We start from the raw sequence: 54,833 nt of genomic DNA on the forward strand, positions 1-54,833 counted from the left end.
CTTGATTCTCACAAGACCGAGCTTCGGGAGTTTGATCCTCTTGCCGATGATACGGATACCGTTTGTTTGATTGCGCGTCCGATAGGACTGGCTGTGACTATGCTTCGACTTGAAGCGTGGGTATCTTGCCCGCTTTGCAAAGAAGTTCTGAAATGCGCGATCAAGATTCCGCAGGGATTCCTGCAATGCCATGCTGTCCACTTCAGACAGCCATCTAGTTTCCTCGCGCTTCTTGAGGTCGGTGAGCAATTTGCTTGTCTTGACGTAAGTCAGCGAATTGTGATTCGCTTTCCATTCGTCGCGACGCACCGCGAGGAAGTGGTTGAATACGAAACGTGCACAGCCCAGCGTGCGATTGATGAGGTTTTCCTGTGTTCTGTTCGGATAGATGCGGAACTTATAGCCAAGCGTGTATGTTTCCATTTTTCTCACTTCCTTTGCGATGTCTTTTGGCTCTCGATATACTGCTTGACGATTCCAAGCGGCGCACCGCCGACCGTAGAACAGAAATAGGAATTTGTCCAAAGTGTCGGCAATTTCGTTGTCAGCCAATGAAATTCCTGTCTTAGTATCCTCGACGTTTTGCCCTTGATTGTCTTCACCGCTTTGTGAATTCCGAATTGCGGATCTACCTCCAAAAGCAGATGTACATGGTCTGGCATGATTTCCATCTCGATGACCTCAAAGTGACTTTCGGCCGCGATGGACTGTATGAGCTCCTTCAATCTCACATCCACACCATTTACGAGCACTTTGCGACGATACTTAGGACAGAATACAATGTGATATTTACAGGAATATACGATGTTACGGTTTGAATGATATACTCTGTTCATATTTGTATTATACTACAATTTATTAGTTAATACAATAATTGAGGAGGAAAAAGTTGTCCGCCTTCAATTGCTTACGCAAATTCGGCGGACGCGCCTTATATCCCCAGCCCTAAAGGACGGGGGTTTACGGCGCATTTTGATAAAAAGCAACAAAAGAAATTCCCCTCAGGCTGGCGGGGAATTTTCGGCCAAGTAAGAAGATGAATGAGAAAGAAGGATGTATTTTGGCGAAGAAAGCACTCGTCGTCTATTTTTCTTGGACTATACTCACTCCAATGACATAGTACTTACCATCATCATTACGAGGGGGATTTTATATGAATATCCGCAATGTGATTCCGAAAGTGGCAAAAGGGCTGGCAGCTTCCGCTCTTTTGGCGAGTACGGCGCTGTCTGTGCCGACATGCCTTGCTGCTGACCTTAATGTGAAAAATGCTCAAACGGAAACGGAAATCACGCAAGCACTCATGCAGGAAGGCGGTGCGGTCTATCCCATCGGGCAGCCGAACACAGGATATGCCAAGTATTTCACGGGCAGGAGTTTCCTGTTCCCCATGCAGGGCAAGGGCGTGAATGTAGCCAATGTGACATTTGAGCCGGGGTGCATCAATTTTTGGCATAAGCATCATGGAAGCTGTCAAGTCTTGGCCGGGGTATCGGGCAAGGGTTACTACCAGATTTGGGGCGAGGAGCCGAAGGAACTGTTGCCGGGCGAAAGCGTCACCATCCCGGAGAATGTGAAACATTGGCATGGGGCACAGCACACGAGCTGGTTCCAGCACCTCTCCATTATGAAGGAAGGCGCATCAACAGAGTGGTTGGAGCCTGTGAGCGAAGCAGAGTATGCGAAACTGAAATGAGCAGTGCGAGGAGGTAAACGATGCGAGAGAAGCATTTAGCAAAGCAGATACTGGTAGCCTTGGCGTGTGGTGTCTTTTTGGTGATAGGCGGCAATTCCCCTGCCTTGGCGGCAGAGAACACGCTCTCTAAGGCTCCGGCAGAAACCATCAAGGCCAGCCAGCTTTCGGAAAAATGGGATAAGGTATTCCCGGAAAACCGGCAGGTGACTCACCACAAGGTGACCTTCCACAATCGCTATGGACTTACCTTGGTGGGTGACCTCTATATGCCAAAAAGCATGAAGCAAGACGACAAGCTTCCAGCTATAGCCATGGCAGGCCCCTACGGAGCCGTCAAGGAGCAGGTTTCCGGCCGCTATGCGCAAGAAATGGCGGCACGGGGATTCCTTACGCTGGCCTTTGACCCTTCCTTTACGGGGGAGAGTGCCGGGCAGCCCCGCAACACAACCTCGCCGGACATCAACACCGAGGACTTTTCGGCAGCGGTAGATTTCTTGTCCAACCATGAAAATGTGGCCGAAGGGCAGATTGGAATCCTCGGCATCTGCGGGTGGGGAGGATTTGCGCTGAATGCTGCGGCTATGGATCCGCGCATCAAGGCCACGGTGACTTCCACCATGTACGATATGAGCCGCAATATTGCCAACGGCTATTTTGACAACGGAAAGGATGCCGCCGAACTTAGGGCAAACCGTTTGGAATCCCGCAAGAAAATCAGCGCACAGCGCACCCAGGATTACAAGAACGGCACCTACCAAATGGCAGGAGGCGTTCCCACCGAGGTGACGGAGGATATGCCCCAGTTCGTCAAGGACTACCATGACTTTTATCAGACAAAGCGTGGCTATCATCCCCGTTCCTTCGGCTCAACCACGGGGGCAACTCTGAGCTCTTTGCTCGACTTTATGAATATGCCGCTCCTTTCCTACAGCAGTGAAATCGAGACACCTGTCTTGATGATTCATGGGGAGAAGGCGCATTCCCGCTACTATAGCGAGGATGCTTTCAAAAGGCTCACCGGTAGCAACAAGGAGCTGTATATCGTGCCGGGAGCCGTGCATACTGACCTTTACGACAGGATGGACATAATTCCATTTGACAAGATTGAAGCATTTTTCCGGGCTAACCTGAAATAAGGATTTGCCGAACTGATAAGACAAAAAGCAGCCTTTTGCAACGAGGCTGCTTTTTCCTTATGGGAAGATGGGTGGGGCAGAATTGTTGTACCTTGACTGGATGAACTGGAGGAAGCGAGTGGTGGCGGTGCTGAAAGCGTGATTCTTTTTCCATGCCAGCACATGCCCCGTGATGCGCTCCGGTGCCAGAGGAACGAATCGGATGCCCTGTGGGGGACGGATGGCAAGGGAGCCTTGGACGCAGATCAGGCAGCCGATGCCTTGTTGCACGAGGAGCAGCCCATTGGTAGGCAGATTGTGGGAGGCGACGATATTGAGGCTGTCCGCCTCCATGCCCAGCCAACGGGCAATTTCCTCGATGACGATGGTGCGGCGAGGAATGATGAGAGGGAGTCCCTGTATGTCCTCCGTTGTCAGCGCTTCCTTGTTGGCCAATGGGGAATTCTCCCGCAAGGCAATACCCCAGCGTTCGTAGAAGGGGAGGCGCAGGAAATCGTATTTGGCCGTCTCTACCGGCTCCAAGAGAATGCCGAGGTCAATGCTCCCACGGTCAATCTTCTCGCGGATGTCATTGCCGTCCGCGCTGTAAAGCTCATAGCACACCAACGGGTAATCCCGGCTGAAGGCCGACATCGTTTCCGGCAAAAGGCGGGAGGCGACACTTTCCACACAGTCAATCGTCACGATGCCGCCGATGCGTTCTTCCTGCTCGGCAATCTCGCGCCGGGCCTTGTCGGCCAAGGCAACAATCTCCTTGGCTCTCTGCTGGAAGAGAAAACCGCTGTCGGACAGGGTAAGGTGCCTCCGCTTCCTGACGAACAGCTCCGTGCCGAGGTCTTTCTCCATGTCCGCGATTTGTCGGGAGAGGGTTGGCTGGGTGATGTGCAAATCCTTAGCCGCCTGTGTCATGTTGCCCGCCTTGGCAATGGCGAGGAAGTATTTCAGAACGCGAATGTCCAGTTCCATCTGAGCGCCACCTCTTTCTGTGTTTTTCATAGTATAGCATGAGGAGAAAGACAGGTAAATGAATTTTGCTCAATTTTGGAGCCGATCTCTACGAGATACGCTCCGAAGAGTCATACACCTCGCATGATTTGGACTATAACGATGAAAGCACCAGAGCCACGGTGGAACAGAAGGACGACAAAGCCCGTCCGGCTCTGGCAGATAAAAGCGCCAATATCTCAAGCTATGAAACCATTGTGTTGGCCTACCCAATTTGGTGGGGACAGGCACTGCACATTATGGACACCTTTGTGGAAAGCTATGATTTTACCGGCAAGAAAATAACCGCCATCTGTACATCAGGCGGTAGTGACATTGGTTCAAGTGCAGACTATCCGAAAGAACTTGCCAAGGGCAAGGCCGAATGGAAACAAGGGAGGCTTTTCAGCACACAAACATCAGCGGGAGAAATAAAGGACTGGTTTGATGGTTTGTTTTGAATGAAGCGTAGTCGAAACTAGCTAAGTGGCTTACAATAAAAATCGACTTAGGGGGTGCAAAATCCTCGCCGAGGGGGTGCAAATGCACCCCCTTCTCTTTTTGCCGAAGCATTATCCCGCAAGGCTTCAAGCTATCTCATAATTAACATATGCTCGTAAAATTCTTCGCACCATATCCTCCAGTAAAATTTCACCATCACTTAAACACCATTCAAAAATACAGCCTTTAACTATAGTGCAAATATCCGCACTGACTTTATGAGCGTCAGTATTTTCTTTCAGATAACCGGCTCTCTGTGCCGCTACAAGCTCCATCTCGCATCTGGCCATAACCGTGTCCTCGGCAAATTTGCCATTCGTTTCCCCCATATAGTTGTGGAGTGCCTGATTGCCGGGGGTGTAGAAACTCTTCATGAACTTTACGCCCAATGCGGTGTACTTGCAAATGAGATGCAGATAAAGTTCCGTGATACGTCCGGCAATATCGGATAAGGGGGTATTTAACTCAATTTCGGAAAAGGATGTCCCACGGACGAAGTGTATCAAGAGTTCGTCCTTGTTCTTGAAATGGTAATAAAATGTACCCGTGGCAACATCTGCTCTCTCGCAAACTCTCCGCACCGTGATATAGTCTGCGCCATGTTCCTCGATGAGAGCAATTGCGGCGGTCATGACTTTTTCTTTGTTTTCCTCCGGGTTATCCTTCTTGGGTGGGCGTCCGCACTTTTTCATAGGCTCACTATCTCCCTTGCAAATATTTTTAGAACACGCTCGATTTCTATTGACATTATATACTGCTTTGTGTATAATTGCAATATCGAACATGTTCTATATTTCTCAAGGAGGACTAGAAGATGAAAATTGAATTGTGGTCGGATTATGCCTGTCCCTTCTGCTATATTGGCGAGAAACGGTTGGAAAAGGCACTTGCCGAGATTGACGGCGGCGATAAAGTAGAAGTCGAATTTAAGAGTTTTGAGCTTGACCCTTATGCCAGCCGCGAGGTTGTTTCGTCCACGTTAGACCGCTTTGCCGTGAAGTATCATCTCAGCAAGGAGGAGGCGGCAGAACGCATTGAGGCCATATCCCGCATGGGCAGAAGTGAAGGCATCGACTTCCGCTATATTTCTACTCGTTACACGAATACCTTTGATTCCCTGCGCCTTACGAAATATGCTCAAGCAAAGGGGAAAAGCGAAATCATTACGCAGTTGTTTGATGCCTACTTTACCAAGAATTTGGAACTGGCCGACCATGATGTGCTGAAAAACATCGCTGGTCAATGCGGCTTGGATAGCGAGGAGGTGTCGGCGGTGCTGGCAAGCGACCGTTACGCTGCCGAGGTACGCACCGATGAGCAGGAAGCGATGGAGCGTGGCATTCATGGTGTGCCGTATTTCCTGATTAACGGTAAATACACAGCCTCCGGCGCACAGCCGACGGCTATGTTGAAGGAAGCCATCGAAAAGATACTCGCTGAAGAAGCATCGGCGGCATCCTTGGAAGGCATGGTATGTGGGGCTAATGGTTGTAATTTTGCACAATAAGGTAGGCGAGCATCATGATTTTATCGTTGCCCGTGACAGGCGTTTTTACCACCAATGCCTACTTTTACATTGATGATGTCACCGTACATGGTTTTTTGCTTGATCCGGGTGCGGAGGCTAACACGCTTTTAGCCGTTATTCGTCAAAAAGGATTCATCATAGAGAAGATACTGCTCACGCATGGACATTTCGACCATATGGAAGCCGCAACGGAAATCAGCGATGCGCTCTCTGTTCCTATCTGTATGCACGAAAAAGGGCGCGATTATGCGGAGAATCCTCGCTGGAATCTCTCGGAAGGCTGTGGGCTATATATCAAATTGGATGATGTGAATTATTTGCCGGACGGGAGCGAGATTGCCCTCGAGGCAAACCAAGCATTTTCTTTGGCCATGCATCATGTTCCCGGCCATACAACGGATAGCGTGTTCTATTATAGTGCCAAGGACAATGTGGCCTTTGTCGGCGATTCCATTTTCAAAACAGCTTCGGTTTGACACATTTTCCCGGTGGGGATGAGGGAACATTGATGCAAAGTGTAACCGGGAAAATCCTGAATCTGCCGGAGAAGACCATCTTGCTGTCCGGGCATACAGAACCAACTACCGTGGGAGCGGAGCGGAAACGGTCATGGTATGCACCATTTTTGTGATGATTTTGGGGAGGAAGATAGAGTGGAGGCAAAATACAAATTGTCGCTGACGCCGATAGCCATAGGTAATGTGATACTTAAAAACCGTATCGTCATGCCGCCCATTGCAACATATCAAAGCACAGATGACGGAAAAGTAACGAACAAAATGTTGGATTATTATGGAGCGCGGGCAACTGGCAATCTCGCCATGATAATCACGGAACACAGTTACATCGACATTCGTGGCAAAGCGCGGCAGAATCAGCTATCCATCTCATCCGATGGAGACATTGAGGGCTTGAAACGGCTGGTGGATGCCATTCACAAAAGCGGGACAAGGGCAGTGGCTCAATTAAACCACGCCGGCAGTGCTGCTCCTTCTGATGTCACGGGAGAAATAGCAAAAGCTCCGAGCAGCGTGATTCTTCCTGTATCGCCGATGATGGGAGACGGAACTGCACCGCAAGAATTGACTGTGCCGCAAATTGCTGAGATTGTAGAGCAATTCGCCCGTGCTGCCGAAAGAGCGAAAACGGCCGGCTATGACGGTGTTGAAATCCATTCTGCTCATGCTTATTTATTGAACCAGTTTTATTCGCCGCTCACCAATCATCGAGAGGATAACTACGGTGGTAACATTGATAACCGACTGCGTATACACCGGGAGGTCATTCGCGCCGTTCGTGATGCCGTTGGCAAGGAATTTATAATTTCTCTTCGATTAGGTGGCTGTGACTACTCAGAGGGCGGTAGCGTTATTGAAGACAGCGTGTATGCCAGCAAGGTGCTTGCCGATGCTGGAATTGATATGCTTAACATCACCGGAGGAATGTGCCGTTACACACGGAAAGGACATAACGAGCCGGGATATTTTCAGGATATGTCGAGTGCCATAAAGAAAGCTGTTTCAATTCCCGTCATGCTGACAGGCGGAGTAAAGACTTTGGAGGACGCAGAAACGCTGTTAAAAAATGAAGCCGCAGATTTGATTGGAGTTGGCAGAGAGATTATGAAAAATCCATATTGGCTAAACGAACAACTCGAAGGCTAACGAAAAAAACCAAGTTATATTCATAGGGGGTGCAAAATCCCTGTCGAGGGGGTGCAAATGCACCCCCTTCTCTTTTTGCCGAAGCCTTGTCATGTATGGCTTAGCAACGATAAATACCGCAGGGTCATCTACAAATATGGCGGCAAGAAATGCCAGACATCCCATGTGACCGAGGAGAAAGTTAAGGTGACCTTCGTTACGGCATTCAACAAGCTGGTGACGGAGCGGGAGGAGATTGTTGCCAACGCTGAGATGGTTCGGCAGACGCTTTGCGATACCACGGAGTTGGAGCAGGAGAAAGCCACCTTGGGTCAGGAATTGGCGGTGCTGGTGGAGATGACGCAGAACTGCATCGCCGAGAACGCCCGTATCGCCCAAGATCAAGGGGCGTATCAGAAATACTACAACGGCTTGGTGGAGCGGTACGAGGCGGCGAAGTCACGCTTCGACGAGGTGACGGAGGCCATCGCAGAGCGGTCAGCCAAGAGCGAGAGGCTGGCGGGATTCATCAAGAAGCTCGAAGCACAGAACGAGCCTGTGGCAGGGTTCGACGAGCAGCTGTGGGGCTGCATGGTGGACTATGTGACGGCGGGCGGATGGCGGCATGACGGTGGTGTTCCGGGACGGGACGGGGATGCGGGGGTAAAAATGTAAAATACATTTCCCAATATTTATAGAGAACACTTGACAATTACTGAATGAACATTTATTATTAACACCATGAGAACAATCGATGAAGAGAAACGCAACAAAATCGTTCAGGCTGTCTTTGATATTGTAACGGAGGAAGGGTTAGCAGGACTGGCCTTTTCCAAGATTGCCAAAAGGGTCAAGGTCAGTACCGCAACGGCCTATGTCTACTTTGAAAACAAGGAGGACATGATTTCAAAGATATATATTGATGTCAAGCAGCTTTTTGATGAGGGGCTGAAAGAAAGTATTGAGCAAGGCACAACTATGCGTGAACGCCTGTTCCATTGCGTCTTTCATTTTGTCCGGAGATTCTGCGAGCACCCTCGTGAGGCCAATTTTGTCCTAGCCTTGCAGGACAATCCTGAGTATCTGTCAGAGGAAGCTACAAAAGTCGCCGAGTATTACACCAAGCCTATGCTGGTTCTGTATGAGGAGGCACTGAGCCAAAGGCTTTTGAAAGCACAGAACGTCAGCGAGATTAACGCATTCCTGTTTGCCCCCATACTCTGGCTTATGAAAGAGTATGATTTGCAAAAGAAGCCATATTCGGCTGATGATTTTAAGCCATTGATTTGGGTTAGTGTAGATTCCATATTGAATAACCGCTGAAAAATGCGGTTATTCTTTAGTATAATAAGTGAATGATTGTTTAATAAAGGGAGGGACAAAAATGGAAGCTAAGTCAAGGAAAACAGTAATTATCACTGGAGGGACAACAGGAATCGGTAAGGCAACTGCGATAAAATTTGCCGAAAACAACTATAATGTTGTCATTACGAGCCGTGATGCAAAAAAAGAAACGGTTGTAAAAAATGAATTCAAGGCGAAAGGACTGGAAGTAGATTTCCAGGTATTGGATGTCAGAAACGAAGGACAAGTAGAGGCCCTGATAAAAGAAACGGTTGCCAAATATGGGAAATTAGATGTTATGGTCAATAACTCCGGAATCTCTTTAGGAAATGCTGTATTGGCAGAAACCGAATCGGATGATTTGAAACAAATGCTTGATACGAATGTAATGGGTGTCTACTATGGAATGAAATATGCGATAAAAGAAATGCTAAAAACAAATGGCGGCTCTATTGTAAACCTAGCCTCCATCGCGGGACTTAATGGGTTATACGCAACGGCGCAATATAACGCGACCAAACATGCGGTGGTCGGTCTGACGAAAGGGGCAGCCATTGATTATGCACAGCAGGGAATACGTATCAATGCAGTAGCACCGGGAGCTATCAAAACGGATATCCTGCAAAATGCTATTGATGCTGGGACTTACGATGTATCAGGCATAGAAGCGATTCATCCTATGAACAGATTAGGAAGACCGGAAGATATTGCAAATGGAATTTTCTTCCTTGCATCCGATGAGAACAAATTTATTACGGGAGCTATCCTAAGTATTGATGGCGGATATAATGCCAAATAAATAGCTAAGCAGTAAACACAACTGCGGGGAAGGTTGGCGATGCCTTTCCCGTTGTTGTGTTGCATTTCATTTCTGCGAGATGCGATTTTTGACGAAAAGATTATCAAAATGCACCGTAAAACCCCGTCCTTTAGGGCTGGGGATATAAGGCGCGTTCGCCGAATTTGCGTAAGCAATTGAAGGCGGACAACTTTTTCCTCCTTAATCATTGTATTAACCACTAAAGTATAGTATAATACAAATATGAACAGAGTATATCATTCGAATCGTAACATCGTATATTCCTGTAAGTATCACATTGTATTCTGTCCTAAGTATCGTCGAAAAGTGCTCGTGAATGGTGTGGATGTGAGATTGAAGGAGCTCATACAGTCCATCGCGGCCGAAAACCACTTTGAGGTCATCGAGATGGAAATCATGCCAGACCATGTACACCTGCTTTTGGAGGTAGACCCGCAATTCGGAATTCACAAAGCGGTGAAGACAATCAAGGGCAAAACGTCGAGGATACTAAGACAGGAATTTCATTGGCTGACAACGAAACTGCCGACACTTTGGACAAATTCCTATTTCTGTTCTACGGTCGGCGGTGCGCCGCTTGGAATCGTAAAGCAGTATATCGAGAGCCAAAAGACATCGCAAAGGAAGTGAGGAAAATGGAAACGTACACGCTCGGCTATAAGTTCCGCATCTATCCGAACAGAACACAGGAAAACCTCATCAACCGCACGCTTGGCTGTGCACGTTTCGTATTCAACCACTTCCTCGCGGTGCGTCGCGACGAATGGAAAGCGAATCACAATTCGCTGACTTACGTCAAGACAAGCAAATTGCTCACCGACCTCAAGAAGCGCGAGGAAACTAGATGGCTGTCTGAAGTAGACAGCATGGCATTGCAGGAATCCCTGCGGAATCTTGATCGCGCATTTCAGAACTTCTTTGCAAAGCGGGCAAGATACCCACGCTTCAAGTCGAAGCATAGTCACAGCCAGTCCTATCGGACGCGCAATCAAACAAACGGTATCCGTATCATCGGCAAGAGGATCAAACTCCCGAAGCTCGGTCTTGTGAGAATCAAGCAGAGCCGTGACTTCGGTGGCCGGATTCTTTCTACTACGGTAAGCCGGGCTGCCTCAGGCAAATACTACCTTTCGCTTTGTGTCGAAGTAGAAAAAGGATCCTTGTCCTGCCCAAACGATGGCAAGCAGATTGGTATTGACGTTGGGGTGAAGGTATTCTATTCGGATAGCAACGGCGATATCGTAGAGAACCCACATCCACTGAAAAAGCTCCAGCGCAAGCTCCGCCGTGAGCAACGGCGGCTTTCCCGAAAGATGCCGAAGTCGGTGAACCGTGAAAGAGCGCGCGTCCGTGTTGCTCGTGTCCATGAACGTATCGCAAATATCCGCAGGGATTTCCTTCACAAGATATCGACACGGCTTGCTCGTGAAAATCAAACAGTAGCCGTAGAACATCTGAACATCAAGGGGATGCTGCGGAATCACAGACTCGCGAAGTCCATTTCCGATGCAAGCTGGAGCGAGTTCTTCCGCCAACTCACATACAAGACGGAACTGCACGGGGGCGAATTGCTCAAGGTCGATACATTCTACCCATCGAGTCAAACATGCTCTGTTTGTGGCTATCAGAACCCACTGACCAAAGATTTGAGTGTCCGCGAATGGGATTGCCCAGCGTGCGGAACCCATCACGACAGAGATGTGAACGCCGCAAAGAACATCCTGCGCAAGGCTTTGGAAGACAAATCCAAAGTTGCATGAACGGAAATAAAACATACCGTGGGGCACACGGGAATTCACGCTTGGGGAGATCGTGTAAGACGCCAATTCCTCGGAGGCGGCGCAGTGGTCGTCGAACCAAGAATCCCCTGCCTTTAGGCATGGGGAGTGTCAATGAGCATACCAATAAGTGGTTAGTTGGTGGAATTTACGAGGATGTGTCGCGATAGTAACAGACCGAGTCTGTGGCAGAGTTTAACGAGCGGCTCTGGGGCTGCATGGTGGATTATGTGACAGTGGGCGTGGATGGCGGCATGACCGTGATATTTAGGGATGGGACGGGGATGAAAGTACAAAATAGCATATAAATTGTATATGCGGCATTTGTTGTCTCGCCACAAAGCAGGAATCTTGCAGTATAGCAAGTTCCTGCTTTTTCATCATACTGTTTTTACCTACCCATCACTCGCTCCATGACGTGGATAAATTCCATAACGTGCTCCGTCGGATCTTTGGCGTACAGGATTCCATAGGGGACGGCATATTCCTTGCCCCAATCGCAAGTGAGCGTGACCAAGGCCGGATGGATTCCGTCCCAAAGGTCAACGGAAATCATTGGTCGCCCGGTGTTTTCCGCATAGTTAAACACATTGAAATCATATGGTGGGACATCATGGATATGGATTTGCGGATGATTTTCCTCAATCTCATCGCGCAAGTTGTCGATATAGGATGTATCGCCGCGCTCCACCATGAGGATGGTTTCGCCATATAAATCCGTAAGCCTGATGGCCAGCCCGAAGGCCAAAGGCTTGTTCAAAAATATCATCGCCATGTCCGCCCCGGTCATGTACGCCAACGGCCATTCCGTTTCGCCGGAACAGGCCGAGGAACGCGGTATAGGTTTGGCCAAGGCAGCAGGGCTGAATAATGCCACTGCCGAACAGCTTCGTGCGCTGTCCACGGAAGAGATTTTAGCCTTGGAGAATAACTATTTGCTGGATGGCATCATCACCAGAGATGGCGAGTATGTCCCTACCAGTATCGCCGAAGCCTTCCAAGAGGGACGTGTCGACGGTGAGCGGCTGGGGATTGGCAATGTGCAAAATGAAGGCTCTTTCTTTGCCGCCTTGACGGAGAGTGCCGCCGGAAAACCGATGGACGAGGTCGCTTATCGCGACAATTTGGAAGCCTTGGAGAAACAGTATGCTCTGCCGGGATTTGCAGACAAGGTGATGCAGGAATACCCCGCTTCCGATTACGGCAGTCCGGCCGAGGCTTATGCCCAAGTCATCACGGACAGTTGGTTCGCCGCGCCGATTTATCGGATTGCCGACTCCCTTGATAACCAAATCAAAGTCTATTACTACGAGTTCAGCGACCCGACTTGCCCCAAGTATGTGACAACGGACTTTGCGCAGGGTACGGCGCACACCTACGAACTGCCCTATCTGTTTCCCGGTTTCCACGGCTCTTCCGACCTCAGCACCGATCTCAATAAAAAGCAACAGAAGGTTGCCAAGGAAATGGTCAAGTTGTGGACGGGTATGTCCGAGGTGGACAGGCGGGGCATTTGGGAGCGTTTTGACAGCGACCGCGCCCAGTATCTGAAACTTGGTCAAGGCAAGCCGCAGATGATGGACATGAAAGACTATAGAGAACGCCATCACTTTGATTTTTGGCAAAACATCCGACTGTATTGAAGAGAAGGAGCTGTCGATGAATTTGCGTAGAGCCAAATTTGTCGCTGCATTTGTTGTGGTGGGGGTGCTTGTCGTCTTTGGCATTACCTTCACGGCAAGCCCCACGCCAAAAAGTCCGTCTGCAGAGGCAAACAAGGAGAAATCTGTCGTGACCAAAGAGAAAAAAATACTGGTGGTCTGTTACTCGTTTTCCTGCGGCAATACCCGAAAGATTGCCAAACAACTGCAAGTGGCCTTAAATGCCGATTACGCAGAGATAGAACCCGTTACCCCATACCCTCCGTATGGCGGTTGGGATAGCGAAGTGACCCGCCAAGGGCAACGGGAAGTAGAAGTCGGCTATCAACCGGAGATTAAGCCGCTGACGATCAATGTGGCAGATTACGATGTGATTGCGGTGGGAACTCCCACTTGGTGGTTTCGGATGGCACCGCCCATGCTCACATTTCTGCACTCGCAGGATTGGACGGGGAAGACCGTTATTCCCTTTATGACCCACGGCGGCTGGCCGGGTCATGTGATAGCGGACATCAAGACAATCTGCGCCGGGGCAAAGTTTGCTCCCGACATGGAAATACAGTTTGACTCCCAAGGCGGAGCCGATATGCTTACCGACCAAGCGGAAATAGATGCTTGGATAGATAGTGTGAAGAAATATCTGCAATAAAATCGGGAAAGGAAGATTTGACATGGAATACAGGAAACTGGGAAATTCTGATTTGAATGTGTCCCGCATTTGTCTTGGTTGTATGGGTTTCGGCGATGCCAAAACGGGACAGCACAGTTGGACGGTGGACGAGGAAACGAGCCGCAGTATCATCAAGCGGGCTTTGGATTTGGGCATCAATTTCTTCGATACCGCCATCGTTTATCAGAATGGCACCAGCGAGGAATATGTGGGGCGAGCCTTAAAGGATTTTGTCAAACGGGAAGATGTGGTCGTGGCGACGAAGTTCCTGCCGCGCACGCCGCAAGAGATAGCGGACGGCGTGACGGGGCAACAACATATCGAAAAATCCCTTGACCTGAGCCTAAAGCATCTGGGCATGGATTATGTCGATCTCTACATTTATCATATGTGGGATTACCAAACCCCGATATATGACGTGTTGGGCGGACTGACAAAAGCCGTCAAAGCCGGAAAGGTGCGCTATATCGGTATCGCCAACTGCTACGCATGGCAACTGGCCAAAGCCAACGCCTTGGCGGAAAAAGAAGGATTCGCCCAATTCGTCTCCGTGCAGAACCATTACAATCTCCTGTTCCGTGAGGAAGAGCGAGAAATGGCCGGCTTGTGCAAAGAGGATAACATCGCCATGACGCCATACAGTGCCTTGGCCAGCGGTCGCCTTTCGAGAAAACCGGGAGAAACCACTAAAAGACTGACAGAGGATAGTTATGCCAAACTGAAATACGACGGTATGGCGACAGAGGACGAGAAAATCATCATGCGTGTCGCAGAGCTGGCCGATAAATATGCGGTGAGCATGACGGAAATTTCTTTGGCTTGGCTCTTAACCAAGGTAACTGCTCCCGTGGCCGGGGCAACGAAACTACATCATGTAGAGGGGGCGGTCAAGGCGGTTGACTTGAAACTCTCGGCAGAGGACATCGCCTATCTGGAGGAATTGTATGTTCCCCATCCCCTTGTCGGAGTTATGGCGCAGAACACGAAAACTGCCAAGGGAGATTCGCAAGTATGGATGAAAAATGCGCCCAAGGCTTGAGGCATGGGCAAGGAGAAAGCGAGTTTGTGGGGTAATACAGCATTGTCGGTAAAAGCCGTGACAGAAATTTTGCTGCCCTGCTCATGAAGACCATTTTTGGGGCGCATTCTTGAAGTATACTCACTCCAATGACATAGTACTTACCATCATCATTACGAGGGGGATTTTATATGAATATCCGCAATGTGATTCCGAAAGCGTCACCATCCCGGAGAATGTGAAACATTGGCATGGGGCACAGCACACGAGCTGGTTCCAGCACCTCTCCATTATGAAGGAAGGCGCATCAACAGAGTGGCTGGAGCCTGTGAGCGAAGCAGAGTATGCGAAACTGAAATGAGCAGTGCTCTTTGCTTCAAGGGCATGGCGGAAGCCGTAGGCCCGTCCCGCGGGCTGGTCTTCCGGCCACTGGATCCCGTGATCCGCTCGGCGAATTATGTGGTCTGGCGCAGAGATCAGGTCTTCTCCTGCGCCGGCCGTCTCGTCGTGGCGGCTCTGGACGAGGTTTTTTCTAATCATGCCTAATAAGCATTATTAATAGTTAAAACAAGGTATTTGTAATCATAAACCCCTTCCCTTATAATAAACTCATCAAGCAAAACAACAGGATAGGCAATGATGAGATGCAATAAGGAAGGGGTTTTTTCCATGAAGAATTTCAAGAACAAGAAGAGAGCTGCTTGGCTGATGGTCGCCGTGATGACGGGGACGTTTGCCTAAGGAATAGGTGATGTATTCCTGACTTTGAATCCATGAGATAGAGCTCGGTCAGGAAGAAGAAAGGATGAGATGAAACAACAGCAGCAGTTGCTGCTCTTGATCCTGGCATTTGGTGTGTTCAGCATCCTCAATACGGAGATGGGCATCATCGGCATCCTGCCGATGGCGGCGGAGATGTACCAGGTGGATATCGTGCAGGCGGGGCTGCTCGTCAGCCTGTTTGCACTCGGCGTGGCCATAGCGGGGCCGACGATGCCGCTCTTGTTCTCGCGCTTCAACCGCAAGCGCGTGATGCTGCTTGTGCTGGGCGTGTTTACGCTCTGCAATGCACTGGCCGTCTTTGCGAGTGACTTCGAGGTCCTGCTGGTACTGCGCGTCGTGCCGGCTTTCTTCCATCCGGTCTACTGCGCGCTCGCTTTCAGCGTGGCCGCGGCTTCGGTGGCTCCAGAGGATGCGCCACGGGCCGTGGCGCGCATCAACATGGGCGTCGCCGCTGGCATGGTTGTCGGCGTGCCCATCAGCAATGTCTTGGCCGCGACGTTTGACTTCTCGGTGGCGATGGCCTTCTTTGCAGGTGTGACGGGGCTCATGTTCCTCTTGACGATGGCCTTCGTGTCGGACTTGCCTGTGGCGCAGCCGATGCAGTACGGTGCGCAGCTTTCTGTCCTGAAGCGCCCGCCAGTCTGGCTGGCCATCGTGGCGGTCATCTGCCTCAATGGCTCGATCTTCGGCGTCTACAACTACCTTGCTGACTACCTGCAGCAGATTGCGGCGCTGCCGGGACAGTTCATCGCAGCTCTGCTTCTCGTCTACGGTCTCTTGAACATCTACGGAAGCTATCTGGGCGGCAATCTTCTCGCCAAGCGTCCTTGCGCGACCGTACGCCTTTTCCCACTGTGCACCATCGTGCTCTACTGCCTGCTATTTGTGAGCGGTGGCCAGCTGCTGCTCCTCGCGGCACTGATCGTGGCCTGGGGCATCCTCGGCGGCATCAACGCGAACATCAATCAGTACCTGCTGGCCTGCGTGGCGTCGGATGCACCGGATTTCAGCAATGGCCTGTTCCTGACCGCAGCCAATCTCGGCTGCATGGCGGGAACCATGCTCAGCGGCTTCTTCATCCGCAGCCTCGGCCTGCCCTTCGTCGTCTGTGGCGGACTGGTGATGGCAACAGCGGCCCTGCTGCTCACAAAGTTCGTGCACTGCCAGGCGGATGAGCGTATCGGTGATGAGCATCTGCTACTGCCGGACGGAACAGACCGGTAAAATGCGCCATAGCGATATGATGGAATAAGCATCGTTTTCGCTCTCTGCCATGCATTTATTCTATAACAGACGATTTTTGATAAGCATTTCACATGAAATGCTTATTTTGCTATCATGGAGAAAAAGCGAGAGAAATTAGATTGTAGTTTGGATAAAAAGGAGTAAAACACATGTTAGGAAATTTTTCTTATTGCAACCCGGCAAAGCTCTATTTCGGTGATCAGTCGCTGGACTACTTGAATGAGGAGCTGCCGAAGTACGGCAAGAACGTCGTCCTGATCTATGGCGGCGGCTCGATCAAGAAGAACGGCATCTACGATGATGTCGTCAAGATTCTGGAGGCGCAGGGTAAGAACGTTGCGGAGATCTCGGGTGTCATGCCGAATCCGACGCTCGCGAAGCTCTACGAGGGCATCGAGATCGCGCGCCAGCATCAGGCGGATTTCCTTCTGGCTGTCGGCGGCGGTTCGGTCTGCGACTATGCGAAAGCTGTCTCGGTCTCGGTCAACTGTGAGGAGGACCCTTGGCAGAAGTACTTCCTGCGCTTTGAGGAGCCGTCCTGCGAGACGCTGCCGGTCGGCTGCGTGCTGACGATGGTCGGCACGGGCTCGGAGATGAATGCCGGTGCCGTCATCACCAATCAGGAGACGAAGCAGAAGATCGGCCATGTCTTCGCGGATGAGAAGATCATCCCGCGCTTCGCCATTCTGAACCCGCGGTGCACGATGACGCTGCCGCACCGCCAGATGGTGGCCGGCATCTACGACATCTTCAATCATATCTGTGAGCAGTATTTCTCCGGCACAGACGATACGACGAGCGACTACATCAGCGAGGGCCTGATGCGCTCGGTGCTGCATGCCAGCCGGATAGCCAACAAGAATCCGCAGGACTACGAGGCGCGCAGCAACCTGATGTGGACGGCGACCTGGGCGCTCAACACATTGATTGCCAAAGGCAAGAGCACGGACTGGATGGTCCACATGCTCGGCCAGTCGGTCGGCGCCTATACGAATGCGACGCATGGCATGACGCTCGCCGCTGTCTCTCTGCCATATTACCGCTATATCCTGCCGTACGGCCTGCCGAAATTCAAGCGCTTCGCCATCGAGGTCTGGAAGGTCCGTCCAGAGGGCAAGACGGATGAAGCGATTGCCGAGGAAGGCCTCAAGGCCATGGAAGCTTGGATGAAAGAGCTCGGCCTCGCCATGAACATCTCCGAGCTCGGCGCGACGGAAGACATGATTGACGGTATCGCTGATGGGACCTTTATCCTTGAGGGCGGCTACAAGGTACTGGATCACGAGGAGATCGTCACGATCCTGAAGGAGAGCCTTTGAGGATGCGTTGCCATCATTGATTGATAAGAGTATCCGAGAGACAAAGAACTGGTAGATTAAGAATAGAAAGGTGAACTAGCATGAAGCAAAATATCGGTAAGGCATTGGCACTCTATCCTTCGCCGCTCATCGTCGTCGGCAGCATGGTCGATGGCAAGCCGAACTGGACGCTCGTCGCCCATGCCGGCATAGTGGCGCATAGCCATCTGATGCTGTCGATGGTGCAGAACCATCATACAAATAAGGGCATCAAAGAGACGAAGAAAGTTTCCGTTAATGTCGTCGATGAGAGCTGGCTCAAGGAAGCCGACTACATGGGTGTGGTTTCTGGCAATAAGACGGATAAATCCGCCGCTTTTGCCTACACCATCGGTGAAAACGGTGCACCGCTCATCGACGAGGCCAAGGTTTCTATTGAATGCACCTTGGTCAACACCCTCGAATTGGATGGTTTCGACAACTTCATCTGCCGCATTGAAGCGACCTATGCAAACGAAACCATCCTCAATGATGCTGGCAAGATCGACTACCACAAGTTCAAGCCTGTCTTGTTCGAGTTCCCAACTTATGAATATTTCGTCACAGGTGAGAAAGTCGGCGACTGTGCACGCATGAATCCCCGCCAGAAATGAAAGCACTTGTCGTCTATTTCACTTGGACGAATGGCAATACGGAGCGCATCGCAAAGGTACTGCAGCAGGCATTGCAGGCGGATATCCTGAAGATCGCAGCGCCGGATGACTACCATGAAGACTATGACACGGTCGTCCGCAAGTCGCAGGAGGAAATCCGCCGCGGTTACCGTCCGCGCGTCAAGGCGTGGCTGCACGGGAATGGCATAGCATAAGAGTAGCTGAGAGAAATTTTGGAAAGGAGTTTTCAAGATGATAAGGAGCGCAGCGATTGCCTTACTCAGTATTCTTTTTTGGGGGACAGGCATGGTTCAAAGTGAAGCAGCATCGGCTCAGCCGGACAGTGGAAATGCGGCAGCGATACAGGCATCGACGCCCGCACCGGCCAAGAAGGCCGTCAAGATCGTACAGACAGCAGGACGCCAGCAGCTCGGCGATTTTGCGCCGGATTTCGCCCGCTACAATGACGATATCCTGTTCGGTGAAGTCTGGAGCAAGAACGATGTGCTCTCGCTGCATGACCGCAGCATCGTGACGGTCTCAGCACTCATTGCACAGGGCATCACCGACAGCTCGCTCAAATATCACATCGAGTCGGCAAAGAAGAACGGTGTGACAAAGGCTGAGATGGCAGAGATCATCACGCAGGTCGGCTTCTACGGCGGCTGGCCGAAGGCTTGGGCGGCATTCCGCTATGCCAAGGAAGTCTATCAGGAACCGGCAGCTAAGTAAGCAAGAGAACGGACTGAATGGTCTATATTCGTCATTCGTCTTGCCATTGAAAGGAGAAAAAGAAGATGAGTAAGACATTGGTTGCCTATTTTTCAGCGACGGGAACGACTAGGCGTGTGGCAGAGCGCCTGGCGCGCGCTGCGCAGGCTGACCTTTTCGAGATCAAGCCGGCCGTACCGTACAGCAGTGCTGACTTGGACTGGACCAATAAGGCGAGCCGCACGAGCAAAGAGCGGTCGGATGAATCCATCCGACCGGCTCTGGCCGTGAAACTGGCAGATGCGTCTGCGTATAATGTTATCTATATCGGTTTCCCCATCTGGTGGTATGTTGCGCCGCGCATCATCGCGACGTTCTTGGAGAGCAGCGATTTCTCAGGCAAGACGATCGTGCCGTTTGCCACTTCCGGCGGCAGCAGCATGGGGCGGACGATAGAGGAGCTCAAGCGCATCTGCCCCACCGCCCGCTTTCTGAACGGTCGGGTACTGAACGGCTTATCCGATAAAGGCTTGGCCGACTGGGTCGCATCCGTGAATGGAAAATGAATGTGAAGTGAATGCCGCCAGGCATCGATGAGAGACAGTCCCGTGCATGCAGATGCACTGGGCTGTTTTGTCGTTGTTCACGGTGCATGCTCATCCTATCATTTGGATGAAAGGAAGATGTTCTTATGCAAAATGGAATCAATCGGCGGAGTTTCTTGAAGGCGCTTGGTGGCTTGGCTGGCGTGGCAGCCGCTGGTGCGTTCCTCAATCGCGAAGAGATCTTGTCATTCCTCGACCGTGACAAGGCGGCAGAAGAAGCAGGTGAGACCATGGGGCAGGTCACGCGCCGCTATTTTGCGCCGCTTGGACAAGAACTGCCGATACTCGGCTTTGGCTGCATGCGGTTCCCTACGAAGTTCTCGACTTCTGGGCGGGAGATCGATGCGGAGCTCAGCGAGAAGATGATCGACTTTGCCTATCGCCATGGCATCAATTACTTCGATACGGCCTGGTTTTATCACGATGGGAAGTCGGAGTCTTTTGTGGGCGGGGTGCTGAAGAAATATCCTCGCGAGAGTTTCTTCTTGGCGGATAAGATGCCGACACCGATGCTCACGGACCTGTCGCAGGCCAAAGAGATTTTCCAGACGCAGCTTGAACGCTGTCAGGTCGCGTATTTCGATACCTACATGCTCCACTCGTTGAGTAGCCAGGAGGAGTTTGTCCGGCTCTACATCGATCAGGGAATCCTCGACTACCTGCGCGAGGAGAAAGCGCAGGGGCGCATCCGCAGCCTGGGCTTCTCGTTCCACGGCGATGTGCCGTTCTTCTATCATCTCATGGATCAGTACCCCTGGGATTTCTGCATGATCCAGCTCAATTACGCGGACTGGAATGAGCCTGGCGAGGCGCCGTCCGGAAGCCGGCAGGCCGGCGACCTCTATCGCAAGTGCCGGGAGAAGGATGTGCCCATCTTTGTCATGGAGCCGGTCAAAGGCGGCAATCTGGCCAGCCTGTCGGAGTCGGCGGAATCCATCCTGAAAGCGCAGCGGCCAGACGCGAGCATGGCTTCGTGGGCCCTACGCTGGGTGGGCTCTCTCGACGGTGTCATCACGCTCAATTCGGGCATGAGCAATCTGGAACAGGTCCTCGACAACGTCCAGACGATGATGGATTTTGAGCCGCTGTCGACGGCAGAGGCACGCGCTATCCAGCAGACACTCGGCAAGGCCAGCGACAGCGGGGCGCTTCCCTGCACGTATTGCCGCTATTGCGATCCCTGCCCGTACGGCGTCGATATCGCCTCGGTCTTCCGGATCTACAAGCGCTATGGCGAAGCAGCTGGCTTAGACCTTGAGTATCCCGAGCGGGCATCTGCTCGCCAAAAAGAAGCGTTTCTCGCGCATTACAAGAACAATCTGGAACGCTCGCAGAGGGCGTCGCATTGTACGGCCTGCGGCACATGCCTGCCGCGCTGCCCGCAGCATATCGATATCCCGAAGGAAATACGGGCCATCGATGACCTGGTCCAGCGCCTGAGCAGGGAAACGGGGAAGGAGGTGCTCTGAATGCTTCGGAAGGGACGGATTATCGTATCTCTGGGGATGCTGCTCGTCATGGTGCTGACCTTCGGCGGCCTGTTCGTGCCAGTGCTGCCGCACTGGCAGTTCCTGCCGGCAATTTTGGCGGAGAATTTCCTTGCCTTGGCACTGATTCTCGCGGTGACATTCCTCTTTGGCCGCGTGTACTGCAGTGTGCTCTGTCCGCTCGGCATCAGTCAGGACCTCGTGATCTGGCTGTCAGGAAGGCGCAGGAAAAAGCGCCGTGCATTTGCTTTTGCCCGCGAACGGCGCGGCCTGCGCTATGCGGTTTTGTTCTTGGCAGGGCTGTCCATATTATTCGGTTATCCGCTCTTTCTCGGACTAGTCGATCCGTACAGCATCTTTGGGCGCATCCTCAACGATCTGTTTGCGCTTCCGGTATCCTATGGGTGGAACGCGATTGTGGGCCTAAGCGAGCGATATGACTGGCTGCCACTGCTGATGAAGACAGAGGTACAGCAGCCGTCTGCATGGGCAGCAGTCTTGGCGGGCATTTACTTGATCGTGCTGGTTGCCTTATCATGGCGTCATGGCCGCGCCTACTGCCATACCATCTGTCCGGTGGGGACGCTGCTGGGGACGGTCAGCCGGTTCAGCGTGTTCCGCCCTGTCATTGACGCGGACCGCTGCATCCATTGTGGTGCCTGTGAGAGAACTTGTCCTTCTGCCTGCATCGATGCAAAAACTGGGGTCATAGACAGCAGCCGCTGTGTCGACTGCTTTGACTGCCTGACCCTCTGCCCAAAAGATGCGCTGCATTTTTCTCGATCGCATCATGCGCAGCAAAAGGTCAGAATGACAGAGACTGAACCTGCGGATACACCGCCATCCGGCCCCGTCATGACGCGCCGCGAACTTTTGGGCACGACGGCCCTTGCCATCGGCACGGTGGCGGCGGGCCTCGTGCGCAGTCGGTCTGCCATGTCGGCGGCTGTCGGTGCTTGGGGTCTTGAGGGGGAAGCGTCTATCCTGCCGCCGGGTGCGCAGTCTGCGGATTCTTTCTATACGCACTGTACCTCCTGCCACCTCTGTGTCAGCCGCTGCCCAAGCGGCGTCCTGTTATCTTCTGGCCCAGAAAATGGTGCCTTGCACCTATTGCAGCCACACATGGACTTTTCTCAGGGGTACTGTGTCTACAACTGCAATCTCTGTTCCGCGGCCTGCCCGACCGGTGCAATCCGTCCGCTGTCGTTGGCGGAAAAGCAGCAGACCAAGATCGGGCTGGCCCGCTATGACAAGCAGCAATGCCTCATCACGCGGGATGGCATTGTCTGCGGCAATTGTGCACGCCATTGCCTGACGCAAGCCATCACGATGGTCGAGGACCGCGACGGGCGCAGTTATCCCGTGGTCGATGATGCGGCCTGCATTGGTTGTGGCTCCTGTGAATACCATTGTCCTGCTGAACCGTCAGCGATACATATCATTGGGATAGCAGAATTGTTGCGATAAGCATTTGATTCGAAAGCATCTGCTTCTATTTTAGGGGCAGGTGCTTTTTGGCAGGCGCCTGATAAAAAAATTGTATAACGCAAGCTAAGATATAAGCATTTCACATTGTGGCGTGAAGCGGGTAAGATAGAAGTATCGAAAAGAGAAGGGAGTGTGGCAGATATGAATCGCAGGGAATTCTTGAAGCTGACGGGCATGGGGGCCATGACCATCTTCCTGAGCGGGTGTGGTCTGTCGGCAATCAAAGGCTCTTCAGCAGGATCATCTGATGGTGCTGCACAGGCAGCAGGCAGTGTTTCGGGAGGGAAACAAATGAAAATCGTTGTGATTACGAGCAGTCCTCATCCACACGATGAGTCGACATCCATCTATCTGGCCGACCGCTTCACGAAGGGTGCGACGCAGGCTGGCCATGAAGTCTTCACCTTTGATGCGGCCAACAGCGATACACATCCGTGCCGCGGCTGCGACCAATGCCATATGGACGGCCCATGTATCTGGAAGGATGACATCGAGAATACCCTGATGCCGAAGATGCTCGAGGCGGACTTGCTCGTGCTGACGACGCCGCTTTACTACTTCGGCATGTCGGCACAGCTCAAGACGATTGTCGATCGCTTCTACTCGCGCACGGGCAAGCTGCACGGCAAGAAGTCCATCCTGATGGCGACGGCCTACAACCGTGATGACTGGACGATGTCGGCCTTGGTTGACCATTATGATACCTTGGTCCGCTACATGGAATGGCAGGATGCCGGCAAAGTGCTCGGCATCGGCTGCGGCTCGCGCTCGCTCGTCGAGCACTCGAAGTTCGGCGATATGGCGGAGCAGATGGGTGCAAAACTATAAGGGCACATCAAATCGATTCAGGAGGGTTGCTGGGCCTGGGAATCCGCTTCTGACGCTTCGTCGATACACTGACGGAGCTCTTTGAGGAAGACTGTGCTGGACCGGGAGAGCAGGCGGTATTTTTTCCAGACGATGACGGCGGTCAGGGAAAGTGTCGGTTTCAGCGGTACGAATTTCAGATGGCCGGTCTCAAGCTGCAGCAGTTCGTCGACGCTGATGGTGTTGGCAAAACCTGCGCGGATGAAGTGGGCGGCATTGCCGATGAGATCGAAGCGTCCTACGATGTGGAGCGTTTCGTCTGTTACCTTGCCCTGCGACCATTGTCGGAAATCGAAGCGATTAGCGGACTGGCGTGAGGGAATCATCAGCGGCATCTCGTTGAGGTCTTCCGGTGTGATGCCGTCTTTCTGGGCCCAAGGACTGTCATCGCGCGTCACGACGCCGAGGCGCATGACCTCGGGCAGGCGGATGAAGTTGTAGTGCTCCACGTTGAATGGCTCAATCATCAGCGCGAAGTCGAGCAGTCCATGTGCGAGCTTTTCTTCGACGGTGTCGGCATTGCCCGTGAAGAGTTCAAGCGTCAGGCGCGGGTAGCGGTCATGCAGTTTGACGAAGAGGTCGGCAAGCAGGTGCACGACATGGGTTTCGCCTGCGCCGATGCGGATGCAGCCCGAAAGGTCAATCGTGTCGTTCTTGAGCTCGTCCTCCGTCTGGTTGACGAGCGCGAGGATCTCCTCGGCCCGCTGGCGCAGGTGCATGCCGTCCTCCGTCAGCAGGGTGTTGCGGCTCGTGCGCGTGAAGAGCTTCTTGCCGAGCTCATCCTCGAGGTCCGCAATCTGGCGCGAGAGCGTCGGCTGCGTCACATGCAGCACATTGGCCGCCTCAGTCATGTTCTGCTCCCTGGCCACAGCCAAGAAATACGATAACGTGCGGAGTTCCATCTCAAAAATTCCCCCTTTTATACGTTCAAAGCATCTGCTTCTATTGTAGGGAGCAGATGCTTTTTTCGCAAGCGCTTGATAGAAAAAATGTATGGCACAAGTTAAGATATAAGCATTTCACATTGTGGAGCAGAGCGCTTAAAATGAGGATATCAAGAAGCGAATGTACAGGAGGATTTTGAATGGCAAGAACATGTTTGGCAGAGCGACAGGAACGAGAACGATTCAATCCAGATGTCTGCCAGCGCGAGCTCGCTGCGCTGCCGGACGATGCGGCGCGTCTCTGCTTCCTCAGGCGCCACCGACGCAGGCTCATGGATGACCTGCATGTAGCACAGGAGAAACTCGCGTGCATCGACTACATGATTTACGAACTGGAGCAGAAAAGACTTGACCGGTAGATGCTACCGGATGATATCGTTGGAGTATGGGAGCAAGCGAGGTCTTGTTCCGGGAAGGAGAATCTATGGTGTTGCGTAAAGGAAGGCAGGACTGGCATGGCTGGCTGGCCGGTGCACTGGTCCTTGCAGGGCTCATCTACGCTTGGCTCTGCTTCACGTGTGTGCTGCGGCAGGGGCATATCCCCGAGGACGACTACGTGCGCATGACGCAGGAGATCGTGCGCCAGAGCTTGCCCGACGACGCCAGACCGGCTGGCTGGGAGCGCTCGGTGCGGGAGATGCGGGAGGTGCGTCCATGAGATATTTATTGGACATCCTGATGCTGATGATGCTCATCTTTGAGATGACGTTCTTCTATCTGCCACCCGTGCTACATGAAGTCATGGGGGTGGCCTTCTTGCTGCCCGTCTGCTGGCATTTTGCGCTCAACCGCCGCTATGTCGCGTCGCTGGGGCGCGGGCGCTGGAACGGGCCGCGCCTTGTGCGGCTCCTGCTGAACATCTTGCTCGTCGTTTCGTGCCTTGTGACCATTGTTAGCGGCTGCCTGACGTCGAGTGTGCTGTTTGCCGACGTCGTGCCGTTCTCGCTGCGCAGCAATCCTTCTCTCTATCAGCTGCACAGCACGGCGGCGCGCTACTTCCTCGTGCTGGCGGGGCTCCATCTTGGCTGGCATCTGCCGGCTTGGTGGCAGCGCTGGCTGCATGCGGCGGGCATCACTGCGCGGCCGCTGCCGGCGCGGATGCTCCTGCTCGGCCTCGGGGGGCTGCTCGGGGCGGGCGGCATCTACGCGGCGCAGCAGGACCTGCTCATCGAGCGCCTGCAGGGCGCGCATATCTTCATGGCACCGGCACTCTCGTATAGCGGCGCTGGCTACGCGTTGACGCAGGTCGGCATCATCATCGTATTCGCAGAAATCGGTTGGCTTTTATCGCTTTGGAAAGGAGCGCGCTTGAAATGAATCGCATGAATCGCAGAGAATTCTTGAAAATGGGTGGCATGAGCATGATGGCTATGGTCCTCGGAGGCTGCGGCCTGTCGTCATTGACGGGGCAGCCGTCGGGCAGTGCCGCGGCTGATGATGCTGGCACGTCGTCTTCGGCAGCTTCCGCAGGTGCTGTGGCAGCGGGCGGCAAGACGCTCGTCGTCTACTATTCGGCGACGGGGCGCACGGAGCGCGTGGCCAAGGTCATCGCCAAGGAACGCCAGGCCGACATCATGAAGCTCGTGCCGAATCCGGACTACACGGAGGCGGACCTCGACTACAACGATAAGAGCAGCCGCGTGAGTCGCGAGCACGACGACGCCTCGTTGCGCGAGAAGATCCAGCTGCAGAAGGCGGTGCCGGACAACTGGGCGTCGTATGACACGATCTTCCTCGGCTACCCGATCTGGTGGGCCATCGCGGCCTGGCCGGTCGATGCCTTCGTCAAGGCCAACGACTTCACGGGCAAGAACGTCGTGACGTTCGCGACGGCCTACAGCTCGCCACTCGGCAACAGCGGCAAGCTGCTCGCCGAGATGGCCGGCGGCAAAGGCAACTGGCAGGACGGCACGTGCTTCACGGGCAGCCTTGACGACGCCAAGGTCGTGGAGTGGGTCCGCTCGCTGAACGCAGCAAAGTAAACGGAGACAGAAAAAACCACTTGTGCGGGCCGCGCTCGCAGGCAAGTGGTTTTTTACTGGGCAATAGGTGCGATCATTTCTCGTCCGTGCCGTCGCCGTCATAGCTGGGCAACAGATCACTCGTATAGGGAATCTTGCCGGACAGGACGTCGCGGTAGAAGCCCTGCCTTCCAGGCGATGTAGTCGATGGCTTCCTGGATGGCGGCATGACTGTGGTATTCCGGGATGGGACGAATATGGATGTGTGATATTAGACACGTAAGCTCATTGTCAACTTTTTTTCGCATAGTCCCTTGGTGTTACTCCATAATACTCGCGAAACGCCTTGTAAAAATTGCTCGTGTTGCTATAGCCTACCATGCTCGAAATTTCTTCCACGGACAGGTCGGTGCCTTTGATAAGGATTGCCGCCCTGTCCATTCTCTTTTCCAAGACAATTTCCGAAAATTTTTTCCAATCCTTTTGGAGAGGAGAGAGGAGATGTAATTGGGATGATAAGAAAAATGCTCGGCAATATCCCTTAATGTGACGGATTCGGGATGAGAGTTGATGTATTGAACGATTCTGTCTTCCAGTGCTTCACCTGCGGGCATAAACTGTTGAAGCCGATATTGTCTGGCGATATAGAGGAATAACGACAGCACCATGGGTTTTAGTATTTTTTGCGTATCTTCCTTTTTGTCGGCATACTCCAACACCATGATTTCCAACAGGCTACGAACGGGTGAAACCTTTTCAAAGGACAGGTGAATAAACTCATCGGAAAACTTATCCGTACGCGGATCGAGGAAAAAACGAAACATATTCGCATCCATAGATAGTGCCGACAGATATTCGCGGAAGAAGGTGTCTTTCTTGATGTGGACTCCAATCATGATGATGTCTTCTGTCTCGCTGTCACCTCTGAGTGCATAGCCGCTGAAGGGCTGACCGATGTAGCAGTCTCCCTCGCGTACCGTGATGAGATTGTCAAACTTGGCACTTAGGGCGTTGTAATCCATTTGATAGGCGTAGTCGATAAAGAAGAAGTCCTGACGGTGGAATGGTTCCTCGATGTGGTTCCCCTTGAATACCACGACCATAATATCCTCCGCAGGGTCGCCCTGCCATTGGGACATCTTATCCTTCGCGCCGTTTAGTTCGAACTCCCGAAACTCCCAGTTCAAGTTCGCCCAATCGCGCCCTAACTTGTCTATGGCCAGCGTCAGCAGCTTGTTCATGATGGTTCACCCCTTTATTGTCTCCAATCATACCACATAATCTTAAGATTTACCATAGAACATATTAAAATTCACTAGCGACAGAGGAAAAAGGGCGTGCTAATATATGGGCATATCGGGCGAGCGGCCTTCGCTCTATGGTAGTCACATTGTGGGATAAGATGGATTTGATGTAATCTTGCGAGGAGGAGATTCTCATGAAAAAGATTTTATTGTTCATGTTGGCCTTGATGCTTATGGTGCCGACATTATCCGCCGAGGCAGCATCCAACGAGGCAGCATCCAAAGGGAAGGTTTTGCTCGTAGCCTCCAGTACGAACACGCTCACGTTGAAGGACGGAAAGGTTGACCCGACGGGCTATTTCCTTGACGAATTGGCGGTGCCTAGCATGCGTCTGATCAAGGAGGGCTATGAAGTCGTTTTGGCTACGCCAAAGGGCGATATTCCCGTCATGGACAAGGTTTCCAACAATGTCGCTCTGTTCCATGGCAACCAAGCCGCTCTTGACGAGGCATTGGATTTTGTACAACACGACCCCGTTATGCTCCATCCCATCAAAATTAAGGATGCTATCGCCGAGGGGCTCGATAATTATGCAGCCGTTTATGTCCCCGGCGGTCATGCACCGATGAACGATCTTATGCAGGACAAGGATTTTGGCAAGGTGCTTAGGTATTTCCATGAAAAGGGCAAGCCGACTGCCTTCCTGTGCCACGGCCCGATTGCTTCCCTTGCGGCTCTTGATGACCCGGCAGGTTATCGCAAGGCTCTTGTGTCCGGTACTTTTGACGAGCAAGCAGAGAAAAGCAAAAACTGGCAGTATGCCGGTTATCGCATGACGATTTACTCCAATGCCGAGGAATATCCTGTTGAGGAGAATGTATTGAAAGGGAAATTGCCCTTCTATGTCGCCGATGCGTTGCAAATTGCCGGTGGCATCGTGGAACACGCGCCCTTGAACGAAGGCCATGTTGTGCGTGACCGCGAACTTATCACGGGACAGAATCCGGCATCCGACCACATGATTGCCGAGGAATTGGTAAATGCTTTGGCCGAAAAACATTGATGATGTTGTCGTCTACGCCAGTCGTTTGCCGGAAGTAAAAAATATATCTCTGGCAGGACATTCCCAAAGGATTTACCACGATAGATATTAAGATATAGCGTCGAAATTGCCAGCGGAGGGCGCTATACTTGAAACGTAAGTTGAACACATCAGCAAAGTATAAATATCGTATGGAGGTTTTCAAGATGAAAGACTTTGTTTTTGACATGCCAACCCGTGTGCTTTTCGGAGCCGGTCAGTTGGGCGCTCTGCACGAGCAGAAGCTCCCCGGCAAAAAGGCGCTGATCGTCACGTCCAACGGGCAGTCGGTCAAGAAGTATGGCTATCTGGCCCGCACGGAAAAAGAGCTGGAGCTGGCCGGTGTGGAGCATGCCCTGTTTGATGAGATCCGCTCCAACCCCACCCGTGAGAACGTCATGGACGGCGCAAAGGCGGTGAAAGAAAACGGCTGCGATTTCGTGGTGGCTCTGGGCGGCGGCTCTGTCATGGACTGTACCAAATGCATTGCGCTGATGGCGGCGAACCCCGGTGACATCTGGGACTATTCCCTCAGTAGCCAGGGCGGCAAGCAGACCCCTCCCTTTGACGCCATCCCCATTGTGGCGATCACGACCTCTGCCGGAACCGGCAGCGAAGTGGACATGGCTGCGGTGATCTCCAACAACGCCACAAAGGAAAAGACCGGCATCTTCTTCCCCTCCATGTTCCCGACCCTCTCCATTGTCGATTCCGACCTGATGATGAGCGTGCCGCCGAAATTTACGGCCTATCAGGGCATGGACGCTTTCTTCCATGCTTCGGAGAGCGTCATCAACAAGAACGAGCATGTTGTGGCAGAGATGTTTGCGCTGAAAGCCATCGAACTGGTCGCCAAATATCTGCCCATTGCCTACAAGGACGGAGCCAACAAAGAGGCCCGTTACTATATGGCGATTGCGAACACGCTGGCAGGCTATTACATGAACTGCACCTCCGCCCACACGATGGAGCACGTTATGGGCAGCTATCACGAGAATCTGGTTCATGGCGCAGGGCTGATCATGATCGCCCACGCCTACTATGATTTCTTTGCGGAGCGTCAGGCTGCCGAGGAGCCGATGATCAAGATGGCGCGGGCGATGGGCGTGAAGGACCCCAGTTCCGGCAAAGACTTTATCCGCGCTCTGGACGCTCTGCTGGAATCCATCGACTGCGCCGACCTGAAGATGAGCGAGGCCGGGATCACCAGGGAAGAAATGAAACTGTATCCACAGCGCGTCCACGAGGTGCTGGGCGGAGATATTACCGCCGATCCGCTGCCGCTGTCCGATGAAGATTACCTGGAAATCTATGAGAAGTCTTTCCGGTAAACAGAGGGCACAGGCGAGGAAGCAGCAGAGCTTGCAAAAAAGGGCATCTGGCTATCAAAAATCTCCTGCTGGACATCTAAGGTTTTGGCAGGAGATTTTTAGTTTATTACGGGAAACGAGAGAGGTGAAGCCATGAGATATCTATTGGATGTGTTGCTCTTGATGATGCTCGTCTTTGAGATGACGTTCTTCTACCTGCCGCCTGTGCTGCATGAGGCCGTGGGCGTGGGCTTGCTGCTGCCGATCATCTGGCATCTCATGCGCAACCGCCGCTTCCGCAGGTGCTGTGGCAGCGGGCGGCAAGACGCTCGTCGTCTATTACTCGGCGACGGGCCGCACGGAGCGCGTGGCCAAGGTCATCGCCAAGGAGCGCCAGGCCGACATCATGAAGCTCGTGCCGAATCCGGCCTACACGGAGGCGGACCTCGACACTCATGACAAGAACAGCCGCACGACCCGTGAGCGCGACGATACCTCGCTGCGCGAGAAGATCCAGCTGCAGAAGGCGGTGCCGGACAACTGGGCGTCGTATGACACGATCTTCCTCGGCTACCCAATCTGGTGGTCCATCGCGGCCTGGCCGGTCGATGCCTTCGTCAAGGCCAATGACTTCACGGGCAAGAATGTCGTGACGTTCGCGACGGCCGGCATCTCGCCACTCGGTAACAGCGGCAAGCTGCTCGCCGAGATGGCCGGCGGCAAGGGCAACTGGCAGGACGGCACGTGCTTCACGGGCAGCCTTGACGACGCCAAGGTCGTGGAGTGGGTCCGCTCGCTGAGCGCAGCAAAATAAGCAGAGACAGAAAAACCACTTGTGCGGGCCGCGCTCGCAGGCAAGTGGTTTTTTGCTGGGCAATAGATGCAATCATTTCTCGTCCGTACCGTCGCCGTCATCGCTGGGCAGCAGATCGCTCTTGTAGGGAATTTTGCCGGACAGGACGTCGCGGTAGAAGCCCTGCTTCCAGGCGATGTAGTCGATGGCTTCCTGGATGGCGGCAATCTTCTCGTGCAGGGCCTCGTCCTTGCGGGCGAGCATCTGCTGGCGCGTGGGGATGGAGGGCACGCCCTCGAGGCAGAGCGCAAGGTATTTTTTCATCTCGGCAATCGTGAAGTCGCAGTTCTTGAGACAGTTGAGGCTCTTGACCCAGCCGAGGTCGTGCTCGTCAAAGATGCGATGGTTGTTCTTGTCGCGCTTGACATGGGGGATGAGTCCTTGGTTGCAGTAGAACTTCAGCGTCTCGTATTTCATATTGGCGGCTTCGCAGACTTGCTTCATAGTATATATCGGCATGATGAGATCAACTCCGTACGATAAAACGATAGAACAAAAAGAGAAAACTTTTTTTGAAATGTGCTTGACCGGTAGTAACAACCGGCTGATACACTCAGTATAGAGCTTCCCGAGAGGGAATGGAAGTATCGATTGGTTACCGGGCAGCCGGCAAGAATAGGAGAGAGAAAAATGGAAGCTTTTACTTTTTCGTATCCGACGAAGAATTACTTTGGTCAGGGCGCGGCGCATAAGGCACTCGCCGAGGAACTGCCGAAGTACGGCAAGCATGTCCTGCTGGCCTATGGCGGCGGCAGCGTCAAGCGCAATGGCATCTATGACGAGCTCCTGGCCATTCTCAAGGAACAGGGCAAGGAAGTCACGGAGTTTGCGGGCATCATGAGCAATCCGACGTATCGCAAAGTGCAGGAGGGGGCTCGTCTTGTACGGGAACATAAAATTGACCTCATCCTGGCAGTCGGCGGCGGCAGCGTCTCGGACTGCTGCAAGGCCGTGTCGGCACAGGCCGCGCTCGAGGAGGACCTCTACGACTACGAGTACGCGAAGCACAAGGTGCCGACGGCTGGCGTGCCGATGGGCGTCATCGTCACGGCTTCGGGCACGGGCAGCGAGCAGAATGCCGGCGCTGTCATCACCTACGAGGAGAAGAATTGGAAGGGCCCGCTCTGGGGCACGGCGGCTTCGTTTGCTGTGCTCGACCCGTACTACACGAAGACTGTGCCGATGCGACAGGTCATCTCGGGCGCCTTCGACACGCTGAGTCACTGCCTCGAGACGTACCTCGGCACGCCGCGCGAACCGAACCTCTCGGATGTGATGAATGAGTCGGTCATGCGCTCGGTCATCGAGAACATCCGCAAGGTAAAGGCGGATCCCGAGGACATGCAGGCGCGCTCGGAGCTCATGTGGGCTTCGGCCATGGCGGAGAACGGCGTGCTGAAACTCGGCAAGGTCACGGACTTCCAGTGCCACATGATCGAGCATCAGCTCGGCGCCTATACGGACTGCAACCATGGCTGCGGCCTGGCCGTCATCCAGCCGGAGCTCTACCGCCATCTGGCACCGGAGGCTCCTGCGCAGTTTGCCCGCCTTGCGCGCGAGGTCTTTGGCGTCGCAGAGCAGGAGTCGGAACTCGCGACGGCATTGGCCGGAGTGGAGAAGTTCGCGGATTTCATCGAGGAGATCGGCCTGCCGACGACGCTCAAGGCGATGGGCATCGAGGACAAGGCCATGCTGCATGCGGTCGCTGTGACGAGCATCCGCACGCCGGGCTGCGCCAAGAAGCTCACGGATGAAGAGATCGAGGAAATTCTCTTGCACGTGCTGGGATGAGTGTGGCAGTATAGTAGTAGAGAGACCGTGTGAGCAGAATGAGAGGGGAGTAGGACTTTGTACAATCCACAGTTGATAACCTTCATGAAAGCGGCGGAGGAAGGAAGCTTCAGCAAGGCGGCGGAAGCGCTCTTCATCTCGGCGCCGGCCGTCATCAAGCAGATCAACCTGCTGGAGGCACGGCTCAACCTGCGCCTCTTTGAGCGCACGCATCGCGGCCTGCAGCTGACGAAGGCAGGCGAGTCGCTCTACAGGGATGCGGCGTATCTCGTCCAGTACAGCAAGGACGCCGTAGAGCGGGCGCGCAAGGCCATGCAGGAGACACAGCAGCTCATCCGCATTGGCATCTCGGTCATGACGCCGACGAATTTCCTGCTGAATCTCTGGCCGAAACTGCAGGAGGTCAGTCCCGACCTGCAGTTCCAGCTCGTGTCGTTCGAGAACACGCCGGAGAACGCGCGCGAGATCCTCACGCATCTCGGCGCGAACATCGATGTGGTCGCAGGCGTATTTGACGAGAGTATGTTTCATCTGCAGGGAAAATGTGAGGGCATGGAGCTCCGCCGTGAGCCCTTCTGCATGGCGGTACCACTCAGCCATCCGCTGGTGGCCAAAGAGCGGTTGACGCTTTCGGAACTCGAAGATGAAACAATCAATATCATTCAGCCGGGCTGGTCCAAGGTGATGGATGATTTACGTAAGGATCTTGTCATGAATCATCCAGATATTCATCTGAAGGAATTCCCGTTTTACAATATTGATATGTTCAATCGTTGCGTTAATGAGGGGAGCCTGCTCATCGGCGTGCCGGAGTGGAAGGACATCCACCCGCTGATGCGCATGATTCCTGTGGAATGGGACTATGCAATCCCCTTCGGTATCCTGCACGCGCCGCAGCCCTCGGCGGCTGTGAGCCGGTTCCTTTATGCTGTCCGCAAGGTTTTGTCCAAGGGATGAGCCCATTCTGTCCGAAAACTATAAGTTAATACTGCCTAACGAAACGAGACTTCTGCTGAAGCCTCGTTTTCTTTATGATAAAAGCAAGAGATGAGCAAGATATATCGGCTGAAGATGGTCGGGGACAATAGGGAAGGTATTGGTCATGAGAAAGGATGACAGGCATGAAAAAGAAATGGTGGCATATGATGCTTTTGGGGTTGGCTTCTGCAAGCTTTCTGACGCTCTTGCAGGTTCCGGCAGAAGCATCGCCGGATAAAGCTTCGACTGGCCTGACAGCTGAGTCGAAACCTGCAGTAGCCGCGGGAGAATCGACGCTTTCTGGCTATAATCGGGGCAGGATAGCTCAAGAGAATTACGAGAAGCTTCATGGCAAGGAGGCTTTCCCTTTGGAAAAGACAGATCCTGAGTATGCAGACATGATGAAGAAGTACATCTACGGGGACATCGCCGAGCAGATGACAATCACGCCGGTCGAGCAGTCGCTCGTCGTGCTCAGCGTGCTGGCGACGAACCAGAACGCGGACCTGCTGCCTCGTGCCGTCGAGGAGGCGCTGGCGGCCGGCGCAACGCCCTTGCAGATTCGCGAGGCCATCTACCACATCACGCCGTACGTCGGCTTTGCCAAGACGGAGCCTGCCGTGCGCCAGATGAATGAGGTCTTCCGCCGTCACGGCGTGAAACTGCCGCTTAAAGCGCAGGGCACGACGACGGACGCGGACCGCTTCGAGAAGGGCCTCGCTTACCAGACGGGCAAGTATGGGGAGCGCATCACCGAGATGCGCGCGAACACGCCGGCGTACGAGAAGCACCTGCAGGATGACCTCTCGGCTTTCTGCTTCGGCGACATCTACACGCGCGGCACTTTTGGCCACAAGGAGCGCGAGATGCTGACGGTCGCGGCCATCGGCACGCTCGGCATCGAGGCGCAGTTCCGCAGCCACGTCAACGGCACGCTCGCGGCCGGCGCGACGAAAGAGGAAGTCATCGGCATCATCACGGCGATGAACCCCTACGTCGGCTTCCCGCGCACGCTCTGGATGCTCCAGATCGCCAACGGTTGTTTCGCGGCAGCCGCGCAGGCCAAAGCCCAATAAGCGCCTATCCCGCACACAGTTGATGCAGGTTCACGATATTACCAATCCGAGCTGAACAGAAAGGAAAGATTCCCCATGAAACTGAAACAGAGACGTTTTCTCGCGGCCCTCACGGCCATGGTGACCGGCGGCCTCATGACCATGTCCCTCCATGCCATGCTAGTCGAAGCGGCTGCCGTCCAGGACTCCATCAAGGACGCGCCGCAGCAGGCGACGGGCATCGCGTTCATTACCAGATTTACCAGATCTGGGGCGAGGCCCCGCACGAACTCCGTCCCGGCATGACCGTCACCATCCCTGCCGGGATCAAGCACTGGCACGGCGCAGCCCCCCGCAGCATGCTCTAGCATATCTCCATCATGGAATCCGTCCCCAAGATCACAACCGAGTGGCTGGAAGAAGTCAATCCTGCAGATTACGAAGCATTGAACCCATGATGCCCCCTGTAATCATCGGTTCTCACTTGTAATCACAGGTTTATACAGACTAACGAAACGAGACTTCTGCCGGAGTCTCGTTTTCTTTATCATGAGAATCGAGGAAACCACTGTGTTGCCGTAAGTGAGGCAGAATACAAATAAGATATAGAAAGAATGAGTATGCTTATGAGACAGATGAATGCAAGAGCAATCAACGAGACTAGCCCAGTAAAGCCCGTCAGGCCGGCCGTCAAGATGCGGCAGGTACGCAAGGCGCTGTTCACGGGCAGCACACCGCTGCGCGAGGTCATCCATGCGCCGTACTTCAAACCGTTCGGGCGGCTGCTGTTCCCGACGACGTGGCCGATACCGCGGCAGGCGACGCTGTCGGACCTGCGCGCGTTCCTGCCGTGGTATTCGGAGATACGGACGAAGACGAGCATCGAGGTGCTGACGGCACTCTACGGGGACGCGAAGAGCGGGGAGACCATCTTCTATCCCATCTACACGGAGGCGGAGCAGGCCGAGATGCCGGCCAAGCGGGACACGGGCCTGTTCTTCTTCCGCAGCCGTGCGCCGAAACGCCACCGCACGGCGGTCTGCAGTGCAGGCGGCGGCTTTGTTTACGTCGGCGCCATCCACGACAGCTTCCCGCACGCGCTGGCGCTCTCGCGGCGCGGCTACGATGCCTTTGCGCTGATCTACCGGCCCGGTGCCAAGACGGCCTGTGAGGACCTGGCCCGCGCGCTGGCTTTCCTCTTCGCGCACGAGCAGGAGCTCGGCATCTCGATGGAAGGGTACTCGCTCTGGGGCGGCTCGGCCGGCGCGCGCATGTCGGCCTGGCTCAGCGACTACGGCACGGGCGCCTTTGGCGAGCGAGCGCGCCTTGCCGCGCCCGGCGGCCGTCGTGCTGCAGTACACGGGCCTCAGTGAGGTCACGGGGCGCGAGGTCCCGACGTACAGTTGCGTCGGCGACGAGGACCCGATTGCCGACTGCCACACCGTGCAGAGCCGCATCGATGCCCTGCGTGCGGGCGGCGTTCCCGCAGAGCTCGAGATTTTCCCAGGACTCGCGCACGGTTTCGGACTCGGCAATGGCACAGTCGCCGAGGGCTGGCTGGACCGTGCCGTCGCCTTCTGGGAGGCACAGCTCGGGTGATAACAGTTGGTTCAAACTGCCTAACTGATGGAGCCTTCTGCGAGGCCGCGTGGGTGGCTATAATACAGTCATCGAGAGAAATGATGCGAAAGCATAGATAACGACGGCGGTGTCGGTTGTCACTATGCCGCTCGTGGCCTGGATCGTTGGCATCGGCTGATGCCACTTCCTCATAAATTCCCAGTATCTACCTGTAGTAACCAGTAGTTTCTGCCGATAACCGCTGGTTCATACTCATTAACGAAACGAGACTTCTGCCGGAGTCTCGTTTTTCCTATAATGAAGACAGTTGAGGGATGGCGGGGCGGCCGATCCTCTGCAGACGATAAGCAAAGAATCGACAAGATTTCGATAGGAGATGTTTGGATATGAAAATCTTATTTATCAATGGCAGCCCGAACCGCGAGGGCAATACGGCAAATCTGGCAAAGGCACTGCTCACCGGCCACGAATACGAGACGCTGATGCTGACGGACTACCGCATCAACGTCTACGGGCAGGAGCTGCCGAGTGACCAGCTCGAGGAAGTCCTAGCGAAGATCCGCGAGGCAGACGTGCTCGTCATCGGCTCACCGGTCTACTGGCACAACATCTGCGGCTCGGTGCGCACGCTGCTCGACCGCTTCTACGGCCCCGTTGCCGAGGGCAGCCTGCACGGCAAGTGCTTCTTCCTGTTCCAGGGCGCCGCTCCGGAAAAGTGGATGCTCGAAGCCGGTGACTACACGATGAAGCGCTTCGCCTCGATGTACGGCTATGCATATGGAGGCATGGCCACGAACCGCCGCGAAGCCGAGCAACTGGCACAGAAGCTTTGAGGCGTGGCTGGAGAGAAAGGAGTCTTTTGATGAAACCGATGAACTATTGGAAGAAAGCAGCGGTAGCCCTGATGCTCGCGGGTTTTGGCAGCTTCGGCTTCTCGTATCAGCCGGCCTCTGCCATGCAGCATCCGGTGACGATTGAGGACCAGGGCAGTTTCATGGCTGGCGGCAAGACGGTGACGGCACCGGGCACGTATGACGGCACGAAGCCGACGGACTTCGCCGGCGAGACGCTGCATGGCGATCACGCTTACGTGTTCTACCAGAAGCCGGTCAAGGCCAAGAAGACGAGCATGGTCTTCCTGCACGGCTACGGCCAGTCGGGCAAGACCTGGGAGACGACGCCGGACGGGCGCGATGGCTTCCAGAATATTTTCCTTGAGAAGGGGTACAAGACGTACGTCGTGGATGAACCGGGCCGCGGCAAGGCCGGCCGCCGCACGACCCCGGGCACGGTCTCGGCACAGCCGGATGACCAGCTCTGGTTCAACACGTTCCGCATCGGCGAGTGGCCGGATACGTACGACAATGTCGCAGTGCCGCGCACCAAGGAAGCCGAGGAGCAGTTCTTCCATGCGATGACGCCGGATACGGCGCCGTTTGACCAGCAGGTCGTCGCCGATGCGATGACGGCTGTCATGGATAAGGCCGGTGACGGCGTGCTCGTCACGCATTCGGCTGGCGGCGCCCCTGGCTGGCTGACGGGCATCCAGTCGGAGCACGTCAAGGGCATCATTTCGCTGGAGCCGGGTGCGTTCCCGTTCCCGAAGGGACAGGCGCCGGCCGTCGAGAAGACGACGAGCCCATTCCCGGCCACGCCGATGGAAGTCTCGATGGAAGACTTCCTGAAGCTGACGAAGATCCCGACGGTCATCTACTTTGGCGACAACATCCCGAAGGGAGATACGCCGGTCGCGAACTGGGGCCAGGACAACTGGCGCGTGCGCTGGAATCTCGCCAAGAAGTGGGAGACTGTCATGCGCTCCTACGGCGCGGATGTCAGCGTCGTCTCGCTGCCGGACATCGGCATCAAGGGCAGCACGCACTTCATGATGGCAGACCTCAACAATCGCGAGGTCGCCGATGCAATGGTCAAGTGGATGCACGAACGCAAGCTTGACCGCTGAGACAATGGTCTTGAAAGAAAGAGAACAGGAGATTGATATAGATGGAAAAGAGACGTTTGGGACGAAGCAATGTATTCGTCAATCCGGTCGGCCTCGGCTGCATGGGCTTCAGTCATGCGATGGGCGAGCCGGTCGCGAAGGAGCAGGCTGTCCGCACGCTGCGCGAGGCAGCAGAGGCCGGCTATGATTTCTTCGATACGGCGGAGTGCTATACGGGCGTATTGCCGGACGGCTCGACCTCGTACAATGAGGAGCTCGTGGGCAAGGCGCTCCAGGGTATTCGCGACAAAGTCGTCATTGCGACGAAGATGGGCGTTTACCACAATGAAGACCGCACGCTCTCGCTCGACAGCAGTCCGACGGCCATCCGCAAGAGCATCGAGGGCAGCCTACGCCGCCTGGGCACGGACTACGTCGACCTCTACTACCAGCACCGCATCGACCCGAAGGTGGAGCCGGAGGTCGTGGCCGCCACGATGAAAGAGCTCATCAAGGAAGGGAAGATCCGCGCCTGGGGCATCTCGGAGACGACTGAGGAATACCTGCGCCGTGCGAACGCTGTCTGCCCGGTCACAGCCATCGAGAACCGCTATTCGATGATGGCGCGCTGGCATGAGTCGCTGTTCCCCGTCTGCGAGGAGCTCGGCATAACGTTCGTCGCGTTCTCGCCGATGGCCAACGGCTTCCTGACGGGCAAGTACTCGCCGAAGACGAAGTTCGAGGGCAGTCAGGACTACCGCAAGCAGATGCCGCAGTATTCCGAGGAAGGCTACGAGAAGGGCAAGAAGCTCCTCGACTTCCTGACGGGGCTCGCAGAAGAGAAGAAAGCGACGCTCGGCCAGCTCTCGCTCGCCTGGATGCTCGCCAAGAAGCCGTACATCATCCCCATCCCGGGCTCGCGCAAGCTCAGCCGCCTGAAGGAGAACCTCGCGGCAGCCGACGTCGAGCTGACGGCGGATGAAGTGGCGCGCATCGACACGGAACTCGATGGAATGGATTTTGAAGTATTTGGCGGCTATGCAGCAAGATGAGGAAATAAAGATGCTGGTTGCAGAAAGTGGGTGTTTGTCATGGACAAGTTTTCGAGACGCAGTTTTGTGAAGATGGCGGGGTTGGTGGCCGCGGCAGCGGTCATGCCGGGTTTCTCGTCGGACGAGATCAAGAAGGCGGAGGCCAAAGAAGAAGAATTGACGAAGGCGGAGCCCGGAACGGGTGGCGACCATTACGATGCGCCGCAGGGGCGTCAGGGTGGCGAATCGGTTGTCTACTTCACGCGCGACCTATCGGCCGCCGGACTGCTCAAACTGTATGAGAAGATTGCGCCGAACATCACGGGGCGCGTCGGCATCAAGCTGCACACGGGCGAGCCGCACGGGCCGAACATCATCCCGCGGCCGTGGGTCAAGGAGCTCATCGCGAAGGATCTGCCTGAGGCGAAGATCGTCGAGACGAACACCTATTATCAGGGCGACCGCTACACGACGGAGCAGCACAGGAAAACCCTGGCCATCAACGGCTGGGACTTCGCGCCCGTCGACATCATGGATGAGTCCGGTACGGCCATGCTGCCCGTCAAGGGCGGCAAGTGGTTCACGGAGATGTCCGTTGGCGCGCATCTCCTGGATTACGACTCGCTGCTCGTGCTCACGCACTTCAAGGGGCATACGATGGGCGGCTTCGGCGGCTCCAACAAGAACATCGGCATCGGCTGCGCGGACGGCCGTATCGGCAAGAAGATGATCCATGCGGGCTCAGAGTCCGAGCAGTGGGCCATGAGCAAGGAAATGCTCATGGAGCGCATTACGGAGTCGTCGAAGGCGACGGTAGACCATTTCGGCGATCACATCGCCTACATCAATGTGCTGCGCAACATGTCGGTGGACTGCGACTGTGCGGGCACGACGGCTGCGAAGCCAACGGTGCCGAACATCGGCATCTTGGCTTCAACCGATATCCTCGCCATCGACCAGGCTTCCGTCGACTTCGTCTACGCGCTGCCGGAGCACTACCGTCATGACCTCGTCGAGCGCATGGAGACGCGCCACGGCCTGCGCCAGCTCAGCTACATGAAGGAGCTCGGCATGGGCCGCGACCGCTACGTCCTGCTCGACTGCGACCATGGTGAGAAACCCATCACGCTCGCCGACGCCGTGAGCAAGGTCAAGCCATTTCGCTGAGTTGCCCGACGAATGGGGCGCATGATACGAGAAAATAAGATATAGATACGATAGAAAAGGAGCATTGTGAAAATGGAGTATACGAATCTGAGCAATGGCGTCAAGGTCCCTCTGCTGGGCCTCGGCACGTTCATGATCAGCCCGGAGGATACCGAGCGCTCGGTCTACGAGGGCATCAAGGCGGGCTACCGCCTCATCGATACGGCGAATGCCTACGTGAATGAGGAGGCTGTTGGCAGGGGAATCCGACGCGCGCTGGAGGAAGGCCTCGTGAAGCGCGAGGATATCTTCCTCTCGACGAAGCTCTGGCCGACGCTCTACGAGAAGGAAGATGCAGTGGAGAAGACGCTCAAGCGCCTCGACGTCACGTATGTCGACCTGCTCTTCATCCACCAGCCGGCCGGCAATTTCCTCGCGGGCTACAAGAACATCGAGCGCGCCTATCAGGCGGGCAAGGCCCGCTCGCTCGGCATCTCGAACTTCCACGGCGAGAAGCTCGAGCGACTGCTCGCCGTTGCAGAAGTCAAGCCGCATGTCATCCAGCTCGAGACGCATCCGTACTGCATCCAGCACGAGACGCTGGACCGCCTCAAAGCGTACGGCACGAAGCTCATGGGCTGGTATCCGCTCGGTCACGGCGACAAGGGCCTGCTGCAGGAGCCGGTCTTCAATGAATTGGCCGCGAAGTACCACAAGAGTGCAGCGCAGATTATCCTGCGCTGGGCCGTGCAGAAGGGCTTTATCACGATCCCGGGCACGAAGAATCCCGACCACCTGCGCGCGAACATCGATCTGTTCGACTTCGCGCTGACGCCGGATGAGATGGCGGAGATTGCCGTACTCGACGGCAAGAAGCGCTACTATACGCCGGATGAAGCGCAGGAAGAGTCGTATGCCTCGATGCATCTGCCGTTCGAGAGCTGAGACCGCGAAAGACAAAGATAGTGAAACGCAAAAAACCGCAAGAGGAGTCAGGCGGACTCGTCTTGCGGTTTTTTTATGTTGCAGGGGTGTTTTTCGTCAGCACGACGCGGTCGACGGTGGTGCCGTCTTCGAGGTGGCAGGTGGCGATGCACTTGGTCGGGGTGACGGCGAGCGTCATGTAGTTGCGGTAGCGGCCCGGGTCGGACTGGTCGAGGCTGACCTTGTCAAAGTCCGTGTCGGGCGGCACGGTGTAGCGCTCGTTGCCCGCGGGGCCGAACATCAGGTAGGTGGGGCCATGGTCAGAAGGCGTTTCGTCATAGATGTGGCCGCGGTTGCGGTACGTGTGCATGTGGCCCGTGAGCACGAGGTCGATGCCGAGCGCGTCGAACGCTTTCATGAAGTCGTGGCCGACATCGCTGATGCCGCCTGTGTGGCCCGTGCCTGGCTGGTACTCGTCGTAGGCGATGACGTCCTTGTGCATCAGGACGATCTTCCATGGCTTATGGCTGGCTGCGGCATCGTGCTTGAGCCAGAGCAGCTCTTCCTGCAAGAGGCCGGGCTTCAGCTCCGCGAGCTCTTCAAACTGCGTGTTGAGCACGATGAAGTGGGCGGGGCCGTAGTCGAACGAATAGTAGTAGCCGGGAAAAGTCCGGCTGCCGTTGCCTGGGACGGCGAATGAGGCGAGGTAGCGGCGCGGCAGGGCGAACTTCCAGTCGAGCCCGTAGCACTCGTGGTTGCCCATGACGGGCGCGAACGGCATCGCCTTGGCGCGGCCGGCCAGCAGCGCCGCGAAGAAGCTCTGCCAGTGCCAGTCGGACTGGCCGTTGTCCGTGAGGTCGCCGATGTCGGCGAGGAAGGCGGCCTGCGGATGGCGCGCGAGTGCCTTTGCGAGCAACTCTGCGAAGGGCTCGTACGTTTCGCCGCACTGCGAGTCGTCAATGAGCAGTGCCTCGAAGGCCGTGAGCTCAGCAGGCGGCGTATCGATCGGCAGCGTGACGGTCTCCGCGGCCATGGCAATCGTGCCCTCGTAAGACGTCGCGGGCGTCAGGCCCGTGAGGCGCACGGTGTAGAATGTTGTCGTCGTATCGTCCTGCACGAGTGTGTTTGTCTCTGGTATATAGTTCTGCGATGAACCATCAGCAGAGGTCAGCGTGAAGCTGGCCTGTTGCCGCGCGCCCTCTGCCTGCCACATGATGGTGCGGCTCGTCGTGGAATCTGCCGTGATGATCTGGCGCGGGTATTCTATCGTGCGGCCCGCGGCAGCTGCCGGGACGAAGCGCCCGAGGCCAAGCGCTAGGAGCGCGCTCGTGCAGAGCTTGAGGAAGGTTCTTCTGGACATAGTTTTCATAGTTTCCTCCTGTCGTTTTCATTGCTACCATTATACTTCATTTCAGCGGCCGTTTGCCTCACCTTGTCAATTTTCTTGCGATTCTGGCAGGATTTTTTTGAAATTTCTCGTAATCTTTCCATAGTGATGATTTTAGTGATACTTTCGCAATAGTTGAGGAGGGATTTTTATGGCAATCGTGGCTGCGATGGCGGTGCCGCATCCGCCAATCATCCTGCCGGAGATCGGCAGGGGCGAGGAGAAGAAGATCGCGAAGACGGCGGCGGCTTACCGCGAGGTCATGCGCCGGGCGGCGGACTTGGAGCCGGACACCGTCGTCATCACGAGTCCGCATGCGACGATGTACAGCGACTACTTCCACATCTCGCCTGGAAAGAGCGCGCGGGGGGATTTCTCGGCGTTCCGCTGCCCGGAGGTCGAGATCGAGGCCGAGTACGATGCGGCCTTCTCTAAGGCGCTCGCGGATGCCTGTGCGGAGGAGGACCTGCCCGCGGGCTTCCTCGGCGAGCGGGAGCCTGCACTCGACCACGGCACGATGATCCCGCTCTATTTCCTGCAGCCGGCACTCAAGAAGCCGGTCAAGGTCGTGCGCATCGGCCTCTCGGGCCTCTCTGCTGACGTGCACTACCGGCTTGGCCGCCTGATCCAGGATACGGCGGAGAAGCTCGGCCGCCGCACCGTTTTCATCGCGAGCGGCGACCTCTCGCACAAGCTCAAGGAAGACGGCCCGTACGGTTTCGCGAAGGAAGGCCCTGTCTTTGACGAAGCGGTCACAGAAGACCTCGGCAAGGCCGACTTCCTCTCGCTCCTGACCATCTCGCCGGACCTCGCGGAGTGCGCGGCGGAGTGCGGCCTGCGCTCGTTCTGGATCATGGCGGGGGCGCTCGACTGCCAGCGCGTCCATGCTGAGCTTCTCGCGCACGAGGGGACGTTTGGCGTCGGCTACGGCGTCGCCTACTTCACGCCGGAGGGCGAGGACGATGCGCGCGACATCGGACGCCAGCTCATTGATGCGGAGACGCAGGCCATCGCCAAGGTCCGCGAGCAGGAGGACGCCTATGTGCGCCTCGCGCGCGAGAGCCTTGAGACGTTCGCGCGCAGCCACACCATGCTGCCCGTGCCGAAGGAACTGCCAGAGGAATTGCAGGACAGGCGGGCGGGCTGCTTCGTCTCTATCAAGAAGGACGGCCGGCTGCGCGGCTGCATCGGTACCTTGGCGCCGGGCCGCCGCAACCTCGCTGAGGAGATCATCTGCAACGCCGTCTCGGCCGGCATGCACGACCCGCGCTTCCCACAGGTCACGCCCGACGAGCTGCCGAAGCTCGTCTACGACGTCGACGTGCTCTCCGAGCCGGAGCCCATCGACTCGCCGAAGGAGCTCGACGTCAAGCGCTACGGCGTCATCGTGCAGAACGGCGAGCGCCGCGGCGTGCTGCTGCCGGACCTCGCGGGCGTCGACTCCGTCGAGCAGCAGATCGCCATCGCGCGGCGCAAGGGCAACATCGGCGCGAAGGAGAAGGTCACGCTCTGGCGCTTCGAGGTGACGCGCCATGTCTGAGCAATCCGGAGCCAAAGCCGTCTGCTGGCTCTGCCCGCACCGCTGCCATCTTGCTGACGGGCAGACGGGATTCTGCCGCGCGCGGCAGAACCAGGGCGGCATCATCCGCTCCCTGAACTACGGCCTCCTGACTTCGGCGGCGCTCGACCCCATCGAGAAGAAGCCGCTCTACCACTTCCATCCGGGAAGCCACATCCTCTCGCTCGGCAGCTTCGGCTGCAACCTGCGCTGCCCGTTCTGCCAGAACTACACGATCTCGCAGGCCGGCTTCGATGGCTTTGCGGGGCAGAGACTGCCGCTGGACCGCGTGACGCCGAAGGAAATCGTGGCGGCAGCTCAGCGGCTCGAGGAGACGTCGGGCAACATCGGCGTGGCCTTCACCTACAACGAGCCGCTCGTCGGCTATGAATTCGTCTACGACACGGCAAGGCTCCTCAAAGAAGTCGGCCTTGCCACCGTGCTCGTGACGAACGGCCAGATCGAGAAGGACTCCTGGCTGCACCTGCTGCCGTACATCGATGCCGTCAACATCGACCTCAAGGGCTTCACGCAGTCGTTCTACGACTGGATCGGCGGCGACCTCAAGACAACAAAAGCCGCCATCGAGATGGCGGCAGAAGATGGCGTCCATGTGGAAGTCACGACGCTCGTGATACCGGGGAAGAACGACAGCGCCGCGGAGATGGCGGCGGAGGCGGAGTGGCTCGCAGGGATCTCGGCAGAGCTGCCATTGCACCTCTCGCGCTACTTCCCACGCTATCAGGTGGATATCCCGATGACGCCGGTCGAGACCCTGCAGCAGCTGAGGCGCGTGGCGGAGGCGCGGCTGCGCTTCGTCCACCTCGGCAACATCTGACTTTGGTGTTACGTCTCGGGCGCGTGCTTGGCCGCGCGCTTTTCGTAGATCCAGGCGCCCGCGATGAGGACGACGGCGAAGATGCAGACGACGATGAGGCGCGTCGGGTCTTCCTGATGCGTCAGCGTGTCGTGGCCGATGATGGCCTCGATGCCCGTCGACGGGAACTTGCCGACGAAGGATGCGATGACGTAGTCGCGCATCGACATGGCAGAGAGCGCGCCGAGCGCGTTGAGCAGGATGGACGGGAAGTACGGCACCATGCGCGCGACGAGCATGACGGCGAAGCCGCGCTTGCCGCTGTACTTGTCGAGGTTCGAAAGCGTCGGGTGCTTGTTGATGATCTTCTCGGCTGCATCGCGGAAGAAGAAGCGCAGCAGCACGAAGCTCAGGAGGACGCCGACCGTCTCGGCGGCGACGGAGAGGAAGATGCCCCAGAAGATGCCGAAGATCAGCGTGTTGGCCGTCGAGAAGATGATGGCGGGCGGGAAGCCCAGCGCGTTGACGAAGAGCGTCAAGAGGAAGCTGAAAAGCACGGCCCACTCGCCGAAGGAGGCGATGTAGGCGGCCGTCTCCTGGATGTCGCCGCGCGAGAGCAGGCCCCAGAGATGCGGCAGGAAGGCCGGGTCGGCCAGGTGGATGATGAGGAAGAGCAGGACGATGGCGAGCGCTGCGGCCACCTTGACCATCCTCATGGATTTTTTCATATGGTGATTCCCCCTAGATCATTTCCGATATTACAGTCCCATTATAGCATCGCTTCCATGGAGATTGTATGAATCCCGCCGCGTTTTTTGGCGAGTCGCGAGGAGATGGATGGAGATTCCGCAGATTCTATGATAAAATAGAGGATATTAGTCTGATTTCAAGGGGGATTTTTCATGCAGGAAATGCTGCCGGGCTTTCTGACAGCGGCCTCACTGGCAGCTTCGCTGTTGCTGATCCCGACGCTCTTAGTGCAGGCGGGGGCGCCGTTTATGGGCATCTACACGGCCTCCGTGCTCATGGCCATCGCGGGGACGCTCGTCTTCGCGCGGCTCGACCTGCCCGTCGCGGCGGCGCCGGGGGCCGCTTTGACCTCGTGGCTCGTCGCCGTCGTCATGCTTGCGCACGGCGTGAGCTGGCAGATGGTGCTCTTCTTGGGCGCTGTCGTCTCGCTCGTGCTGACGGCGGCACTCGCCTTCGCTGTGTTCTCGCGGCGGCCGGGAAGGCTTGAGGGGCTCGTCCAGCTTTTTCCCCCGTGCATCGCGGACGGTTTGCAGGGCGCACTCGGCCTGATGCTGCTCGTGCAGGGCCTCTACCAGGGCCATCTGCTCATGAGCTCACCGGTGGCACCCGTGCAGCTCGGCAACATGGCGGACCCCGTGGCCTACCTGAGCCTCGTGGGCATCATCGCGATGCTCGCGCTCATGGCCGTCGGGGCGCGCTGGGCTGTCTTCGGCGGCGTCCTCGTGAGCGCCGTGCTCGCCTTCATCGGCGGCTTCTGGGTGCTGCCGGACGCGCCGTTTTTCCTGCCGGAAGGGCTCGATTGCACCGGTCTTCAGCTCATATTCATGAACGGGTGGGAAAATATAAGGGTGTGCGATTATGCAGACCTCTCGCTCGTCCTCGTGCTCTTCCTTGTCTTATCCGGTTGGGGAGGGCTCCGGGCACTTGCTTCGGCCATCGATGACGGGCAGATGAAGAAGTCACTGCTATCCATGAGCGGCCTCAGCTTTGTCGCCAGCCTGCTCGGCACGATGCCGCTGACGGCGGCGCCGGAGTCGGCGGCGGGCCAGGCCATGGGCGGCCGCACGGGCCGCATGGCCTATTGGACGGCAGCCTTCCTCGCGCTCGCGCTCTTTCTGGAGCCGACGCTGCAGTCGATGGCCTCGTTCCCGAGCATCTTCGCGCCAGCCTACGCCGGTGCGGGCCTCGCGCTCCTGCTTCGCATGAAGCCGGTCTTTGCGGGGAGCCTTGCGGATAAAGTGGCGGCGGGGCTGCTCTTCCTGATCCTGCCGCTGACGCAGGATATCGCTGCGGGGCTCGGGGCTGCCTGCGTCGCCTATGTCAGCCTCGCCATCTTAGCGGGCGAGCACGTCAGCCGCCTGCTGCGCGCGCTGACCGTCCTGTTCCTCTTGTATTTCTTTTATGGTTTCTGGTCCATCTTGTGACTGGTATATCGTGTTCTCGTGTCAATCTTATAAGGAGTGTTTCGATTCGTGTCAATGCATTGGAATTCGTATGGAAAATATCTGTTAACGGGAGTCGTTCTCGGTTCGTTCCTGTTCTATGCCCCATCCGTCACAGAGGCAAAGCGTGCCCACAAGGCGCCACAGAGCACCGCTGAGGTCACAGTAGCCGTACCGGATGTCGTCGAGACCAAGGCACAGAGACCGGCTCGCAAGCATCAGGCGGAGCCGAAGATCGGCATCCACCAGGATCTGCGCGGCGAGGATTCGCTGCATGCGACGTCGGAGAAGGAGCTGTCGGGCGGCAGTGACTTCCAGTCGCGCATCCACAACATCCTCTACCCGGCGGGCAAGGCTGAGCAGCAGATGACGCAGCTCTCCGTGCCGCAGACCGTCTCGGCCTACGACAACTCGATCATCGGCACGCCGCTCGCGAGCCAGGAGCAGTGCGTGCGCTACCTCCTGAGCAATAACCCGAACCCGGACATCACGGTCTCGCCGCAGCAGCTCGTCTCCTACTACTATGAAGAGGGCGAGCGCGAGGGCATCCGTCCGGATGTCGCCTTTGCACAGGCGCTCAAGGAGACGGGCTTCTTCCGCTACGGCGGCGACGTCATCCCGCAGCAGAACAACTTCTGCGGCCTCGGCACGACGGGCGGCGGCGTCAAGGGCGCGTTCTTCGCGACGGCGCAGCTCGGCGTCCGCGCGCACATCCAGCACCTCCTGGCCTACTCGTCGACGCGTGAGCCGAGCGAGCCGGTTATCGACCCGCGCTACCAGCTCGTGCGCGACTCCTACGGCACGCGCACGCTTGGCACCTGGGAAGACCTCAACGGCCGCTGGGCCGTGCCTGGCTACACGTACGGCCAGAGCATCCTCTCGATGTTCCGCGCCATGCTGACCGAATGATAGAGCGTAAGATAAAAATCAAGTATAAATACCGCAAGAATTGTTTCCAGATCGAAAGGGATGAAATCACTCGATGATTACAGTCAATAATGTCAGCCTCCAGTTTGGCAAGCGCGTCCTCTACAAGGACGTCAACCTCAAGTTCACGCCGGGCAACTGCTACGGCATCATCGGCGCGAACGGTGCCGGCAAGTCCACCTTCCTCAAATTGCTGGCAGGCGACATTGAGCCGACCGGCGGCACGATCGAGATCACGCCGGGCGAGCGCCTCGCTGTCCTGCAGCAGGACCACTATGCCTACGATGACTACGAGGTCCTGCGCACGGTCATCATGGGCCACAAGCGCCTCGTCGAGATCATGGACGAGAAGGATGCGCTCTACGCAAAGCCGGATTTCTCCGAGGAGGACGGCATGCGCGCCTCGGAGCTCGAGGCAGAGTTCGCGGAGCTCAACGGCTGGGACGCTGAGTCGGAGGCCGCGCGCCTGCTCAATGGCCTCGGCATCCCCGAAGAGGAGCACACGATGAAGATGGCGGACCTCACGGCCAAGGAGAAGGTCCGCGTGCTGCTCGCGCAGGCCCTGTTCGGCAGTCCGGACATCCTGCTCCTCGACGAGCCGACGAACCACCTCGATGTCGAGTCGATCAACTGGCTCGAGAACTTCCTCGCCGACTTCCCGAACACGGTCATCGTCGTCTCGCATGACCGCCACTTCCTCAACCAGGTCTGCACCTACATCTGCGACGTCGACTTCGGCGAGATCAAGCTCTACGCCGGCAACTACGACTTCTGGTACCAGTCGAGCCAGCTCGCGCTGCAGCTGCAGAAGGAGCAGAACAAGAAGGCCGAGGAGAAGATCAAGGAACTGCAGACCTTCATCGCGCGCTTCGCCGCCAATGCCGCAAAGTCGAAGCAGGCGACGAGCCGCAAGAAGCTGCTCGACAAGATCAAGGTCGAGGACATCAAGCCGTCCTCGCGCCGCTACCCGTACATTGCTTTCACGCCGGACCGCGAGGCAGGCGACCAGCTGCTGCAGGTCGACGGCATCTCGAAGTCGGTCGACGGCGAGCAGGTCCTCAAGAACGTCAGCTTCACGCTGAAGCGCGGCGACAAGGTCGCCTTCGTCGGCCCGAACAGCATCGGCAAGACGATGCTCTTCAAGATCCTCATGGGCGAGGAGCAGCCGGATGAGGGCACGTTCAAGTGGGGCGTGACGACGACGCAGGCCTACCTGCCGTCTGACAACTCCGCCTACTTCGACGGCGTCGACCTCAACCTCGTCGACTGGCTGCGCCAGTACTCGAAAGACCCGGACGAGACGTTCGTGCGCGGCTTCCTCGGCCGCATGCTGTTCTCCGGTGAGGAGAGCCAGAAGAAGGCGTCCGTCCTCTCGGGCGGCGAGCGCGTGCGCTGCATGCTCTCGCGCATGATGCTCTCGGGTGCGAATGTACTGCTCCTCGATGAGCCAACGAACCATCTCGACCTCGAGTCGATCACGGCGCTCAACAACGGCCTGATCGCCTTCAAGGGCACGGCGCTCTTCGTCTCGCACGACCACGAGTTCGTCCAGACGATCGCCAACCGCATCATCGACATCACACCGGACGGCGTCGTCGACCGCCTCTCGACGTACGACGACTTCCTCGCGAACGAGACGGTGCGCCAGCAGCTCCAGGAAAAGTACAAGAAGTAAGATGAAGTAAGGATAAGGGTGGGCGATGAGGCATGCTCGATAAATTCTTGCAGAATGCGATAGAGGATGCAGGCGCTACGGGGCGCCTGCGCGAGATGATCGGTGTCCTGCGCAAGCGCGAAGTCGTGCGCGGCATGACGCCAGTCAAGCTCCGCCAGGTCCTCGAGGACCTCGGCCCGACATTTGTCAAGCTCGGCCAGATCATGAGCATGCGGCCGGACTTCCTGCCGCCGGAGTACTGCGATGAGCTCATGAAGCTGCAGTCCGGCGCGAAGCCCTTGCCGTTCCCCGTCATCCTCGAGGTCATCGAGAAAGAGTACAACCGCCGCTGGAACCAGGTCTTCAAGTCCATCGACGAGGAGGCGCTGGGCTCGGCGAGCATCGCGCAGGTGCACCGTGCCGTGCTCGCGAGCGGCGAGAAGGTCGTCGTCAAGGTACAGCGGCCGGGCATCTACGAGATCATGAGCAAGGACATCGTGCTCCTCAAGCGCGCGGCGACGCTTTTGAAGATCGTCAGCCACACGCAGGATGTCCTCGACTTCGGCATGATCCTCGACGAGATGTGGACGATCGCCAAACAGGAGATGGATTTCCTCATGGAGGCCGACCACATCGAGGAGTTCGAGCATCTGAACCGCGATGTCGATTACGTCGGCTGCCCGAAGGTCTACCGGCAGCTCTCGACGCAGCACTTGCTCGTCATGGAGTACATCGACGGCATCCGCATCGACGACTTCGATAAGCTGCGCGCGAACGGCTATGACATCAACACGCTCGGCCGCCATCTCGGGGAGAACTACGTCAAGCAGATCATCGAGGACGGCTACTTCCACGCCGACCCGCATCCCGGCAATATCTGGGTGAAGAACGGCCGCATCATCTGGCTCGACCTCGGCATGATGGGCCGCCTCTCGGGCCGCGACCGCGTCGCCATCCGCAAGGCAGTCCTAGCACTCGCGAACCACGACACCTTTGAGATGAAGGCGGCCGTGCTCTCGCTCGGCGTCGTGCACGGCCGCATCAACCACACGGCGCTCTACCAGGACATCGACTCGATGATGGCTCAGTACAGCTCGCTCGACTTCAAGTCCCTGCAGATGGGCGTGCTGACGCGCCAGATCATGAACATCCTGCGCGTGCACCACATCGCCTGCCCGCAGGGGCTCTCGATGTTCGCGCGCGGCGTCCTGACGATCGAGGGCGTCATGCGCCTCTGCTGCCCGAAGGTCAGCTTTGTCGAGATCTTCGCGAAGAGCCTCTCGCTCGACTTCAAGAAGAACTTCAGCTGGCGCGCGGAGATGGACAAGATGCGGCGCGAGGGCCTGCTGCTCATGCGCAAGTCCGCGCAGCTGCCGGAGCAGATCTCCGACATCCTCAAGATGACGATGAGCGGTCAGACGAAGGTCAACCTCGACCTCACAGGGGCCGAGGAGCCGCTGCGGCATCTCGACCGCATGATCAACAAGATCATCATCGCCGTGCTCTGCGCGGCGCTGCTCTTGGGCTCCAGCACGATCTGCACGACGAACATGACGCCGAAGATCATGGAGATTCCCCTGCTCGGCTTCCTCGGCTATCTCATCGCGTTCGTGCTGAGCATCCGGCTGATCTGGGAAATCCACAAAGGTGCATGAAAGCTGCATCATGAAAGACCCGTCGCTAAGCGGCGGGTCTTTTTGCGTACTTTTTGCATGTGGCGGGATTTGGCGCATCATGGTAAAATGGGGGAGAATAGTTTTTGACTGTAACCCATGCGCAGGCGCATGGAACAATGGGACATAGATAGAAGGAGTTAAGTTACCATGAGCATGAGAGGGATACGCGGTGCCATCACCGTCGAGCAGAATGAGAAGGAAGCGATCTGGCAGGCGGCCAAGGCGATGATGCAGGAGCTCATCGCGCGCAATGAGCTGGATCCCGAGGACATCGGCGCCGTGATCTTCAGCATGACGGAGGACCTCACGGCGGCGTTCCCGACGGCGGGCGTGCGCCAGCTGCCGGGTTTCGACCTCGTGCCGCTCTTCGACGCGCGCCAGTGCGCCATCGAGGGCAGCCTCGGGAAGTGCATCCGCGTGCTCGTGCTCGCCGATACGGAGAAGAAGCAGCGCGATATCCACCATATCTATATGGGCCGCGCCGTTGCGCTTCGCCCGGACATCCGTTGAACGATCAAGAGTATCGTGGAATTGATACCAAGTCCTATAAAATTGCACAGCCCCTGTACTTTTTGTCGAAAATCTTGTAGAATAGAGACAGTGAGAGATTCATCAGGAATGTTCTGAATCAAGTGGTAAGGAGAGATATACCTTGAGTAACATCGACACGAAATGCGTGAACGCAATCCGCGTGCTCGCAGCAGATGCAATCCAGAAAGCAAAGTCCGGTCATCCGGGCCTGCCGCTCGGCAGCGCTCCGATGGCGTATGAGCTCTGGGCAAACCACATGAACCACAACGCCAAGGACCCGAAATGGGCCAACCGCGACCGCTTCATCCTGTCCGGCGGCCATGGCTCGACGCTTCTTTATTCGCTGCTCCACTTCTACGGCTACGGCCTGACGATGGACGACATGAAAGCGTTCCGCCAGATGGGCTCGCTGACGCCGGGCCATCCGGAGTACGGCCACACGGTCGGCGTCGAAGCTACGACGGGCCCGCTCGGCGCTGGCATGGGCATGGCCGTCGGCATGGCCATGGCTGAGGCACACCTCGCTTCGATGTTCAACCGCCCGGGCTACCCGGTCGTCGATCACTACACGTTCGCGCTCGGCGGCGACGGCTGCATGATGGAGGGCATCTCTTCTGAGGCCTTCTCGCTCGCCGGCACGCTCGGCCTCTCGAAGCTCATCATCCTCTACGATTCCAACAAGATCTCCATCGAAGGCAACACGGACATCGCCTTCACGGAAGACGTCCAGGCCCGCATGCGCGCCTTCGGCTTCCAGACGATCACGGTCGAGGATGGCAACGACCTCGAGGTCATCGGCAAGGCCATCGAAGAGGCGAAGGCCGACAAGGAGCACCCGTCCTTCATCACGGTCAAGACGCTGATCGGCTATGGCTGCCCGGCAAAGCAGGGCAAGGCCAGCGCACACGGCGAGCCGCTCGGTGAAGAGAACGTCAAGGCTCTCAAGGAGAACCTCGGCTGGCCGGAACCGGACAAGTCCTTCAATATCCCGCAGGATGTCTATGACCACTATGCTGAGCTCGCCAAGAAGGGCGAAGAGGCAGAGGCCGCTTGGAACAAGATGTTCGCCGAGTATTGCGAGAAGTTCCCAGAGGACAAGGCTCGCTGGGAGAAGTACCACACGGCTGTCGATGCCGAGGCACTCTATAACAACGATGGCTTCTGGGCCAAGGAAGAGAAGGCTGTTGCAACGCGCAATCTCTCCGGCAAGAAGATCAACTTCCTCAAGGACCTCATGCCGAACCTCATCGGCGGCAGTGCCGACCTCGCACCGTCCAACAAGACGCACATGGAAGGTGAGGGCGACTTCAGCAAGGTGAATTACGCGGGCCGCAACCTGCACTTCGGCGTGCGTGAGCTCGCGATGGCAGCGATTGCCAATGGCCTGACGCTGCATGGCGGCCTGCGCGCTTACGTCGCGACGTTCTTCGTCTTCAGCGATTACACGAAGCCGATGGTCCGCCTCGCCGCCCTGATGGGCCTGCCGGTCACCTACGTCTTCACGCACGACAGCATCGGCGTCGGCGAGGACGGCCCGACGCATGAGCCAATCGAGCAGATGGCCATGCTGCGCGCCCTGCCGAACATCAACGTCTTCCGTCCGGCTGATGCGACGGAGACGGCTGCTGGCTGGTACCTCGCTGTGACTTCCGCGAAGACGCCGACGGCTCTCGTGCTCACACGCCAGAACCTGCCGCAGCTGCCGGGCTCGAGCAAGGAAGCGCTCAAGGGCGCTTACGTCGTCTCGGAAGCCAAGGACCCGGCAAACATGGCCGGTATCCTGATCGGCACGGGCTCTGAAGTATCGCTGGCCATCGAGGCACAGGAAGAGCTCGGCAAGAGCGGCATCGACGTCCGCGTCGTCTCGATGCCGTGCATGGACCTCTTCGAGCAGCAGAGCGCTGAATACAAGGAGAGCATCCTGCCGAAGGCTGTCCGCGCGCGTGTCGCGGTCGAAGCACTCTCGAGCTTCGGCTGGGGCCGTTACGTCGGCCTCGACGGTGCGACGGTCTGCATGGAGAGCTTCGGCGCTTCGGCACCGGCCGCTCAGCTCTTCGAGAAGTTCGGCTTCACGAAGCAGCACGTCGTCGAAGTGGCCAAGAAGGTCATCGCCGCTTGCAAATAAAAAAGAAAAGACACCGTTCTCGTTTTGGTGTACAGAAAGGACCCGCCTCGTGCGGGTCTTTTTGTTTCTGTAACATCTTGAACAGAATGACCACCTTAAATGGACAAAAAGCGTTCATTTTCTGCCGTTCGATAAAAATGACACGCTAGACGGCGTGGGCACACAAAACTTTGTGAAATAAGTGTTGACAAGGGTTTTGGAGGGTGTT

62 protein-coding genes are annotated in these 54,833 nt (G+C 56.1%); 50 read left to right on the plus strand and 12 right to left on the minus strand.

What is annotated here, in order from left to right:
- Both MITSMUL_RS09010 and tnpA (MITSMUL_RS09015) read right to left on the minus strand, forming a co-directional pair.
- The coding region (locus MITSMUL_RS09010; RefSeq protein WP_005841973.1) for an RNA-guided endonuclease TnpB family protein at nt 1-423 on the minus strand (423 nt) is incomplete at its 3' end.
- A gap of 5 nt (nt 424-428) precedes the next feature.
- Nucleotides 429-836 carry an IS200/IS605 family transposase gene (gene tnpA / locus MITSMUL_RS09015; RefSeq protein ID WP_040636137.1) on the minus strand — a complete coding sequence of 136 codons (408 nt, stop codon included), beginning with the start codon at nt 834-836 and terminating at the stop codon, nt 429-431.
- A gap of 317 nt (nt 837-1,153) precedes the next feature.
- Between tnpA (MITSMUL_RS09015) and MITSMUL_RS09020 the strand changes: the two genes are divergently transcribed.
- Together MITSMUL_RS09020 and MITSMUL_RS09025 are read left to right on the plus strand one after the other, a co-directional pair.
- Nucleotides 1,154-1,696 carry a cupin domain-containing protein gene (locus tag MITSMUL_RS09020; RefSeq protein WP_005841978.1) on the plus strand — a complete coding sequence of 181 codons (543 nt, stop codon included), beginning with the start codon at nt 1,154-1,156 and terminating at the stop codon, nt 1,694-1,696.
- Nucleotides 1,697-1,716: 20 nt separating this feature from the next.
- The gene (locus MITSMUL_RS09025) at nt 1,717-2,832 is read left to right on the plus strand and encodes an alpha/beta hydrolase (RefSeq protein WP_005841979.1); all 1,116 of its coding nucleotides are present in this window, start codon (nt 1,717-1,719) and stop codon (nt 2,830-2,832) included.
- A 57-nt stretch (nt 2,833-2,889) separates the two neighbouring features.
- Here MITSMUL_RS09025 and MITSMUL_RS09030 read toward each other — a convergent pair whose 3' ends face one another.
- Nucleotides 2,890-3,798: a LysR family transcriptional regulator gene (locus MITSMUL_RS09030; protein WP_211205235.1), complete on the minus strand. Its 909-nt coding sequence runs from the start codon at nt 3,796-3,798 to the stop codon at nt 2,890-2,892.
- A 65-nt stretch (nt 3,799-3,863) separates the two neighbouring features.
- Between MITSMUL_RS09030 and MITSMUL_RS09035 the strand changes: the two genes are divergently transcribed.
- A complete protein-coding gene (locus tag MITSMUL_RS09035; RefSeq protein WP_005841983.1) occupies nt 3,864-4,277 on the plus strand; it encodes a flavodoxin in 414 nt (137 codons plus the stop codon).
- A gap of 126 nt (nt 4,278-4,403) precedes the next feature.
- Here the strand turns inward: MITSMUL_RS09035 and MITSMUL_RS09040 are convergent, their stop codons facing one another.
- Nucleotides 4,404-5,009: a TetR/AcrR family transcriptional regulator gene (locus tag MITSMUL_RS09040; protein ID WP_005841985.1), complete on the minus strand. Its 606-nt coding sequence runs from the start codon at nt 5,007-5,009 to the stop codon at nt 4,404-4,406.
- Between the two features lie 122 nt (nt 5,010-5,131).
- Here MITSMUL_RS09040 and MITSMUL_RS09045 point away from each other — a divergent pair, with 122 nt between their 5' ends.
- The 8 genes from MITSMUL_RS09045 (at nt 5,132) to tnpB (ending at nt 11,412) form a co-directional block, all read left to right on the plus strand.
- The gene (locus tag MITSMUL_RS09045) at nt 5,132-5,824 is read left to right on the plus strand and encodes a DsbA family oxidoreductase (protein ID WP_005841986.1); all 693 of its coding nucleotides are present in this window, start codon (nt 5,132-5,134) and stop codon (nt 5,822-5,824) included.
- Nucleotides 5,825-5,838: 14 nt separating this feature from the next.
- Nucleotides 5,839-6,321 carry an MBL fold metallo-hydrolase gene (locus MITSMUL_RS09050; protein ID WP_005841988.1) on the plus strand — a complete coding sequence of 161 codons (483 nt, stop codon included), beginning with the start codon at nt 5,839-5,841 and terminating at the stop codon, nt 6,319-6,321.
- Between the two features lie 177 nt (nt 6,322-6,498).
- The gene (locus MITSMUL_RS09055) at nt 6,499-7,509 is read left to right on the plus strand and encodes an NADH:flavin oxidoreductase (protein WP_040636138.1); all 1,011 of its coding nucleotides are present in this window, start codon (nt 6,499-6,501) and stop codon (nt 7,507-7,509) included.
- 57 nt (nt 7,510-7,566) lie between these two features.
- A complete protein-coding gene (locus MITSMUL_RS09060) occupies nt 7,567-8,163 on the plus strand; it encodes a hypothetical protein (RefSeq protein ID WP_005841992.1) in 597 nt (198 codons plus the stop codon).
- 66 nt (nt 8,164-8,229) lie between these two features.
- Nucleotides 8,230-8,811: a TetR/AcrR family transcriptional regulator gene (locus MITSMUL_RS12160; protein WP_005841994.1), complete on the plus strand. Its 582-nt coding sequence runs from the start codon at nt 8,230-8,232 to the stop codon at nt 8,809-8,811.
- Between the two features lie 61 nt (nt 8,812-8,872).
- The gene (locus MITSMUL_RS09070) at nt 8,873-9,631 is read left to right on the plus strand and encodes an SDR family NAD(P)-dependent oxidoreductase (RefSeq protein ID WP_005841996.1); all 759 of its coding nucleotides are present in this window, start codon (nt 8,873-8,875) and stop codon (nt 9,629-9,631) included.
- Nucleotides 9,632-9,874: 243 nt separating this feature from the next.
- Complete coding sequence (tnpA, locus tag MITSMUL_RS09075) at nt 9,875-10,282, plus strand: IS200/IS605 family transposase (protein ID WP_040636139.1); 408 nt, start codon at nt 9,875-9,877, stop codon at nt 10,280-10,282.
- 5 nt (nt 10,283-10,287) lie between these two features.
- The gene (gene tnpB, locus MITSMUL_RS09080; protein WP_005842000.1) at nt 10,288-11,412 is read left to right on the plus strand and encodes an IS200/IS605 family element RNA-guided endonuclease TnpB; all 1,125 of its coding nucleotides are present in this window, start codon (nt 10,288-10,290) and stop codon (nt 11,410-11,412) included.
- A gap of 409 nt (nt 11,413-11,821) precedes the next feature.
- On the opposite strand, the gene MITSMUL_RS09085 is transcribed toward tnpB, so the two are convergent.
- Nucleotides 11,822-12,178 (minus strand): hypothetical protein, encoded by a 357-nt coding sequence (locus MITSMUL_RS09085; RefSeq protein ID WP_071599946.1) that lies wholly within the window; start codon nt 12,176-12,178, stop codon nt 11,822-11,824.
- Between MITSMUL_RS09085 and MITSMUL_RS09090 the strand changes: the two genes are divergently transcribed.
- The 13 genes from MITSMUL_RS09090 to MITSMUL_RS09155 all read left to right on the plus strand — a co-directional run bounded on the left by MITSMUL_RS09090 (nt 12,159) and on the right by MITSMUL_RS09155 (nt 23,877).
- Nucleotides 12,159-13,073, plus strand: a complete 915-nt coding sequence (locus tag MITSMUL_RS09090; protein ID WP_071599947.1) for a carboxylesterase family protein — start codon at nt 12,159-12,161, stop codon at nt 13,071-13,073. The two genes, MITSMUL_RS09085 and MITSMUL_RS09090, sit on opposite strands and share 20 nt — an antisense overlap.
- A 16-nt stretch (nt 13,074-13,089) precedes the next feature.
- Nucleotides 13,090-13,740, plus strand: coding sequence for a flavodoxin family protein (locus MITSMUL_RS09095; protein WP_005842005.1), 651 nt, complete (start codon nt 13,090-13,092; stop codon nt 13,738-13,740).
- A 22-nt stretch (nt 13,741-13,762) separates the two neighbouring features.
- Nucleotides 13,763-14,800 (plus strand): aldo/keto reductase, encoded by a 1,038-nt coding sequence (locus MITSMUL_RS09100; RefSeq protein ID WP_040636140.1) that lies wholly within the window; start codon nt 13,763-13,765, stop codon nt 14,798-14,800.
- A 109-nt stretch (nt 14,801-14,909) separates the two neighbouring features.
- On the plus strand, nt 14,910-15,140 hold the full coding sequence (locus MITSMUL_RS12970) for a cupin domain-containing protein (protein WP_005842007.1): 231 nt from the start codon (nt 14,910-14,912) through the stop codon (nt 15,138-15,140).
- Between the two features lie 449 nt (nt 15,141-15,589).
- Complete coding sequence (locus tag MITSMUL_RS09115; protein WP_005842009.1) at nt 15,590-16,786, plus strand: MFS transporter; 1,197 nt, start codon at nt 15,590-15,592, stop codon at nt 16,784-16,786.
- Between the two features lie 170 nt (nt 16,787-16,956).
- The gene (locus MITSMUL_RS09120; protein WP_005842010.1) at nt 16,957-18,126 is read left to right on the plus strand and encodes an iron-containing alcohol dehydrogenase; all 1,170 of its coding nucleotides are present in this window, start codon (nt 16,957-16,959) and stop codon (nt 18,124-18,126) included.
- An 80-nt stretch (nt 18,127-18,206) separates the two neighbouring features.
- Entirely contained in the window at nt 18,207-18,758 is a 552-nt protein-coding gene (locus MITSMUL_RS09125) for a flavin reductase family protein (RefSeq protein ID WP_005842011.1), read from the plus strand.
- Nucleotides 18,755-18,973, plus strand: coding sequence for a flavodoxin family protein (locus tag MITSMUL_RS09130; RefSeq protein WP_005842013.1), 219 nt, complete (start codon nt 18,755-18,757; stop codon nt 18,971-18,973). The genes MITSMUL_RS09125 and MITSMUL_RS09130 overlap by 4 nt, the downstream gene beginning before the upstream one ends.
- 91 nt (nt 18,974-19,064) lie before the next feature.
- Nucleotides 19,065-19,490, plus strand: coding sequence for a carboxymuconolactone decarboxylase family protein (locus MITSMUL_RS09135; protein ID WP_071599948.1), 426 nt, complete (start codon nt 19,065-19,067; stop codon nt 19,488-19,490).
- A gap of 65 nt (nt 19,491-19,555) precedes the next feature.
- On the plus strand, nt 19,556-20,035 hold the full coding sequence (locus tag MITSMUL_RS09140; RefSeq protein ID WP_005842017.1) for a flavodoxin: 480 nt from the start codon (nt 19,556-19,558) through the stop codon (nt 20,033-20,035).
- A gap of 182 nt (nt 20,036-20,217) precedes the next feature.
- A complete protein-coding gene (locus MITSMUL_RS09145) occupies nt 20,218-21,543 on the plus strand; it encodes an aldo/keto reductase (RefSeq protein ID WP_248614842.1) in 1,326 nt (441 codons plus the stop codon).
- Nucleotides 21,544-23,028 carry a 4Fe-4S binding protein gene (locus MITSMUL_RS09150; RefSeq protein ID WP_005842021.1) on the plus strand — a complete coding sequence of 495 codons (1,485 nt, stop codon included), beginning with the start codon at nt 21,544-21,546 and terminating at the stop codon, nt 23,026-23,028.
- 312 nt (nt 23,029-23,340) lie between these two features.
- Nucleotides 23,341-23,877, plus strand: coding sequence for a flavodoxin family protein (locus MITSMUL_RS09155; RefSeq protein WP_244944590.1), 537 nt, complete (start codon nt 23,341-23,343; stop codon nt 23,875-23,877).
- Between the two features lie 17 nt (nt 23,878-23,894).
- Here MITSMUL_RS09155 and MITSMUL_RS09160 read toward each other — a convergent pair whose 3' ends face one another.
- Entirely contained in the window at nt 23,895-24,818 is a 924-nt protein-coding gene (locus MITSMUL_RS09160; RefSeq protein WP_005842024.1) for a LysR family transcriptional regulator, read from the minus strand.
- A gap of 182 nt (nt 24,819-25,000) precedes the next feature.
- Here MITSMUL_RS09160 and MITSMUL_RS09165 point away from each other — a divergent pair, with 182 nt between their 5' ends.
- The 4 genes from MITSMUL_RS09165 to MITSMUL_RS09180 all read left to right on the plus strand — a co-directional run bounded on the left by MITSMUL_RS09165 (nt 25,001) and on the right by MITSMUL_RS09180 (nt 26,842).
- Nucleotides 25,001-25,219 carry a hypothetical protein gene (locus MITSMUL_RS09165; protein ID WP_005842028.1) on the plus strand — a complete coding sequence of 73 codons (219 nt, stop codon included), beginning with the start codon at nt 25,001-25,003 and terminating at the stop codon, nt 25,217-25,219.
- Nucleotides 25,220-25,284: 65 nt separating this feature from the next.
- Nucleotides 25,285-25,518 carry a hypothetical protein gene (locus tag MITSMUL_RS09170; RefSeq protein WP_040636143.1) on the plus strand — a complete coding sequence of 78 codons (234 nt, stop codon included), beginning with the start codon at nt 25,285-25,287 and terminating at the stop codon, nt 25,516-25,518.
- Nucleotides 25,515-26,177 carry a DUF4405 domain-containing protein gene (locus MITSMUL_RS09175; RefSeq protein ID WP_005842032.1) on the plus strand — a complete coding sequence of 221 codons (663 nt, stop codon included), beginning with the start codon at nt 25,515-25,517 and terminating at the stop codon, nt 26,175-26,177. The genes MITSMUL_RS09170 and MITSMUL_RS09175 overlap by 4 nt, the downstream gene beginning before the upstream one ends.
- Nucleotides 26,174-26,842: a flavodoxin gene (locus tag MITSMUL_RS09180; RefSeq protein ID WP_005842034.1), complete on the plus strand. Its 669-nt coding sequence runs from the start codon at nt 26,174-26,176 to the stop codon at nt 26,840-26,842. The genes MITSMUL_RS09175 and MITSMUL_RS09180 overlap by 4 nt, the downstream gene beginning before the upstream one ends.
- A 73-nt stretch (nt 26,843-26,915) precedes the next feature.
- Here MITSMUL_RS09180 and MITSMUL_RS13125 read toward each other — a convergent pair whose 3' ends face one another.
- From MITSMUL_RS13125 to MITSMUL_RS09185, 3 genes are all read right to left on the minus strand, one after another.
- Nucleotides 26,916-27,050, minus strand: coding sequence for a hypothetical protein (locus tag MITSMUL_RS13125; RefSeq protein WP_005842036.1), 135 nt, complete (start codon nt 27,048-27,050; stop codon nt 26,916-26,918).
- Nucleotides 27,051-27,112: 62 nt separating this feature from the next.
- Entirely contained in the window at nt 27,113-27,262 is a 150-nt protein-coding gene (locus tag MITSMUL_RS13180) for a helix-turn-helix domain-containing protein (RefSeq protein WP_211205237.1), read from the minus strand.
- Entirely contained in the window at nt 27,196-28,062 is an 867-nt protein-coding gene (locus tag MITSMUL_RS09185; protein ID WP_005842038.1) for a hypothetical protein, read from the minus strand. The genes MITSMUL_RS13180 and MITSMUL_RS09185 overlap by 67 nt, the downstream gene beginning before the upstream one ends.
- 197 nt (nt 28,063-28,259) lie before the next feature.
- Between MITSMUL_RS09185 and MITSMUL_RS09190 the strand changes: the two genes are divergently transcribed.
- From MITSMUL_RS09190 to MITSMUL_RS09200, 3 genes are all read left to right on the plus strand, one after another.
- Nucleotides 28,260-29,129, plus strand: a complete 870-nt coding sequence (locus MITSMUL_RS09190; RefSeq protein ID WP_005842040.1) for a type 1 glutamine amidotransferase domain-containing protein — start codon at nt 28,260-28,262, stop codon at nt 29,127-29,129.
- A 185-nt stretch (nt 29,130-29,314) separates the two neighbouring features.
- Nucleotides 29,315-30,478 carry an iron-containing alcohol dehydrogenase gene (locus MITSMUL_RS09195; RefSeq protein ID WP_040636144.1) on the plus strand — a complete coding sequence of 388 codons (1,164 nt, stop codon included), beginning with the start codon at nt 29,315-29,317 and terminating at the stop codon, nt 30,476-30,478.
- Between the two features lie 211 nt (nt 30,479-30,689).
- Complete coding sequence (locus MITSMUL_RS09200; RefSeq protein WP_050751669.1) at nt 30,690-31,271, plus strand: flavodoxin; 582 nt, start codon at nt 30,690-30,692, stop codon at nt 31,269-31,271.
- Between the two features lie 72 nt (nt 31,272-31,343).
- Here the strand turns inward: MITSMUL_RS09200 and MITSMUL_RS09205 are convergent, their stop codons facing one another.
- On the minus strand, nt 31,344-31,769 hold the full coding sequence (locus tag MITSMUL_RS09205) for a MerR family transcriptional regulator (protein ID WP_005842046.1): 426 nt from the start codon (nt 31,767-31,769) through the stop codon (nt 31,344-31,346).
- 171 nt (nt 31,770-31,940) lie between these two features.
- Here MITSMUL_RS09205 and MITSMUL_RS09210 point away from each other — a divergent pair, with 171 nt between their 5' ends.
- The 11 genes from MITSMUL_RS09210 to MITSMUL_RS09255 all read left to right on the plus strand — a co-directional run bounded on the left by MITSMUL_RS09210 (nt 31,941) and on the right by MITSMUL_RS09255 (nt 41,779).
- Nucleotides 31,941-33,101 carry an iron-containing alcohol dehydrogenase gene (locus tag MITSMUL_RS09210; RefSeq protein WP_005842048.1) on the plus strand — a complete coding sequence of 387 codons (1,161 nt, stop codon included), beginning with the start codon at nt 31,941-31,943 and terminating at the stop codon, nt 33,099-33,101.
- Between the two features lie 57 nt (nt 33,102-33,158).
- On the plus strand, nt 33,159-34,058 hold the full coding sequence (locus MITSMUL_RS09215) for a LysR family transcriptional regulator (protein ID WP_040636146.1): 900 nt from the start codon (nt 33,159-33,161) through the stop codon (nt 34,056-34,058).
- A 389-nt stretch (nt 34,059-34,447) separates the two neighbouring features.
- Nucleotides 34,448-35,155 (plus strand): carboxymuconolactone decarboxylase family protein, encoded by a 708-nt coding sequence (locus MITSMUL_RS09220; protein WP_211205238.1) that lies wholly within the window; start codon nt 34,448-34,450, stop codon nt 35,153-35,155.
- Nucleotides 35,156-35,230: 75 nt separating this feature from the next.
- Nucleotides 35,231-35,440: a hypothetical protein gene (locus tag MITSMUL_RS09225; protein WP_005842054.1), complete on the plus strand. Its 210-nt coding sequence runs from the start codon at nt 35,231-35,233 to the stop codon at nt 35,438-35,440.
- 329 nt (nt 35,441-35,769) lie between these two features.
- A complete protein-coding gene (locus MITSMUL_RS09230; RefSeq protein ID WP_248614832.1) occupies nt 35,770-36,507 on the plus strand; it encodes an alpha/beta hydrolase in 738 nt (245 codons plus the stop codon).
- Nucleotides 36,461-36,733, plus strand: coding sequence for an alpha/beta hydrolase (locus tag MITSMUL_RS13075; protein WP_248614833.1), 273 nt, complete (start codon nt 36,461-36,463; stop codon nt 36,731-36,733). Before MITSMUL_RS09230 ends, MITSMUL_RS13075 begins: the two co-directional genes overlap by 47 nt.
- 368 nt (nt 36,734-37,101) lie before the next feature.
- Complete coding sequence (locus MITSMUL_RS09235; protein WP_005842060.1) at nt 37,102-37,548, plus strand: flavodoxin family protein; 447 nt, start codon at nt 37,102-37,104, stop codon at nt 37,546-37,548.
- 38 nt (nt 37,549-37,586) lie between these two features.
- Nucleotides 37,587-38,678, plus strand: coding sequence for an alpha/beta hydrolase (locus tag MITSMUL_RS09240; RefSeq protein ID WP_040636357.1), 1,092 nt, complete (start codon nt 37,587-37,589; stop codon nt 38,676-38,678).
- 41 nt (nt 38,679-38,719) lie between these two features.
- Entirely contained in the window at nt 38,720-39,709 is a 990-nt protein-coding gene (locus MITSMUL_RS09245) for an aldo/keto reductase (protein ID WP_040636147.1), read from the plus strand.
- A 39-nt stretch (nt 39,710-39,748) separates the two neighbouring features.
- Nucleotides 39,749-40,855 (plus strand): DUF362 domain-containing protein, encoded by a 1,107-nt coding sequence (locus tag MITSMUL_RS09250; protein ID WP_005842066.1) that lies wholly within the window; start codon nt 39,749-39,751, stop codon nt 40,853-40,855.
- Nucleotides 40,856-40,927: 72 nt separating this feature from the next.
- Complete coding sequence (locus MITSMUL_RS09255; protein WP_005842068.1) at nt 40,928-41,779, plus strand: aldo/keto reductase; 852 nt, start codon at nt 40,928-40,930, stop codon at nt 41,777-41,779.
- 73 nt (nt 41,780-41,852) lie between these two features.
- On the opposite strand, the gene MITSMUL_RS09260 is transcribed toward MITSMUL_RS09255, so the two are convergent.
- Complete coding sequence (locus tag MITSMUL_RS09260; protein WP_040636149.1) at nt 41,853-43,118, minus strand: metallophosphoesterase family protein; 1,266 nt, start codon at nt 43,116-43,118, stop codon at nt 41,853-41,855.
- A gap of 178 nt (nt 43,119-43,296) precedes the next feature.
- Here MITSMUL_RS09260 and amrA point away from each other — a divergent pair, with 178 nt between their 5' ends.
- Together amrA and amrS are read left to right on the plus strand one after the other, a co-directional pair.
- Entirely contained in the window at nt 43,297-44,685 is a 1,389-nt protein-coding gene (gene amrA / locus MITSMUL_RS09265) for an AmmeMemoRadiSam system protein A (RefSeq protein WP_005842073.1), read from the plus strand.
- A complete protein-coding gene (gene amrS / locus MITSMUL_RS09270; protein WP_005842074.1) occupies nt 44,678-45,541 on the plus strand; it encodes an AmmeMemoRadiSam system radical SAM enzyme in 864 nt (287 codons plus the stop codon). The genes amrA and amrS overlap by 8 nt, the downstream gene beginning before the upstream one ends.
- Before the next feature lie 8 nt (nt 45,542-45,549).
- On the opposite strand, the gene MITSMUL_RS09275 is transcribed toward amrS, so the two are convergent.
- A complete protein-coding gene (locus tag MITSMUL_RS09275; protein WP_005842075.1) occupies nt 45,550-46,248 on the minus strand; it encodes a TVP38/TMEM64 family protein in 699 nt (232 codons plus the stop codon).
- 174 nt (nt 46,249-46,422) lie between these two features.
- On the opposite strand from MITSMUL_RS09275, the gene MITSMUL_RS09280 reads away from it, so the two are divergent.
- From MITSMUL_RS09280 to tkt, 6 genes are all read left to right on the plus strand, one after another.
- Nucleotides 46,423-47,694 (plus strand): hypothetical protein, encoded by a 1,272-nt coding sequence (locus MITSMUL_RS09280; protein WP_005842076.1) that lies wholly within the window; start codon nt 46,423-46,425, stop codon nt 47,692-47,694.
- A gap of 48 nt (nt 47,695-47,742) precedes the next feature.
- Nucleotides 47,743-48,621: a glucosaminidase domain-containing protein gene (locus MITSMUL_RS09285; RefSeq protein ID WP_374938900.1), complete on the plus strand. Its 879-nt coding sequence runs from the start codon at nt 47,743-47,745 to the stop codon at nt 48,619-48,621.
- Nucleotides 48,622-48,694: 73 nt separating this feature from the next.
- Nucleotides 48,695-50,314, plus strand: coding sequence for an ABC-F family ATP-binding cassette domain-containing protein (locus MITSMUL_RS09290; protein ID WP_005842078.1), 1,620 nt, complete (start codon nt 48,695-48,697; stop codon nt 50,312-50,314).
- 32 nt (nt 50,315-50,346) lie between these two features.
- Nucleotides 50,347-51,948 carry an ABC1 kinase family protein gene (locus MITSMUL_RS09295; protein WP_005842079.1) on the plus strand — a complete coding sequence of 534 codons (1,602 nt, stop codon included), beginning with the start codon at nt 50,347-50,349 and terminating at the stop codon, nt 51,946-51,948.
- A 174-nt stretch (nt 51,949-52,122) separates the two neighbouring features.
- Complete coding sequence (gene aroH / locus MITSMUL_RS09300) at nt 52,123-52,479, plus strand: chorismate mutase (protein WP_040636359.1); 357 nt, start codon at nt 52,123-52,125, stop codon at nt 52,477-52,479.
- A 142-nt stretch (nt 52,480-52,621) separates the two neighbouring features.
- Nucleotides 52,622-54,625, plus strand: a complete 2,004-nt coding sequence (gene tkt, locus MITSMUL_RS09305; RefSeq protein WP_005842083.1) for a transketolase — start codon at nt 52,622-52,624, stop codon at nt 54,623-54,625.
- The last annotated feature ends 208 nt before the right edge of the window (nt 54,626-54,833 follow it).

The organism is Mitsuokella multacida DSM 20544, assembly GCF_000155955.1.
In the GTDB taxonomy this organism is placed as follows: Bacteria; Bacillota; Negativicutes; order Selenomonadales; family Selenomonadaceae; genus Mitsuokella; species Mitsuokella multacida.

What these genes read in the sequence shown, in the direction of transcription:
- tnpA (WP_040636137.1), bottom strand. Translation starts at nt 836, where the DNA reads ATGAACAGAGTATATCATTCAAACCGTAACATCGTATATTCCTGTAAA.
- MITSMUL_RS09020 (WP_005841978.1), top strand. Translation starts at nt 1,154, where the DNA reads ATGAATATCCGCAATGTGATTCCGAAAGTGGCAAAAGGGCTGGCAGCT.
- MITSMUL_RS09025 (WP_005841979.1), top strand. Translation starts at nt 1,717, where the DNA reads ATGCGAGAGAAGCATTTAGCAAAGCAGATACTGGTAGCCTTGGCGTGT.
- MITSMUL_RS09030 (WP_211205235.1), bottom strand. Translation starts at nt 3,798, where the DNA reads ATGGAACTGGACATTCGCGTTCTGAAATACTTCCTCGCCATTGCCAAG.
- MITSMUL_RS09040 (WP_005841985.1), bottom strand. Translation starts at nt 5,009, where the DNA reads ATGAAAAAGTGCGGACGCCCACCCAAGAAGGATAACCCGGAGGAAAAC.
- MITSMUL_RS09045 (WP_005841986.1), top strand. Translation starts at nt 5,132, where the DNA reads ATGAAAATTGAATTGTGGTCGGATTATGCCTGTCCCTTCTGCTATATT.
- MITSMUL_RS09050 (WP_005841988.1), top strand. Translation starts at nt 5,839, where the DNA reads ATGATTTTATCGTTGCCCGTGACAGGCGTTTTTACCACCAATGCCTAC.
- MITSMUL_RS09060 (WP_005841992.1), top strand. Translation starts at nt 7,567, where the DNA reads ATGCACCCCCTTCTCTTTTTGCCGAAGCCTTGTCATGTATGGCTTAGC.
- MITSMUL_RS12160 (WP_005841994.1), top strand. Translation starts at nt 8,230, where the DNA reads ATGAGAACAATCGATGAAGAGAAACGCAACAAAATCGTTCAGGCTGTC.
- MITSMUL_RS09070 (WP_005841996.1), top strand. Translation starts at nt 8,873, where the DNA reads ATGGAAGCTAAGTCAAGGAAAACAGTAATTATCACTGGAGGGACAACA.
- tnpA (WP_040636139.1), top strand. Translation starts at nt 9,875, where the DNA reads ATGAACAGAGTATATCATTCGAATCGTAACATCGTATATTCCTGTAAG.
- tnpB (WP_005842000.1), top strand. Translation starts at nt 10,288, where the DNA reads ATGGAAACGTACACGCTCGGCTATAAGTTCCGCATCTATCCGAACAGA.
- MITSMUL_RS09090 (WP_071599947.1), top strand. Translation starts at nt 12,159, where the DNA reads ATGGCCAGCCCGAAGGCCAAAGGCTTGTTCAAAAATATCATCGCCATG.
- MITSMUL_RS09095 (WP_005842005.1), top strand. Translation starts at nt 13,090, where the DNA reads ATGAATTTGCGTAGAGCCAAATTTGTCGCTGCATTTGTTGTGGTGGGG.
- MITSMUL_RS09100 (WP_040636140.1), top strand. Translation starts at nt 13,763, where the DNA reads ATGGAATACAGGAAACTGGGAAATTCTGATTTGAATGTGTCCCGCATT.
- MITSMUL_RS09115 (WP_005842009.1), top strand. Translation starts at nt 15,590, where the DNA reads ATGAAACAACAGCAGCAGTTGCTGCTCTTGATCCTGGCATTTGGTGTG.
- MITSMUL_RS09120 (WP_005842010.1), top strand. Translation starts at nt 16,957, where the DNA reads ATGTTAGGAAATTTTTCTTATTGCAACCCGGCAAAGCTCTATTTCGGT.
- MITSMUL_RS09125 (WP_005842011.1), top strand. Translation starts at nt 18,207, where the DNA reads ATGAAGCAAAATATCGGTAAGGCATTGGCACTCTATCCTTCGCCGCTC.
- MITSMUL_RS09130 (WP_005842013.1), top strand. Translation starts at nt 18,755, where the DNA reads ATGAAAGCACTTGTCGTCTATTTCACTTGGACGAATGGCAATACGGAG.
- MITSMUL_RS09135 (WP_071599948.1), top strand. Translation starts at nt 19,065, where the DNA reads ATGGTTCAAAGTGAAGCAGCATCGGCTCAGCCGGACAGTGGAAATGCG.
- MITSMUL_RS09140 (WP_005842017.1), top strand. Translation starts at nt 19,556, where the DNA reads ATGAGTAAGACATTGGTTGCCTATTTTTCAGCGACGGGAACGACTAGG.
- MITSMUL_RS09150 (WP_005842021.1), top strand. Translation starts at nt 21,544, where the DNA reads ATGCTTCGGAAGGGACGGATTATCGTATCTCTGGGGATGCTGCTCGTC.
- MITSMUL_RS09155 (WP_244944590.1), top strand. Translation starts at nt 23,341, where the DNA reads ATGAAAATCGTTGTGATTACGAGCAGTCCTCATCCACACGATGAGTCG.
- MITSMUL_RS09160 (WP_005842024.1), bottom strand. Translation starts at nt 24,818, where the DNA reads ATGGAACTCCGCACGTTATCGTATTTCTTGGCTGTGGCCAGGGAGCAG.
- MITSMUL_RS09165 (WP_005842028.1), top strand. Translation starts at nt 25,001, where the DNA reads ATGGCAAGAACATGTTTGGCAGAGCGACAGGAACGAGAACGATTCAAT.
- MITSMUL_RS09170 (WP_040636143.1), top strand. Translation starts at nt 25,285, where the DNA reads ATGGTGTTGCGTAAAGGAAGGCAGGACTGGCATGGCTGGCTGGCCGGT.
- MITSMUL_RS09175 (WP_005842032.1), top strand. Translation starts at nt 25,515, where the DNA reads ATGAGATATTTATTGGACATCCTGATGCTGATGATGCTCATCTTTGAG.
- MITSMUL_RS09180 (WP_005842034.1), top strand. Translation starts at nt 26,174, where the DNA reads ATGAATCGCATGAATCGCAGAGAATTCTTGAAAATGGGTGGCATGAGC.
- MITSMUL_RS13125 (WP_005842036.1), bottom strand. Translation starts at nt 27,050, where the DNA reads ATGCCGCCATCCAGGAAGCCATCGACTACATCGCCTGGAAGGCAGGGC.
- MITSMUL_RS13180 (WP_211205237.1), bottom strand. Translation starts at nt 27,262, where the DNA reads ATGGACAGGGCGGCAATCCTTATCAAAGGCACCGACCTGTCCGTGGAA.
- MITSMUL_RS09185 (WP_005842038.1), bottom strand. Translation starts at nt 28,062, where the DNA reads ATGAACAAGCTGCTGACGCTGGCCATAGACAAGTTAGGGCGCGATTGG.
- MITSMUL_RS09190 (WP_005842040.1), top strand. Translation starts at nt 28,260, where the DNA reads ATGAAAAAGATTTTATTGTTCATGTTGGCCTTGATGCTTATGGTGCCG.
- MITSMUL_RS09195 (WP_040636144.1), top strand. Translation starts at nt 29,315, where the DNA reads ATGAAAGACTTTGTTTTTGACATGCCAACCCGTGTGCTTTTCGGAGCC.
- MITSMUL_RS09200 (WP_050751669.1), top strand. Translation starts at nt 30,690, where the DNA reads ATGAGGCCGTGGGCGTGGGCTTGCTGCTGCCGATCATCTGGCATCTCA.
- MITSMUL_RS09205 (WP_005842046.1), bottom strand. Translation starts at nt 31,769, where the DNA reads ATGCCGATATATACTATGAAGCAAGTCTGCGAAGCCGCCAATATGAAA.
- MITSMUL_RS09210 (WP_005842048.1), top strand. Translation starts at nt 31,941, where the DNA reads ATGGAAGCTTTTACTTTTTCGTATCCGACGAAGAATTACTTTGGTCAG.
- MITSMUL_RS09225 (WP_005842054.1), top strand. Translation starts at nt 35,231, where the DNA reads ATGAAACTGAAACAGAGACGTTTTCTCGCGGCCCTCACGGCCATGGTG.
- MITSMUL_RS09230 (WP_248614832.1), top strand. Translation starts at nt 35,770, where the DNA reads ATGAATGCAAGAGCAATCAACGAGACTAGCCCAGTAAAGCCCGTCAGG.
- MITSMUL_RS09235 (WP_005842060.1), top strand. Translation starts at nt 37,102, where the DNA reads ATGAAAATCTTATTTATCAATGGCAGCCCGAACCGCGAGGGCAATACG.
- MITSMUL_RS09240 (WP_040636357.1), top strand. Translation starts at nt 37,587, where the DNA reads ATGAACTATTGGAAGAAAGCAGCGGTAGCCCTGATGCTCGCGGGTTTT.
- MITSMUL_RS09245 (WP_040636147.1), top strand. Translation starts at nt 38,720, where the DNA reads ATGGAAAAGAGACGTTTGGGACGAAGCAATGTATTCGTCAATCCGGTC.
- MITSMUL_RS09250 (WP_005842066.1), top strand. Translation starts at nt 39,749, where the DNA reads ATGGACAAGTTTTCGAGACGCAGTTTTGTGAAGATGGCGGGGTTGGTG.
- MITSMUL_RS09255 (WP_005842068.1), top strand. Translation starts at nt 40,928, where the DNA reads ATGGAGTATACGAATCTGAGCAATGGCGTCAAGGTCCCTCTGCTGGGC.
- MITSMUL_RS09260 (WP_040636149.1), bottom strand. Translation starts at nt 43,118, where the DNA reads ATGTCCAGAAGAACCTTCCTCAAGCTCTGCACGAGCGCGCTCCTAGCG.
- amrA (WP_005842073.1), top strand. Translation starts at nt 43,297, where the DNA reads ATGGCAATCGTGGCTGCGATGGCGGTGCCGCATCCGCCAATCATCCTG.
- amrS (WP_005842074.1), top strand. Translation starts at nt 44,678, where the DNA reads ATGTCTGAGCAATCCGGAGCCAAAGCCGTCTGCTGGCTCTGCCCGCAC.
- MITSMUL_RS09275 (WP_005842075.1), bottom strand. Translation starts at nt 46,248, where the DNA reads ATGAAAAAATCCATGAGGATGGTCAAGGTGGCCGCAGCGCTCGCCATC.
- MITSMUL_RS09280 (WP_005842076.1), top strand. Translation starts at nt 46,423, where the DNA reads ATGCAGGAAATGCTGCCGGGCTTTCTGACAGCGGCCTCACTGGCAGCT.
- MITSMUL_RS09290 (WP_005842078.1), top strand. Translation starts at nt 48,695, where the DNA reads ATGATTACAGTCAATAATGTCAGCCTCCAGTTTGGCAAGCGCGTCCTC.
- MITSMUL_RS09295 (WP_005842079.1), top strand. Translation starts at nt 50,347, where the DNA reads ATGCTCGATAAATTCTTGCAGAATGCGATAGAGGATGCAGGCGCTACG.
- aroH (WP_040636359.1), top strand. Translation starts at nt 52,123, where the DNA reads ATGAGAGGGATACGCGGTGCCATCACCGTCGAGCAGAATGAGAAGGAA.